The 57,367-nt window shown below is 68.8% G+C and carries 53 protein-coding genes and 1 rRNA gene (1 of these 54 cut by a window edge); 17 read left to right on the top strand and 37 right to left on the bottom strand.

Features of this window, described 5'->3' with window-relative positions:
- The 5 genes in view from AB0I34_RS18135 to AB0I34_RS18115 are tightly spaced (each overlapping or abutting the next) and all read right to left on the bottom strand, a layout consistent with a single transcriptional unit that may run on beyond the window.
- Positions 1-730 carry the start of a lyase family protein gene (locus AB0I34_RS18135; RefSeq protein WP_360446369.1) on the bottom strand. 785 nt of this gene lie to the left of the window's left edge, so only the first 730 of its 1,515 coding nucleotides appear in the window; the start codon lies at positions 728-730; its stop codon lies off the left edge, out of view.
- A complete protein-coding gene (locus AB0I34_RS18130; RefSeq protein WP_360446368.1) occupies positions 727-1,722 on the bottom strand; it encodes a pyridoxal-phosphate dependent enzyme in 996 nt (331 codons plus the stop codon). Before AB0I34_RS18130 ends, AB0I34_RS18135 begins: the two co-directional genes overlap by 4 nt.
- Positions 1,713-3,062, bottom strand: coding sequence for an adenylosuccinate lyase family protein (locus tag AB0I34_RS18125; protein ID WP_360446366.1), 1,350 nt, complete (start codon positions 3,060-3,062; stop codon positions 1,713-1,715). The genes AB0I34_RS18130 and AB0I34_RS18125 overlap by 10 nt, the downstream gene beginning before the upstream one ends.
- Positions 3,047-3,976, bottom strand: a complete 930-nt coding sequence (locus AB0I34_RS18120) for a hypothetical protein (RefSeq protein WP_360446364.1) — start codon at positions 3,974-3,976, stop codon at positions 3,047-3,049. The genes AB0I34_RS18125 and AB0I34_RS18120 overlap by 16 nt, the downstream gene beginning before the upstream one ends.
- A complete protein-coding gene (locus tag AB0I34_RS18115) occupies positions 3,966-4,760 on the bottom strand; it encodes a phosphosulfolactate synthase (RefSeq protein WP_360446362.1) in 795 nt (264 codons plus the stop codon). Before AB0I34_RS18115 ends, AB0I34_RS18120 begins: the two co-directional genes overlap by 11 nt.
- 116 nt (positions 4,761-4,876) lie before the next feature.
- Between AB0I34_RS18115 and AB0I34_RS18110 the strand changes: the two genes are divergently transcribed.
- Positions 4,877-8,056: an AAA family ATPase gene (locus AB0I34_RS18110; RefSeq protein WP_360446360.1), complete on the top strand. Its 3,180-nt coding sequence runs from the start codon at positions 4,877-4,879 to the stop codon at positions 8,054-8,056.
- Here the strand turns inward: AB0I34_RS18110 and AB0I34_RS18105 are convergent.
- On the bottom strand, positions 8,007-8,819 hold the full coding sequence (locus tag AB0I34_RS18105) for a DUF2877 domain-containing protein (protein ID WP_360446358.1): 813 nt from the start codon (positions 8,817-8,819) through the stop codon (positions 8,007-8,009). The two genes, AB0I34_RS18110 and AB0I34_RS18105, sit on opposite strands and share 50 nt — an antisense overlap.
- The gene (locus AB0I34_RS18100; RefSeq protein WP_360446356.1) at positions 8,816-10,243 is read right to left on the bottom strand and encodes a DUF1116 domain-containing protein; all 1,428 of its coding nucleotides are present in this window, start codon (positions 10,241-10,243) and stop codon (positions 8,816-8,818) included. The genes AB0I34_RS18105 and AB0I34_RS18100 overlap by 4 nt, the downstream gene beginning before the upstream one ends.
- A gap of 77 nt (positions 10,244-10,320) precedes the next feature.
- Here AB0I34_RS18100 and AB0I34_RS18095 point away from each other — a divergent pair, with 77 nt between their 5' ends.
- Positions 10,321-11,301, top strand: a complete 981-nt coding sequence (locus AB0I34_RS18095; RefSeq protein WP_360446354.1) for an AIR synthase related protein — start codon at positions 10,321-10,323, stop codon at positions 11,299-11,301.
- On the opposite strand, the gene AB0I34_RS18090 is transcribed toward AB0I34_RS18095, so the two are convergent.
- The 3 genes from AB0I34_RS18090 to AB0I34_RS18080 form a co-directional block, all read right to left on the bottom strand.
- On the bottom strand, positions 11,298-11,834 hold the full coding sequence (locus AB0I34_RS18090) for an MSMEG_0567/Sll0786 family nitrogen starvation N-acetyltransferase (protein WP_360446352.1): 537 nt from the start codon (positions 11,832-11,834) through the stop codon (positions 11,298-11,300). The two genes, AB0I34_RS18095 and AB0I34_RS18090, sit on opposite strands and share 4 nt — an antisense overlap.
- A complete protein-coding gene (locus tag AB0I34_RS18085; protein WP_360446350.1) occupies positions 11,831-12,994 on the bottom strand; it encodes an MSMEG_0568 family radical SAM protein in 1,164 nt (387 codons plus the stop codon). The genes AB0I34_RS18090 and AB0I34_RS18085 overlap by 4 nt, the downstream gene beginning before the upstream one ends.
- An 87-nt stretch (positions 12,995-13,081) precedes the next feature.
- On the bottom strand, positions 13,082-13,738 hold the full coding sequence (locus AB0I34_RS18080) for a hypothetical protein (RefSeq protein WP_360446348.1): 657 nt from the start codon (positions 13,736-13,738) through the stop codon (positions 13,082-13,084).
- Positions 13,739-13,857: 119 nt separating this feature from the next.
- Between AB0I34_RS18080 and AB0I34_RS18075 the strand changes: the two genes are divergently transcribed.
- Genes AB0I34_RS18075 through AB0I34_RS18055 form a run of 5 tightly spaced genes read left to right on the top strand, consistent with a single transcriptional unit; the run spans position 13,858 to position 18,545 of the window.
- Positions 13,858-14,868, top strand: a complete 1,011-nt coding sequence (locus tag AB0I34_RS18075) for a carbamate kinase (RefSeq protein ID WP_360446346.1) — start codon at positions 13,858-13,860, stop codon at positions 14,866-14,868.
- A complete protein-coding gene (locus AB0I34_RS18070) occupies positions 14,865-16,394 on the top strand; it encodes a hypothetical protein (RefSeq protein WP_360446344.1) in 1,530 nt (509 codons plus the stop codon). Before AB0I34_RS18075 ends, AB0I34_RS18070 begins: the two co-directional genes overlap by 4 nt.
- A gap of 12 nt (positions 16,395-16,406) precedes the next feature.
- Positions 16,407-17,588, top strand: a complete 1,182-nt coding sequence (locus AB0I34_RS18065) for an MSMEG_0565 family glycosyltransferase (RefSeq protein ID WP_360446342.1) — start codon at positions 16,407-16,409, stop codon at positions 17,586-17,588.
- Positions 17,585-17,767 carry a CbtB-domain containing protein gene (locus AB0I34_RS18060; protein ID WP_360446340.1) on the top strand — a complete coding sequence of 61 codons (183 nt, stop codon included), beginning with the start codon at positions 17,585-17,587 and terminating at the stop codon, positions 17,765-17,767. Before AB0I34_RS18065 ends, AB0I34_RS18060 begins: the two co-directional genes overlap by 4 nt.
- A gap of 10 nt (positions 17,768-17,777) precedes the next feature.
- Positions 17,778-18,545 (top strand): CbtA family protein, encoded by a 768-nt coding sequence (locus AB0I34_RS18055; RefSeq protein ID WP_360446338.1) that lies wholly within the window; start codon positions 17,778-17,780, stop codon positions 18,543-18,545.
- A gap of 112 nt (positions 18,546-18,657) precedes the next feature.
- Here the strand turns inward: AB0I34_RS18055 and AB0I34_RS18050 are convergent, their stop codons facing one another.
- The gene (locus AB0I34_RS18050; RefSeq protein WP_360446337.1) at positions 18,658-19,650 is read right to left on the bottom strand and encodes a sugar-binding domain-containing protein; all 993 of its coding nucleotides are present in this window, start codon (positions 19,648-19,650) and stop codon (positions 18,658-18,660) included.
- A gap of 189 nt (positions 19,651-19,839) precedes the next feature.
- On the opposite strand from AB0I34_RS18050, the gene AB0I34_RS18045 reads away from it, so the two are divergent.
- The 5 genes from AB0I34_RS18045 (at position 19,840) to AB0I34_RS18025 (ending at position 24,510) form a co-directional block, all read left to right on the top strand.
- Positions 19,840-20,799, top strand: coding sequence for a sugar ABC transporter permease (locus AB0I34_RS18045; protein ID WP_360446335.1), 960 nt, complete (start codon positions 19,840-19,842; stop codon positions 20,797-20,799).
- On the top strand, positions 20,796-21,656 hold the full coding sequence (locus AB0I34_RS18040) for a carbohydrate ABC transporter permease (protein ID WP_360446333.1): 861 nt from the start codon (positions 20,796-20,798) through the stop codon (positions 21,654-21,656). Before AB0I34_RS18045 ends, AB0I34_RS18040 begins: the two co-directional genes overlap by 4 nt.
- A 77-nt stretch (positions 21,657-21,733) precedes the next feature.
- Positions 21,734-23,080 (top strand): ABC transporter substrate-binding protein, encoded by a 1,347-nt coding sequence (locus AB0I34_RS18035; RefSeq protein WP_360446331.1) that lies wholly within the window; start codon positions 21,734-21,736, stop codon positions 23,078-23,080.
- A gap of 41 nt (positions 23,081-23,121) precedes the next feature.
- Positions 23,122-23,787 (top strand): glycerophosphodiester phosphodiesterase family protein, encoded by a 666-nt coding sequence (locus AB0I34_RS18030; protein ID WP_360446566.1) that lies wholly within the window; start codon positions 23,122-23,124, stop codon positions 23,785-23,787.
- A gap of 21 nt (positions 23,788-23,808) precedes the next feature.
- On the top strand, positions 23,809-24,510 hold the full coding sequence (locus AB0I34_RS18025; protein WP_360446329.1) for an HAD family phosphatase: 702 nt from the start codon (positions 23,809-23,811) through the stop codon (positions 24,508-24,510).
- A gap of 23 nt (positions 24,511-24,533) precedes the next feature.
- Here AB0I34_RS18025 and gap read toward each other — a convergent pair whose 3' ends face one another.
- The 3 genes from gap to AB0I34_RS18010 are packed head-to-tail and all read right to left on the bottom strand — an operon-like array spanning position 24,534 to position 27,539.
- A complete protein-coding gene (gene gap, locus AB0I34_RS18020; protein WP_360446327.1) occupies positions 24,534-25,541 on the bottom strand; it encodes a type I glyceraldehyde-3-phosphate dehydrogenase in 1,008 nt (335 codons plus the stop codon).
- 33 nt (positions 25,542-25,574) lie between these two features.
- Complete coding sequence (locus tag AB0I34_RS18015) at positions 25,575-26,450, bottom strand: phosphoribulokinase (RefSeq protein WP_360446325.1); 876 nt, start codon at positions 26,448-26,450, stop codon at positions 25,575-25,577.
- A 12-nt stretch (positions 26,451-26,462) separates the two neighbouring features.
- Entirely contained in the window at positions 26,463-27,539 is a 1,077-nt protein-coding gene (locus AB0I34_RS18010) for a class 1 fructose-bisphosphatase (protein WP_360446323.1), read from the bottom strand.
- A 197-nt stretch (positions 27,540-27,736) separates the two neighbouring features.
- On the opposite strand from AB0I34_RS18010, the gene AB0I34_RS18005 reads away from it, so the two are divergent.
- Entirely contained in the window at positions 27,737-28,603 is an 867-nt protein-coding gene (locus AB0I34_RS18005) for a class I fructose-bisphosphate aldolase (protein WP_360446321.1), read from the top strand.
- Complete coding sequence (locus AB0I34_RS18000; RefSeq protein ID WP_360446319.1) at positions 28,600-29,640, top strand: HAD-IIA family hydrolase; 1,041 nt, start codon at positions 28,600-28,602, stop codon at positions 29,638-29,640. The genes AB0I34_RS18005 and AB0I34_RS18000 overlap by 4 nt, the downstream gene beginning before the upstream one ends.
- On the opposite strand, the gene AB0I34_RS17995 is transcribed toward AB0I34_RS18000, so the two are convergent.
- The 4 genes from AB0I34_RS17995 to AB0I34_RS17980 all read right to left on the bottom strand — a co-directional run bounded on the left by AB0I34_RS17995 (position 29,605) and on the right by AB0I34_RS17980 (position 32,468).
- On the bottom strand, positions 29,605-31,005 hold the full coding sequence (locus tag AB0I34_RS17995; RefSeq protein ID WP_360446317.1) for an amidase: 1,401 nt from the start codon (positions 31,003-31,005) through the stop codon (positions 29,605-29,607). The two genes, AB0I34_RS18000 and AB0I34_RS17995, sit on opposite strands and share 36 nt — an antisense overlap.
- Positions 31,005-31,268, bottom strand: coding sequence for a hypothetical protein (locus tag AB0I34_RS17990; RefSeq protein ID WP_360446315.1), 264 nt, complete (start codon positions 31,266-31,268; stop codon positions 31,005-31,007). The genes AB0I34_RS17995 and AB0I34_RS17990 overlap by 1 nt, the downstream gene beginning before the upstream one ends.
- A gap of 13 nt (positions 31,269-31,281) precedes the next feature.
- Positions 31,282-31,515 (bottom strand): hypothetical protein, encoded by a 234-nt coding sequence (locus AB0I34_RS17985; protein ID WP_360446313.1) that lies wholly within the window; start codon positions 31,513-31,515, stop codon positions 31,282-31,284.
- Between the two features lie 92 nt (positions 31,516-31,607).
- Positions 31,608-32,468 carry a sulfurtransferase gene (locus AB0I34_RS17980; RefSeq protein WP_360446312.1) on the bottom strand — a complete coding sequence of 287 codons (861 nt, stop codon included), beginning with the start codon at positions 32,466-32,468 and terminating at the stop codon, positions 31,608-31,610.
- A 62-nt stretch (positions 32,469-32,530) separates the two neighbouring features.
- Between AB0I34_RS17980 and AB0I34_RS17975 the strand changes: the two genes are divergently transcribed.
- Together AB0I34_RS17975 and AB0I34_RS17970 are read left to right on the top strand one after the other, a co-directional pair.
- On the top strand, positions 32,531-32,995 hold the full coding sequence (locus AB0I34_RS17975) for a MarR family transcriptional regulator (protein ID WP_360446310.1): 465 nt from the start codon (positions 32,531-32,533) through the stop codon (positions 32,993-32,995).
- A gap of 31 nt (positions 32,996-33,026) precedes the next feature.
- The gene (locus tag AB0I34_RS17970) at positions 33,027-33,632 is read left to right on the top strand and encodes a hypothetical protein (RefSeq protein WP_360446308.1); all 606 of its coding nucleotides are present in this window, start codon (positions 33,027-33,029) and stop codon (positions 33,630-33,632) included.
- On the opposite strand, the gene AB0I34_RS17965 is transcribed toward AB0I34_RS17970, so the two are convergent.
- The 15 genes from AB0I34_RS17965 to AB0I34_RS17895 form a co-directional block, all read right to left on the bottom strand.
- Complete coding sequence (locus AB0I34_RS17965) at positions 33,633-34,373, bottom strand: peptidylprolyl isomerase (protein ID WP_360446306.1); 741 nt, start codon at positions 34,371-34,373, stop codon at positions 33,633-33,635.
- An 11-nt stretch (positions 34,374-34,384) separates the two neighbouring features.
- Entirely contained in the window at positions 34,385-37,753 is a 3,369-nt protein-coding gene (locus tag AB0I34_RS17960) for a GH92 family glycosyl hydrolase (protein ID WP_360446304.1), read from the bottom strand.
- Positions 37,754-37,963: 210 nt separating this feature from the next.
- The gene (locus AB0I34_RS17955) at positions 37,964-38,614 is read right to left on the bottom strand and encodes an NUDIX hydrolase (RefSeq protein ID WP_360446302.1); all 651 of its coding nucleotides are present in this window, start codon (positions 38,612-38,614) and stop codon (positions 37,964-37,966) included.
- The gene (locus AB0I34_RS17950; protein ID WP_360446300.1) at positions 38,611-40,335 is read right to left on the bottom strand and encodes a CTP synthase; all 1,725 of its coding nucleotides are present in this window, start codon (positions 40,333-40,335) and stop codon (positions 38,611-38,613) included. The genes AB0I34_RS17955 and AB0I34_RS17950 overlap by 4 nt, the downstream gene beginning before the upstream one ends.
- A 21-nt stretch (positions 40,336-40,356) precedes the next feature.
- Entirely contained in the window at positions 40,357-41,382 is a 1,026-nt protein-coding gene (locus AB0I34_RS17945) for a glycosyltransferase family 4 protein (RefSeq protein WP_360446298.1), read from the bottom strand.
- Positions 41,379-42,977 (bottom strand): lipid II flippase MurJ, encoded by a 1,599-nt coding sequence (locus tag AB0I34_RS17940; RefSeq protein WP_360446296.1) that lies wholly within the window; start codon positions 42,975-42,977, stop codon positions 41,379-41,381. Before AB0I34_RS17940 ends, AB0I34_RS17945 begins: the two co-directional genes overlap by 4 nt.
- Positions 42,956-43,768, bottom strand: coding sequence for a hypothetical protein (locus AB0I34_RS17935; RefSeq protein WP_360446295.1), 813 nt, complete (start codon positions 43,766-43,768; stop codon positions 42,956-42,958). The genes AB0I34_RS17940 and AB0I34_RS17935 overlap by 22 nt, the downstream gene beginning before the upstream one ends.
- A gap of 1 nt (position 43,769) precedes the next feature.
- Positions 43,770-44,717, bottom strand: a complete 948-nt coding sequence (locus AB0I34_RS17930) for a copper transporter (RefSeq protein WP_360446293.1) — start codon at positions 44,715-44,717, stop codon at positions 43,770-43,772.
- A complete protein-coding gene (gene steA, locus AB0I34_RS17925) occupies positions 44,714-45,895 on the bottom strand; it encodes a putative cytokinetic ring protein SteA (protein WP_360446291.1) in 1,182 nt (393 codons plus the stop codon). The genes AB0I34_RS17930 and steA overlap by 4 nt, the downstream gene beginning before the upstream one ends.
- A 97-nt stretch (positions 45,896-45,992) precedes the next feature.
- Positions 45,993-47,726 carry a DNA repair protein RecN gene (gene recN, locus AB0I34_RS17920; RefSeq protein ID WP_360446289.1) on the bottom strand — a complete coding sequence of 578 codons (1,734 nt, stop codon included), beginning with the start codon at positions 47,724-47,726 and terminating at the stop codon, positions 45,993-45,995.
- Positions 47,726-48,709, bottom strand: a complete 984-nt coding sequence (locus tag AB0I34_RS17915; protein ID WP_360446287.1) for an NAD kinase — start codon at positions 48,707-48,709, stop codon at positions 47,726-47,728. The genes recN and AB0I34_RS17915 overlap by 1 nt, the downstream gene beginning before the upstream one ends.
- 10 nt (positions 48,710-48,719) lie before the next feature.
- Entirely contained in the window at positions 48,720-49,535 is an 816-nt protein-coding gene (locus AB0I34_RS17910) for a TlyA family RNA methyltransferase (protein ID WP_360446285.1), read from the bottom strand.
- 13 nt (positions 49,536-49,548) lie between these two features.
- On the bottom strand, positions 49,549-50,076 hold the full coding sequence (locus tag AB0I34_RS17905; protein ID WP_360446283.1) for a hypothetical protein: 528 nt from the start codon (positions 50,074-50,076) through the stop codon (positions 49,549-49,551).
- Between the two features lies 1 nt (position 50,077).
- Positions 50,078-50,530, bottom strand: a complete 453-nt coding sequence (locus tag AB0I34_RS17900) for a polyhydroxyalkanoate synthesis protein PhaF (protein WP_360446281.1) — start codon at positions 50,528-50,530, stop codon at positions 50,078-50,080.
- An 85-nt stretch (positions 50,531-50,615) separates the two neighbouring features.
- The gene (locus tag AB0I34_RS17895; protein ID WP_360446279.1) at positions 50,616-51,725 is read right to left on the bottom strand and encodes an HAD-IIA family hydrolase; all 1,110 of its coding nucleotides are present in this window, start codon (positions 51,723-51,725) and stop codon (positions 50,616-50,618) included.
- A gap of 24 nt (positions 51,726-51,749) precedes the next feature.
- Between AB0I34_RS17895 and AB0I34_RS17890 the strand changes: the two genes are divergently transcribed.
- On the top strand, positions 51,750-52,913 hold the full coding sequence (locus tag AB0I34_RS17890) for a DUF1015 domain-containing protein (protein ID WP_360446277.1): 1,164 nt from the start codon (positions 51,750-51,752) through the stop codon (positions 52,911-52,913).
- A 4-nt stretch (positions 52,914-52,917) separates the two neighbouring features.
- Here the strand turns inward: AB0I34_RS17890 and AB0I34_RS17885 are convergent, their stop codons facing one another.
- The 4 genes from AB0I34_RS17885 to rrf form a co-directional block, all read right to left on the bottom strand.
- The gene (locus AB0I34_RS17885) at positions 52,918-53,745 is read right to left on the bottom strand and encodes a CHAD domain-containing protein (protein ID WP_360446275.1); all 828 of its coding nucleotides are present in this window, start codon (positions 53,743-53,745) and stop codon (positions 52,918-52,920) included.
- Between the two features lie 662 nt (positions 53,746-54,407).
- Entirely contained in the window at positions 54,408-55,490 is a 1,083-nt protein-coding gene (locus AB0I34_RS17880; RefSeq protein WP_360446274.1) for a hypothetical protein, read from the bottom strand.
- Positions 55,487-56,557: a hypothetical protein gene (locus AB0I34_RS17875; protein WP_360446272.1), complete on the bottom strand. Its 1,071-nt coding sequence runs from the start codon at positions 56,555-56,557 to the stop codon at positions 55,487-55,489. The genes AB0I34_RS17880 and AB0I34_RS17875 overlap by 4 nt, the downstream gene beginning before the upstream one ends.
- A 535-nt stretch (positions 56,558-57,092) precedes the next feature.
- Positions 57,093-57,210: ribosomal RNA gene (gene rrf / locus AB0I34_RS17870) — 5S ribosomal RNA — on the bottom strand.
- Between the last annotated feature and the right edge of the window lie 157 nt (positions 57,211-57,367).

Here is a 57,367-nt window from a genome sequence, read left to right as displayed (position 1 = left end):
CATCGACGAAGGTGTCGGTCTGCCACATCGCGTCACGGGTGTGCGTGATCACGTCGTCGAACCCGAGCAGGTCCGCGATCACCCGGCGGTCGTCCAGCAACCGGCTGCCGTTGACACACCCGGCGCCGCCGGGACTCGTGTTGACCTGGGCCAGGGCGTCCATCAACCGATCGCAGTCCCGGATCGCCGGCGGCACGAACCCGAGCAGGTAGTGGCCGAACGTCGAGGGCTGCGCCTGCTGGAGGTACGTCTGGTCCGGCATGTACACCTCACGATAGCGAGCCGCCGTACGGCACGAGGTGGCGGCGAACTCGGAGGCGGCGACCGCGAGCCGGGCGGTCAGTCCGCGCAGCAGGATCCGCAGTGCGACCCGGGCCGCCTCGCGCCGGGGCCGGCCGGCGTGCAACCAGCCGGCGTCGTCGCCGATGGTGGCGACGAAGTGGCGCTCGCGCGAGTTGTACGGTTCGCCGTACGCCGCGTCGTACGGGAAGTCCTCGGGCTTGGTGCGATGCGTGTCCAGCAGTACGCCGAGCAGCGCCGCGGCCGCCCGTTCCGGGATGATGTGCCGGTGGCGGAGGTCGAGTACGTGGGCGATGTCGGCCATGTTCAGACCGTGGTGCAGCAGCGGCGCGTCCGCGATCTCCCAAGCGAACCCCGCGTCGATGAGTTGCTGCGCGGGGCGGTCCTTGGAAGGCCCTTCGACCCGTCGGCCCGAGTTCACCGCTGTCATGACGTTGCCTCCTCGCCGACGGCCGTGGGGGTGGCTGCCGGGGTGGTGAGTTCGTCGGCGGCGGCGAGTGCCCCACCGGTGCTCCAGTACAGGACAGGTCCTGACAGCTCGCTGCGATGACTGCTCAGCCACAACAGCGCTTTCGCGTTGTAGACCGGGTCGGCGACGAAACCGCTGTGCTGCAACAAAGCGCCCGCCAATTCGTCGGCCTCCGGCCATCCGCCGCCGTACCCAGGGCCGCGTCCGTCGACCACTCGCCAGCGCGGCAGCGGGCCGGTGGCGCCGATCAGTCGGGCGCACTCCTCCGCGCGGGTCGAAACCTGCGCCTCGATCTCCGCGACGGGCCGGGAGACCGAGACACCTACGATGTCGATCCCAGTGGTCGACGCGAGGCCGGCGAGCAGTCCGGCGATGCTGCCTCCGGAGCCGACCGGGATCACGACGCTCGCGGCGCCGATCCGTCGTTCGGCCAACTGCGATACCAACTCCGCGGCGGCGACGGCGAACCCGCACGCGCCTACCGGTGTCGCTCCCCCGCGAGGTACGACGTACGGCCGCCGACCCTCTGCCCGTAGCCGTCCGGCCAGCGCGCCCGCGTACTCGTCCATGCTGCTGCGATCGGCGGAGCCGGTGAACTCCACGGCCGCGCCAGCCCTTCTCGACACGGCCAGCGCGGCTGCACCCTCGCGCGGGTTGCCGTAGCAGACCTGCACGACCGCGATGCCTTGTCCGGCAGCAGCAACGGCCAGGAGAGCGGCAAAGTTCGAAGGGGGGCCACCCGCGACCACGATGGTGTCGGCCCGCAGCGACACAGCATCCCCGAGGACGTACTCGAGGGTGCGCACCTTGTTGCCGCCCCAGGCGAACCCGGTCAGGTCGTCGCGCTTGACGAGTACGTCGCGCAGTCCCGGCGTACCCGCGAGATCCGCGACGTGCTGCAGCGGAGTGGGGAAGGTTCCGAGCGGCACTCGGAGAAGGTCGGTCAGCGCCACGACGCACTCTCCCCGGCCCGACGACGGGTGGCGCGTGCCACCACCTCATCGGCCATGGCAGCAGCGGCGCCGGTGTCGAACCGGTCGAGTTCGGCCAGCTCGGCGGGCTCGATCTGCCCGTCGAGCACTGCCGTGAGAGACCGGCCGGAGCCGATCGCGGCGCGGTAAGCGTCCTGCAGCGTGGCCTGAGCCCGGTGCTTGCCCAGCCGCGCCGACATCACGCTCAGCAGCCGCTCCGAAGACGCCGTCCCGGTCGCCTCCAGGTTCGCGAGCATCCGCGCCGGGTCGACTTCGAGCCCGCCTACCAGGGACCGCGTCATACCGGACGCGGCGAGAACGTAGTGGCTGAGCTCCGGCAGCACGACCCACTCGGTCTTCCACGAGCGGCCGTCCCGCTCGTGCTCGCCGACCAACGTCTCGGCGAGCACACCCGCCGAGGATCGAACCAGCCGGGCGAGCGTGACGATCTGCTCGGACACCTCGGGATTGCGCTTGTGTGGCATCGAAATACTGCCCACCGTGGTCGCCGGCGTCGGCTCGCGCACCTCGGCCAGTTCGGCGCGGGCGAGCATGTAGACCTCGTTGGCGATCCGCGCCATCGCGCCGACCGCAACGGCCATCACCTGAGCGAACTCCGCCAGCCGATCGCGAGTGGTCAACCAGGAGATGGCCGGCTCGGCCAACCCGAGTCGATCGCAGTACGCCGCCCGCAGCGGCAACGCCTGCGCACCGAAGAACCCGAGTACGCCGACCGCTCCACCAAGCTCGGCCACCAGCCAGCGGTCACGACCCTGGCGAAGACGTTCCAGACTGCGCCCGATCTCGTCGGCCCACGTCGCAGCCTTGAACCCGAACGTGATCGGAGCCCCCGGCTGACCGTGGGTGCGGCCCAGCATCGGCATCTCGCGGTACCGCTCGGCAAGAGCCAGGAGCTCTGCCTCGATCGCCCAGAGGTCCCGCCACACCAGCCCGCCGACCTCGGCGATCTCCAGCACCTGCGCGGTGTCCGAGATGTCCTGGACGGTGGTGCCGTAGTACACGTGCTCGGCCGCGTCGGCGGGCAGCATCCGCTGCAGCACCTGGATCAGGCCGAGCGTCGAGTGCGAAGTCGTCCGGGTGCCTTCCGCAACGGCATCCAGATCCAGCTCGTCGCCGCGGAGCCCCGCGATGGCAGCCGCCGACGAGGCCGGGATGATGCCGACGTCCGCCTGGGCCTCGGCCAGCGCGATGATCACGTCGAGCCACCGAGCAACCCGAGTGGATTCGGCGAAGATCCCGCGGCTCTCCGCCGTACTCCACTGGTGCCCGAAGACCGCGGAATCGATCAGATGTGCGTCCATACGACCCCCGACCGATCGACGATCGTCTCGAGCGCCGCGCGAACCTCGGCCAGCGAGGCACCCCAGGGCACGACCGTTCCGGTCGGCTCGCTCTCGATGCCCTCCTGGAGCAGGCAGCAGCGGGTGAGCGTACGCCGGCCGTCCGCCGTCAGCCACTGTCGCGGACAGATGTCGACGCGTTCAGGCGTGCTGCCGTAGAACCACTGGTGGATCTGATTGGAGCGTTCACACCCGAGCAGCGTCCAGCCGCGCTCCGGCGGTCGCTCGTCCAGGAACGACACCGTGCTGCCCGGGAAGTCCATCCCCGAACCACGACACGGGATCAGCACATCGCGCGGAGGTACGTCGTACGCCTCGGCGAGAAGACGTCGGCTGTCGACCAGGTCCGGTACGACGACGATCGGCGGGAGATCCTCGGCCGTCGCGAGCACCCGGCGTACCTGGTCGAGCAACTTGGCCGGGCCGGGCGGAACGACGTCGACGAGCCTGACCCGGATCGGTGCCGGGTTCAGGATGAAGCTCACGTGGGAGTAGGACCCCTCGACCACGACACACCGGACGCCGGGAAGGGCCTCCGCGGCGGCAGCCAGCTGCGACGGAACGGCGGTGTCGACGGTCTCGTCGACGACGACGGCACAGTCGTCGGGGCCGGCCAGTACCCGGGCCGCGACGGTCAGCGTGAACAGGTCCGCGGACGGCTTGCGGTCCACCTCGACGAGCGCCACGCGACCTTCGTGCCGGGCCACGATGAACCGGGTCCGGAAGTACACCTCGCGATCGGTGAAGTGATCGGCCAGCCAGACCGGGTCGAGGGTCGGGACAGCCGCGACGGCGACCTGGCGGTAGCGCGACGGGATGACGTTCGGTGCGCCGGGATCCGTCGGCTGGATCAGGACCGGCTCCTCAGTGCGCACGAGCCGAGCTCTCCAGCGTCGCGCCGAGCCCGATCGTGTCGGAGCGGAGTCCGCGGCGCAACGTCTCCAGGCCCATCACGTCGTCCACCGCGATATTGCCGAGGTTGACCTCAGGGCCGAGCCGCCGGATCAGGTGCGCCTGCTGCGCTCGCTGCGGCGCTTCGTAGATGATCAGCTCGGCAGCGGCGGACGAGGCGAGCTCGTCGAGCAGGTCCTCGCGGAGGTAGCCGCCCGCGTCGTACAGACCCACGGTGCCGCTCTCGCGACCCTCGGCCACCAGCCAGCCGGCGCCGGCCTCCAGATCCGTCTCGAGTTCGGTGGTCCATTCGGCCGCGGACACAGCGTCACCGGGGTTCTTGCTGCCGACCTCGGCGAAGACCTCGAACCCGAGCGACCGGGCCTGCCGGATGATCCGGTGCTTCTCGGCCAGCAGCATGTCCGTGCTCCCCCGGGACACCTCGACGCACTCGAAACCCGCCCAGGTCGCGAACTCGAAGAACTCGTCCACCCGGCCCTGCAGCCAGGCGATCTCGAGCAGCGTGCCGCCGGTGCACGGCTTGACCTGGTGGTCGCGCAGCGCCCGGACCTTCTCGGCCAGCGCGGGCTCGATGTACGCCGTACCCCAGCCGAGCTTCCAGACGTCGATCCAGCCGGAGTACGCCTTGAGTACGGACTCCACCCGGTCCAGGGAATACCCTTTGTCCAAGACATGGGTCAGCCCGGCCGACCGTGGCTTGGCGGGCCGCTCCGGCAGGGTCAGGAAGCTCGGACCAGCTCCAGCCATTGCGCCTGCCTCTCCAGCCGACTCGCCCGGGAGGACCACCCGTCCTCCACTATCAGTGATGTATTTATACCATAGGAGATGGTCGGAGAAACTGGGGAGAGAGGAGCGTCATCCTGATGCCGAGCCATGCGGCGCCCTCGACCGTCTACGTGCTCGGGGCCCTGACGGTCACCGACGCGGACGGACGTCAGCTCGGCCCGATCCCGGCCGGCCGGGCCGGGATCCTGCTGCGCCGGCTGGTCGCCGCCAGTGGCGCGCTCGTGGACATCGACGCTCTGGTGGACGCCCTCTGGGACGAGGATGCTCCGCACAGTGCCGACCGCGTGATCGCCTCGCTGGTGAGCAGGGTGCGCCGGGCGGTCGGATCCGACGTCATCGCCGGCTCCTCGTCGACCGGCTACCGCTTCAACTGCGGACGGGCGTGGACCAGTGACCTCGCGCTCCTGGAGGAGCTGACCAAGTCGGCCCAGGCCCGCGCCGCCCTGAGCCCGGCCGTGACGGTCACCGCGGCGCGCCGCGCTTTCGGCCTGCTCACTCGTGGCCATCCCGAGCTGCCTCCCGCCGTCGCCCAACGGACCTGGGCCGAGGACCAGCAGCGCCACGTGGACGCGCTGGCCCGCCGCCTGAACCGGGCCAGCTGGGATGCCCAGGCCCGGCTCGGGATGTGGAGCGAGATCGCGAACCAGGCCGAGTCGGTCCTGTCCCACTTCCGCCACGACGAGCAGGCCGGCCGCGCGCTGATGAACGCGCAATGGCACCTCGGCGACCGCGCCTCGGCGTTGCAGACGTACGACGAGCTCCGGCTCGAGCTGCGCCGGGAGCTCGAGGTGGAGCCGAGCCCGGAGACCGACGCGTTGTTCAGTGCCATCGTCAGCGGCGCCGACCCCGGACCGATCCTGACGCCTCGCCCAGCGTCCGTCGCGGGCAGCTCAACCCTGATCGGCAGACAGGGCGAGTACGCCGCCATGGTCGAGCGCTGGCATGTCGCGGCCGCCGGACAGGCCGGATCGATCGTCGTCACCGGCAGCCCTGGTTCGGGATGCTCCTCGCTCGCGCAGGAGCTGGCCGACTACGCCGAGCGCGGCGGCGCGCGCGCGATCAGAGTCGACTGTTTCGAGGGCGAGCGATCCTCACCGCTCCAGCCGCTCCTGACTGTGCTCAGCCGGATTCTTCTCTCCACCGCTCCCGACGCCCTGCCGGCCATGCTCGGTTCCTGGACGGACACCGCGGTGGAGCTGGTGCCGGATCTGCGTGACGTCGTGGGCGTCACGGAGTACCGGCGTGCGAGTCCGGAGATCGAGCATCGACGGATCCTCAACACGCTGCGCCATGTGCTTGCGACCGCCGCGGAGGACCGGCCGCTATTGCTGTATTTCGACGACCTGCACCTCGCCGGCACGGCCACGGTGGAAGCACTTCAGTGGCTTCTGCACACGATCGACGACGTACCACTCCTCGTGGTGGCGACCGTTCCGTCCGACCGCCTGGATCCGGAGCTGCGCGCACTGGCGGGCAACGGCGTACTGGTCGAGCTCGGACCGCTGGACGAGTCGGACGTGGCGCTGCTGGCACAACAGGCTGGAAGTGCCACCGAGGCAGCCTTCGTCTGGGAGCTGACGCAGGGCCACCCGATGTTCGTGGTCGAGGTCCTCGCCGCCCTCACTCGCGGCGAGAACAAGGCGGAGATCCCTGGCACGCTGCGCTCGATGGTTCTGGACCGGGTACGGCGCAGTGGCAGCGACGTCGAGGAGCTACTCCAGTCCGCATCGGTGATCGGGACCGCGTTCGACGTCGACACCCTCGAGGAGCTCGTCGGCCGCCCGGCGGTCAACCTGATGCCCACCTTGCAGAAGGCGATGGCGGCCGGACTGCTTGCCTCTCGCAATGAGTTGTTCGTCTCGTCACCGCCGATCCTGGGTCAGGCGCTGTACGACAACCTGCCGGGACCGGTCCGGGTCCTGCGGCACCGTCAGCTGGCGGAGATCTTCTCGGCGCGACCGGAGCTGCGCGCACATCACCAGCAACGGGCCGGACTGACCGAAGCCGCGGCGAGGTCGTGGTACGAGGCGGCCACCCTGGCCCGTCGTTCGTTTGCGAACGCCGATGCCGTGCGCCTGTTCACGAACGCCCTCGACACCTCCCGCCAGGCAGACGACCAAGAGCTCGAAGGGCTCGCGCTGATCGGACGCGGTGCGGCCGAGGAAGAGCTCGGAGCCTTCGACGCGGCGACGGACGATCACCAGGAGGCCGAGGCGCTGGCGGTTGCGCGAGGTGACCGCTCGCTCCGGGCCACCGCGGTCGAGCGGCTCGGCTGGACGGCGTACTACCGACGCGACGTCGAGGAGGCGGTGGCGCGCGCGGACGAGGCCTCCCGGATGCCCGGCGCCCGACCGAGCGCGTGGAACCTGCTCGGGAGGACCAAGCACTGGGCCGGCGACTTCGACGCCGCCCATCGCGCGTACGAGCGGGCCCTCAACGAGAACGGCGACGAGGACGGAGCGGTGAAGGCCTCGGTGTCGAGCTGTCTCGGCGCTTTGCTCGCCCATGCCGACCGCTACGGCGAGGCCATCGAGGTCCTCGACGACGCGGTCGCGGTGTCGAACAGCATCGGCGCGTTCCATCCGCTGCTGCGGGCACTGTTCTTCGCCGGCCTGGCCAGGGGCAACGCCGGCGACCTGTCCGGCGCCCTGACCGTCCTGCAGACGAAGGCGCAGATCCTCGAGCGGTACGACGTTTCGTTCTACCGAGCGCGGACGAACACCACCTTGGCCTGGGTGTGGCGCGAACTGGGCGAACCGCTCCGGGCGCACGAGTTGTCGGAGCTGGCCCTGAGTCAGTCCCGTGAGGTGGAGGCGGGCAGCCTGCAGATCGAGCAGGAACTGCATGCCCTCTGCTCGCTGGCGGACAGCGAGCGTCTGGACGGCCAGGCCGACCGCGCGGCCGAACGCCTGGAGATGGCCGGGCGCCTGATCGAGCACTGGCTGCCGTTCCGGTGGCGAGCGGACCTGCGGGTCCGCGAGGTGGCCTGCCGGATGGGGCTCCAGGACCCTGAAGCGCTGCTCGTCGCCGCGCGTGCGGCGAGTTCACTCAAGTACCAGGCCTTGGCGTTCCACCTGCTCGGACGCGGCGAGGAGGCAGCCACCGTCGCCCGGCAGACCGGTTCACTCTTGCTCCTCGGGGAGGTCGGAGCTCCCGACGAGGCACGTACGGCGCTGCGTCGCCTGGAGGCAACGCTCCCCCGCCAGCTCAGGTCGTGCTTTGCGCAGGCGGGGCGGCTGCCGCGCGCCAACTCCTGAGGGTGCCGGCCGCGCCGGCGGCCAGTCCGATGCCCCAGAGCAGCGCGACTCCTGACGATCCGCCGATCGCCGACACCGTCGCGACCGCGTGGACGAACGCTGGTTGATCGTGCGCTGCCGCATGCGCCATCAGGTCGTGCACAGGCGCCAGACTCTGCCCCTGGGCCGCCCAACTGAGGAACGACCGGCTGAGGTTCGTGGTGGCCGCGGCCCGCGCAACCTCCGACAGCCCCTCCGGATCGTCGCCTCGCCAGGCGTGCACCAGCAGGATGCCCGCGAGGACGTCGTCGCCGGTCGGTGTCAGGCCGCCGCCACGACCTTCGAGCAGTTCCCTGGCCGCGGTCAGATCGTCGGTGGCCACGGCACGGCGTACCGAGTCCCAGCAAGAGTGGAGATCGTCGGGCACAGCGAGCCGGCCGCGCATCGCATTGAGTGCGGACGCCGCCAGCTGGAGGTCCCGCGGGCCGGGCATCCGTGGCCTGAAGACAGCGGCCCCGGCCAGGTCGATCTGCCACTCGGTCGAGCGCAGCCGCCCGCCGTCGCGCCAGACCGCGAGTCCTTCCGGTACCCGAGCGGGAGCCTGCTCGACGATCAGGTGGATCGGCCCGGGTGCGACGGCAGGTCCGGCCACGGCGTACATGCCACCGTGGACCTGCACGTAGCAACCGTGCCGGAAGGTGCCGACAACGGTCCCGTACGCGCCGTCGGGATGGGCGGCAGCGACGCCCGCCCCGGCGACGATCGGCGCTAGGTGGCTTGTCACGCGTCAGGCGCGAGACGTCGGTCGAGATCGAGCAAGGCGTCGGTGAAGCACTCGATCGGAGCCCAGGCCACGCCCGCACCGACCTGTCCGGTCCCGGCGGTCGCGTGGATGATGCCGGTGTTCACGGCCGGGGTGATGCCCAGCTCGACCACCTTGCGCACGTCCACACCTACCGGCGTACCGACGTTGTCGAGGATCGGCAGCCTGAACCGCGGGCTCTCCCCCGCGCAGATGCGCTGCATGCTCCGGGTGGCCGCGATCGCGTGGGACATCCGGCCACCGAGGAAGCCGGCCACGGCAGGCGAGTTCGCTGCCGCCGGTCCGCCCAGTCCGACCAGCTCCAGCACCGCGCTGTCACCGATGTCCGGCGCGCTCGTCTCCGGGCCGAAACCTGGGTAGTACAAGGCATCCTGGATCGGCGGAGACGGCGCGAGGAACCAGTCATCGCCGCCGCCGGCAAGGCGTACGCCGTACGTCGTCCCGTTGCGGGCCATCGTGGTCACGATGCTCGACCCGCGTACGTCGCTGGCCCATTCCACCAGCGACTTCGCCGCGGCCATGGCCACGTTGAGGAACATCAGGTGGTTGCCACTCAGGAAGGTCGCCACCTCAGCCGTCGCGGGGTGCGTACCGCGAACCAGGTAAGGCAGAAGGTCGCGCAGGAACAGGTTCGTCGTCGCCTGCACCCGCATATGTACGTCGTCGCCCATCGGAACGCCTTGCGCGGCGAGCGCGAACGCATCCACAGGCCCGTGGTTCGACAGCGCTTCCGCCAGCACCGGTCCCACCTTGTCGCGGACGAAGCGGATCCGCTCGATGGCAGCGTCGCTGTCGACGCCGAACCACTGCACTGCCCCAGATCCCTGGTTGATGCTCGAGTACGCCGTCACACCGCCGAGCTCGTTCTGCACGACGTACACCGGCGCGGACGGACCGATCGATGTCGCCATCGGTACGACGGTCCGATGCTCGTTGGCCGGCGCCAGGCGGACCTCGCCCGACTCGACCAGCTGCCCTGCGGCCGCCACATCAGGAGCCCAGCCCTCCGCCACCACGGCAGCCCGCACCGAGCGCTGGAGTGGATCCGGCATGTCTTCCCACGCGATGGACGGGCCGCAGTGCAGGATGTCGCGCTCGCCCATGCCCTCGATCACAGCACCCGCGCGGTCGATGCCGACCAGCAGTGGGACGCCCTCGTTGAGCCGGCGGAGCACCTCCGCGTTGGCCTGGTCGATCCGGGCCGCCTGCGGGCCGAGCAGCCGGGACAAGGCCGCCACGGTCCGCGCCTCACCGCCGCCCGGGATCCGCCAGTCCACGCCGATGACCGGCAGGCCCTGGTCGCGCAGCGCGCTCTCGAACAGGGGGAGCCCGATGTTGATCACATCAACGGCGGCCGGCAGCTCGACGACGGGAGTCTGACTCATCACGTGGCCTTTCCAGGGATGGCAGCCGGAGCGGATATCTCTCGACCGATACGGACGTTTATTATAGGATACGAACCATGACCGAGCCAACCCTCACCAGCACCCAGCCGGCGCCAGCACTGGACGAGGTGGTGGCGGTCGTCCGTCAGCACGCGGGCGTGTCCGGGAAGGGCGCGATCGCCCAGGTGTCCGGCTTCGTCGACACCGGCGATCCACTCCACGGCCCCGGTGACGACGGTGCCGTGGTGAAGCTCGACGGAGCACGCGCCGTCGTCTGTGGTGAGGCGATCTCGCCACCGTTCGTGCGGTCCGACCCGTACGGCGCGGGCGTCGCCAGTGTGCTTGCCAACGTCAACGATGTCGCCGCGATGGGCGGCGTTCCGAAGGCCATCGTGAACACGGTGATCGGCCGCGACGCCGAGATCACCGAGGTGTTCCGCGGCATGTCCGACGCCGCGCGGATGTACGACGTACCGATCGTCGGAGGCCATCTGACGCGGGCCGAGACCGACACCTCGCTGTCGGCGTTCGCCCTCGGACAGGTGCGGTCACCGCTCTCGATGGCCCATGTACGACCGGGGCAGGCGGTCATGTTCGCGGCTTGCCTGAACGGCACGATGCGGCCGGACTTCCCGTTCTTCACCTCGATCGAGGAGCAGGCCGAGACCCTGGCCCGCGATGTCCGGCTGCTCGCCCAGGTGGCCGACGACGGCCTGGCCGTTGCGGCGAAGGACGTATCGATGGCCGGCGCGCTCGGTTCGCTGGCCATGCTCCTGGAGTTCACCCGCCACGGCGCCCACGTCGACCTCGATCGGATGCCGGTCCCGGCCGGCACCGACCCGTTGCGCTGGCTGATCGCCTTCCCGACGTACGCGTTCTGGCTGACCACTCCGGCCGAGCGCGCAGCGGATTGTGCGGCGGTGTTCGAGGCCCACGACCTGGTCTGTGCGCAGGTGGGTGAGGTGACCGAGACGAGTCTGCTGACGATCGGATCCGGCGGCCGCACGGCGACCCTGATGGACCTGGCCACCGAGACGATCACCGGCCTGTGGGCCTAGCCGGCGCGCAGGTCCTGTACTTCGGCGAGCGGCTCGAGAACGAGCTCGTCCGGTCGGCCTGGCCAGGTGGTGGCCGGCGCCTGCGTCAGGTCGTAGACCATCGGCTGATGAGGTAGCCCGCAGTACGGCGCTGCCGCGCCCGCACGTGTCCAGCCGAGACGTTCGAAGAAGCGCACGTTGGGCAATTGAATCTGCGCGAGCATCTGCGCACCGCCCAGCCCGCCGGCCGTCGCGACCGCGAAGCGAACGAGCTCCGCCCCGACCATCGACGACCGGTGCGAGGCAAGGACGGCCAGCCGGTCGCCCTGCCACAGCTCGCCGTCCAGCGGATAGAGCCGCACAGTGCCTGCCGCACAGGACCCCTGGGCGGCGAGCACGTGGATGGTGCGGGTGTCCCGGTCGTGCGGATCGAGGTCGGTGAACTCCATGATCCGCTGCTCGAGCACGAAGACCCGTTGCCGGATCGCATAGTGCTTGGCCAGATCACGGTCGAGGGCCCGCCAGACGCCGATCTCGGCCGACCGCGTGGTCATGATGCACTTCGCACCGGCAGGCTGGGCATACCCAGCTGGATGGTTCGCTCGAGGGATCCCAGCGCCGAACACGCCTGACACCGCGCGCAACCGGCCGAGACCTTGTCCGCGGTCAGTCCTCGCTTGACCAGTTCGGGCGCCACCACCCGGGCAATGCTCTCGGTGTAGGCGCGGCTCGGCGGGACGGAGTCGGCCATCAGGCTCCCCGGCACCGGGCGCAGCGGCACGATGAACGGGTAGACCCCGATGTCGATCGCCCGCTTGCAGCCGGCCAGGGTGACCTCGGGATCCTCGCCCATACCGAGGATGACGTACGTCGACACCTGGCCTTCGCCGAACCGCTCGACGGCGTACTCCCAGGTCTCGAAGTAGCGCTCGATACCGGTACGGGCCTTCGGCGGAGCGATCCGGGCCAGCACCTGCGGATCGAACGACTCGACGTGGATGCCGAGCGAGTCGATGCCCAGGCTGTGCACCTTGTCGATGACGGCCAGATCGGTCGGCGGCTCGAACTGCACCTCCACCGGCAACCCGGAGGCCTCCTTCATCGCGTGGCCACACTTGCTGACGTAGTACGCGCCGCGGTCCTTGCCCCAGGTCGATCCGGTGGTGAGAGTGATGTCCACGGCACCGTCGAGGTCGCGGGCGGCGACCGCGACCTCGGCGAGCTGCTCGGGCCGCTTCACCTTGACCGTGTTACCCGACGCGAGCGAGACGCCGATGCCACAGAACTTGCACTGGTCGTCGTTGCCCCAGTACGCACAGGTCTGCAGAACCGTGCTCGCGAGCGAGTCCAGATGCATCAGCGCGAGCTTCCAGTACGGCGTCCCGTCCGCGGTCTCCAGGTCGTAGAAGCGCGGCCGCCCAGCCGGTGTCGCGGAAGCCAGCCGCACCCCGTCACGGTAGATCCCGTGCCCGGAGTCCTCCCTCTCGAGCGAGTACGGCGTATTGGCGACGTACGCGGCGTCGACCGGGACCGTGACAGGCGTGCCCTCGACCCAGATCATGCCCGCGTCCGAGGGCCCGGCACCGCCCGGCCTGCGCTCCAGCGGGCCGCTGACCGTGAGCCCCTTCTCCTGGAGCTCGAGAATCAGGTCACTCAGCCGACTGCCGTCGTCGACGGTGGCGATGGGGGTGCGGGTCTGTGCGGTCTGGGTCACGGGAGGTCCTTCCGAGCGTGTCGACGTGGCCGAAGGTTCGCGGAGCGCAATTGACCTACCGTATCTCCTGACCGATACATTCGTCTATCATCCGATACGTTCGGCCGCGGCCGTCTCCTCCACGACCTCACGCAGCGCGGCCTCTCCGCTGCGGAACGACGCACTGTCGGAGTACTGGAGGTCCGCGATGCCGGGATCGTCGTCGACGAGGTCGCCGGTGCGCGGGTCGAGCCGGACGACCGTCAGGGTGCGAACCGCCACCCCCGTGGTCAGATCCGGCTGCACCGCGGCGACGATCGCGAGACCGGACCCGAGATGCATCCGGGTGGAGCCGTAGGGATCCGCGAACCCGGCCAGCAGATCACCGGTCTCATGCAGGACGACCCAGTCGGCACCGTCAGCCCTCGCCGCGGCGATCAGCTCGGTCCTGGCCCGCCTGGTCTCCTCGGCCTGCAGCGCGGCGTGACGCAGCGCGAAGGCCGCACCCGCGACCTGATCCAACGGCAGTGCGCCGAGCGCGAGGCCCGTGCCCTCCAGTGCGCCGGCCACGATCTCGCCGGCCTGCGGCCAGCGGTCGACCAGCTCGTCGGTCGACCGGACACCACCCAGCTCGTCGACGATCGCGCGGACCAGCCGGACCGCGAGCTGATAGCGCTCGACGTCGCCGCCGCCGATCGAGTACAGGCTCTGTTCCGAGGCTCGCCAGGAGGATCGGAGCGCACGGGCGGTCATCTCGTCAGTCATCGCAGTTCTCCCTGGTCGGTCGCCTCGGCGTCTACTATACGACACGTCCGTCTGCTATGTTGTGTCATCCGAACGAGGCGGACGCACAGCTGACGTGCACGACAGTGGGAGCCTGATCTATGAGCGACATCGCGGTCATCGCCCTCGGTGGCAACGCACTCACCCGCGAGGACCAGCGGGGCACCTTGGACGAGCAGTACTCGAACGCGCTGGCGATGGCCAAGTCCGTCCGCTCGCTGTTGCGCAAGGGCTGGCAGATCATCATCGTGCACGGGAACGGGCCGCAGGTCGGGAACCTGGCGATCCAGCACGAGGAAGGTGCCCGGCTGGTGCCGGCGCAGCCGCTGTACTCCCTCGGCGCGATGACACAGGGAGCACTGGGAAGCCTGATCTGCCTGGCCCTGCACGAGGTGTGCGGCCGGGAGATCTCCGGTGCGGTCTCAGTCGTGACCCACATCGTCGTCGACCGCGACGACCCCGCGTTCGCCGCCCCCAGCAAGCCGATCGGGCCGTTCTTCGGGCAGGCCGAGGCAGAGCAGTTCGCGGCCACGCGCGGCTGGACCATGGTCTCGGACGCGGGTCGCGGCTTCCGCCGGGTCGTCCCCTCCCCCACCCCGCAGGCGATCCTCGAGGCGAACGCCGTCGCGGCGCTGACCCAGTCGGGTCACATCGTCGTCGCCGCGGGCGGCGGCGGCATCCCGGTGGTCGAGGAGAACGGCGCCTACCGCGGCGTCGACGCCGTCATCGACAAGGACTTCGCCGCCGAGCGGATCGCCGTCGCGTCGAACGCGACCGCACTCGTCATGGTCACCGGTGTCCCCTCGGTGAAGCTCGACTTCGGTACGCCGCAGGAGCGGTCCGTCGAGCAACTGACCGTGACCGAGGCCCGCCGCCACCTGGCCGACGGGCAGTTCCCGCCCGGGAGCATGGGCCCGAAGATGAGCGCCGCGATCAAGTTCGTCGAAGGCTCGGCCTCGGTCGAGCGGCCGCGCTTCGCGGCCATCACCACCCCTGAACTCGTCTACGCGACCCTCGACGAGCCGCACGGAATCGTCGAGGGCACCCGTGGCACTCGGATCCTGACCGAGGACGTCCCCACCCCTGCCACCACCAAGGAGCTGGTCGGATGAGCACCCGCGTCGCCGTACGCAAGAACTCCTACAAGGACAGCGTGCGCCTCCTCGAGGCCACCCGCGCGATCCTCGGATCGCCCGGAGTGTCCTGGGGCTGGGCCCTGATGGCCACCCCCGCCAACCTCGAGACCCTTGCGGAGCAAGGCATCGCCGGCGATGTGGAGGGCGCGGCGGCCAACGATCTCGTCCTGGCCGTCCGGGCCGACGACGACGATTCGGCAGCAGCAGCGCTCGAGACGGCCTCGGAGACACTCTTCGCCGCTACCGCGCAGGAGGCGGACGGCGACGTACCGAACGCCACCGATCTGGGCGAGGCGCTGGCCGAGAGGCCGGACGCGAACGTGGCCATCATCTCGGTGCCGGGCTCGTACGCCGCACTGGAGACGCACAAGGCGTTGACGGCTGGTCTGAACGTGCTGCTCTTCAGCGACAACGTGCCGCTCGAGGAAGAGATCGAGCTCAAGCAACGCGCCCGCGACCTCGGCCGGCTGGTGATGGGTCCCGGTGCCGGTACGGCGATGATCGCCGGCGCCGGACTCGGGTTCGCGAACCGGGTCAGCGCCGGACCGGTCGGCATCGTTGCTGCCGCGGGGACCGGCGCGCAAGAGGTGATGAGCCTGCTGGACCGCTGGGGAATCGGCGTCTCGCACGTCATCGGTGTGGGCGGCCGCGACCTGTCCCCCGAGGTCGGCGGCCTGATGGCCGAGTCCGCGCTGCGCGCACTCGATGCGGACGAGCGGACGCAGGCGATCCTGCTGGTGTCGAAGCCGCCGTCCCGTGAGGTCGCAGAACGGCTGCTGAAGGTGCCTTCCAAACCCACGGTCGCCGCGCTGATGGGCCTGCGGGACAGCCTCTCCACTCCCGACCACGTGACAGTGGTCAACACCCTCGAACGAGGCGCCGCCGAGACGATCGCCCTGGTCGGCGGATCGACTCCGGACCTGGTTCAGGGGTCGGCTGAGCAGGTAGCGAGTTTGATCACCGGGCTGGCACCGACGCGACGCAAGATCGTCGGTCTCTACAGCGGCGGAACGCTCTGCTACGAGGCTCTGACGATCGCCACGGATCACCTGGGCCCGATCCACTCGAACGTCCCGCTGGACAAGTCGCTCACCGTCGACTCGGCCAAGCCCGACTCGCATCTGTTCCTCGACCTCGGCGAGGAGGAGTACACGGTGGGCCGGCCGCACCCGATGATCGATCCGCAGGCCCGGATCGAGTTCCTGGAGCGTCAGGTCGACGACGACGGTGTCGCCGCGGTTCTCCTGGACGTCGTGATCGGCGATGGCGCGCACGACGATCCGGCCGGCATGCTCGCGCCCGCGATCGAGAAGGTGACCGGCTCCGGCGCGATCGTCGTCGCCTACGTGCTCGGCACCGAACTCGACCCGCAGGGGTTCGCGTCCCAGCAGGAGACGCTGCGCCGAGCCGGATGCATCGTCACCGAGACGGCTGCCCGGGCGGCGCTCGCCGCGTCCGCGATCGCACTGCGCGACCCCGCTCTGGTTGCGGCGGAGCTGTAGGCGGTGGCTGCGGTGGATCGCTTACGCCTCGCGCTCACGACGTACTCGGTGAAACCACGCGGTGGTGTCGTGCACACCCTCGAGCTTGCGGAAGCACTGCAGGCGGCCGGGGTCGACGTCACCGTGATCGCGCTGTCCGACCAGGGCAAGGGCTTCTTCCGGGAGGTCGACGTACCGGTACGGCTGGTCGATGCGCCGCCACCGGCGCCGACGCTGGAGGAGCGGGTGTTCCAGTCGATCGCGACGCTGACCGACTTCCTCACCGAGATCGGCGACCAGTTCGACATCGTGCACAGCCAGGACTGCATCTCGGCCCGGGCCGCGGCTCGGGTCCGGGATGCGGGTACGCCGTTCCGGCTGATCCGCACGGTCCACCACGTCGACGACTTCACCACCCAGGCGCTGATGGACTGCCAGCGCAACGCGATCCTCGAGCCGGACGACGTACTCGTGGTCAGCAAGCTCTGGCAGGATCTCCTGCTGCGCGACTACGGGGTCGAGGCGCGCATCGTCACCAACGGCGTCCGCACCGACCGGTTCGGCGCCGGCGTCAGCGAGCTGCGTCGCAAGGAACTGCGGCAGCGGATCAACGCCGGCGACCGTTTCGTCTATCTGACCGTGGGTGGCATCGAGCCGCGCAAGGGCACCGCCCATCTCGTCGAGGCCTTGGCCCGGCTGAAGGCGACGCACCCGAATCCGCCGATGCTGGCGATCATCGGCGGTCATTCCTTCCAGGACTACCGGGCCTACCGCGAGACGGTGCTCGACTCGCTCGAGCCGAGCGGGCTGCGGCTCGGTACGGACGTCGTACTGCTCGGCACCGTCTCCGACGAGGAGCTGCCGGAGTGGTTCGGCGCCGCGGACGGCTTCGCGTTCCCCTCGATGAAGGAGGGCTGGGGTCTGGTGGTCCTGGAGGCGATGGCCGCCGGACTCCCCGTCGTGACGTCCGACATCGACGTCTTCCACGAGTTCCTGACCGACGAGCAGGACGCACTGATGACCGGCGCGGGTGATGCGGCTTCACTCGCACAAGGCCTGGCGCGACTGGTCGACGACGAAGCAACCCGGCAGCGGCTGGCCCGGCGCGGGCCGGCCGTCGCCGCGGCGTACCCGTGGTCCGGCACTGCCGAGCAACACCTCGAGGTCTATCGCCGAGCACTCTCATCACACACCGAAGGAGAGCCCGACACATGAGCAATGTGACCACCACGGCCGAGCGCATCCCGGTCTGGGCGTATCTGATCGCCGTACTGTCGTTGATCGCCTTGTATCTCATGCTCCATGACAACGGTGCGGTGCTGTCCACCGTTGCGCCGCACGTCCACGAGTTCACCCACGACGGACGCCATATCCTCGGCGTGCCCTGCCACTAGGGGCGCCGCGATGAATCTCTGGCCGTCAACCTTTCGTGCCTCACTCGCCGGCGGACTCGCGGCGGGTGGGGTCGCCGCGGTCTTCAGCTTCGTGGTCGTCGAACCGACCGTCCGGCTCGCCCTGGAGGTGGAGGAGAGCCGCGCCGCCATCGAGCACGCGCAGGGCGAACATACGCACGAGGCCGAGCTCGTCTCGCGCGGCCTGCAGCAGGTCGGCGGTGCGATCGCGGTGATCGTCGCCGCCCTCCTGCTGTCCGTGCTGTACGCCGTTGCCCTGAGCCGCTTCCGCCGGTCGTCGAAGCTCAGCGACCTGACCAGCGCGCTGGTCGTGGCCGGAGGCGGCTTCGCGATCTTCGCCCTCGCCCCCGGCCTCAAGTACCCCGCCAACCCGCCGGCCGTCGGCGACCCGGACACGGTCACCGAACGCACGCTCCTCTACGGCTGCGCGATCGCCATCGCGGCGCTGACGGTCACGGCGCTGCTCGCCGTCGTCCGCGCCGCCCGGCGGCGAGGATGGTCGACCACTCGCCTCTCCTGGAGCATCGTCGGCCTTGTGGCCGCCGGTTGCGTCGTCCTCTTCGCCGGACTGCCGGCCGCCCCCGACGCGACTCCCACTGACGTCGCGGCCGGCCTGGTCTGGCAGTTCCGGCTCAGGTCACTCGGCACGCTGGCCGTTCTCTGGACCACCTTGGGTCTGGTGACCGGCACGCTGCTGGCCCGGGCGCATCACAGCGCCACGGCGTACGACCGCACTCACCGGGTCCTGAACGGTCGCTGAACAACGTCAATGCCGGGGAGGGACTTACCTTCGCCCGACTCGTCACCCACTGCTTCAGCAACCGATCCTTGCCCGAGGCAACCTGCTGGCCACGTCACGGTCGGGATCCGTGTCATGGGGCGCCGAGGAGCACAGCCTCAGCCAGGTCGTGATCAATGACGATCCCGTTGATCAGTCCAGATGTCAGCGCGGCTCGAACGGCGTCACTCTTGCGTACGTCGAAGGCGATACCGATCCGCGTGGGCACGGAACGCAGCTCGGCTTCGGAGATGCCGATCATCCTTTCGTCGAGCGGCGTCTGCACTTTGCGGCCTCGATCATCCAGGAGGTGTCCGACGACCTCTGCACACACCCCCAGCTCTCGAGCAGTTTCCCGGTCGCGTGCCGACGCTGCCTCATAGACCGTCGACAGTCCATCGCCCCACGCGCCGATGCCGATGGCGCAGACTGTCAACTCACGAAACAGCTGTTGGCAGCGCACGAAGTCGGGTTGCTTCCGATAGATTTCCGGACCTGAATCACTCGGGCACACCATCGGCGCGTAGTAGAGGTAGGCCGGTCCCCCACCGGCCCGCGTGAACCGACGTACGGCTTCCATCACGTCCCACGCGTCGATCCGCGACACCGCGCCGGTGATCTGCACAACAGCGCACCTGCTGAATCCACCCGGAGGATCTGGGAGTCCCATCAGCGTGCGGGTAGATGAAATGCCCACGACGTCGCGATCGGTCACGATCTCTTGCAGCAGCGAGGTTGCGGCTTGCCCGACGATGCCCCGCAACAACTCCGGAGAGTCGGCCGGTGCCTGGGTCACGGCGCAGTACCGCAGTCCGAAGCGATCCTGCAACTGGACGGACAGATCCATCTCCAAGTCATCGGGCAGGCCGATCTCGATCCGGACCAAGCCAGTCTCCCGAGACCGTTCCAGCAGCCGGCCGACCTGAAACCGGGAGAGGCCGAGTTCCTCCGCGATCTGCACGCGAGAACGCTCCTGGAGGTAGTAGCGCCTCGCCACCGCAGCCATCAACAGCATCTGGCTCTGTTTGCCGCGTAGTCGCCGGCCGTCAACCTTCTGCAGGTCAGCACCATCGTCGGTATCGCTCATGTGAGCACTCTAGACCTCATATTGATTCGAGTCATTGTCAGGCAAGCGCCGCGAGTGCCTTAATTCGATGTCCACTCGCTTCCACTGGACCGATCAGATGAGCGATACCCGAGAGGCTCTTCGCATGGAACGACACCCCTTGATCTCCGGCACGCGCTGCCGGCGGCGACCTCGACCGGCGGCAGCGCCGTGACCGGCATTCTGGCCGGCCGAACTGGCACGGTCACAGCGTCGGCAACCGCGAAGGCTGCTCCGCACTGGAAACGTGCCTTACAGCGGCACGGCAAGGAGTACCTTCTCTTCGCGGCGTTGGTCGGACCGAACCTCGCACTCATCCTGGTCTTCTCGTACTGGCCGGTGATCTACAACCTCTATCTGAGCTTCACCTCGTGGGACATGATCTCTCCGAGTCCGACCTGGGCCGGTCCGGCGGAGTACCGCGAGCTGTTCACCAGCTCCGACTTCGCCCAGGTGCTGCTCAACACGTTCAAGTTCGTGGCACTGATCGTTGTCGGTGCCGTTGTCGGGGGACTGGCAACGGCGTTGGTCCTCAACCAGCGACTCATCGGCCGTGGTCTGGTGCGAACGGTCAGCTTCGCACCACACATCGTCTCCGGGGCTGCGATCGCCACACTCTGGCTGTTCATCCTCGACCCGAGCTTCGGCCTGCTGCGCGCAGTCCTGGAGCCACTGGGGATCACCTCACCTCAGTGGACGACCAGCTCTCACTATTCGCTCTATGCACTCGTGATGGTGTACCTCTGGAAGGGAATCGGCTTCTGCGCGATCATCTACGTCGCCGGCATGCAGAACCTCCCCAGTGACCTGTTCGAGGCCGCGACGCTGGACGGTGCGGGCGGCTGGTCGCGCTTCCGCTACGTCACTGTGCCGCTGCTGTCCCCGGTCACCTACTTCCTGGTCGTGACATCGGTCATCGGCACCTTCCAGGCCTATGACGTCACCGCCATCATGACCGGGGGCGGTCCAGGCATCTCTTCGACGACCTTGAGCTGGTTCATCTACCAGAAGGCATTCCAGGCATCCGATGCCGGCCTGGCAGCTGCCGCGGCAGTGGTCATGCTGATCATCCTGCTGGCGATCACCTTCCTGATGACCCGATTCGCCGAGCGGAAGGTGACCTACCAGTGAGCGCCAACACCTCAGCACGGCGAGACACCGCCGGCAGAGCAGTCTCCAGACAGATCGTCATCTACGCACTACTGGTGCTGATCGCTGCTGTCTTCATCATGCCGCTGTACTGGCTGCTCAGCTCAGCGGTCAAACCCAGCGGCGAGATCTACCGCTTCCCACTCCAATGGATCCCGCAGCACCTGCACTGGTCGAACTTTGCCAACGCCTGGCACGACGCGCCGTTCGGATCCTTCTTCATCAACTCGATTGTCGTCACCGTCATCGGAACCACCATCAAGATGCTGTTGGCAACCGGCTCCGCCTACGCCTTCACGTTCCTGCCGTTTCCCTTCAAGCGGGGCATCTTCTTCCTGCTGCTCGGCGCACTGATGACCCCGGGCACGATCACGTTACTGCCCAACTATCTGACCGCCTCCCACCTCGGCTGGGTCGACACCTACGCGGGGCTCATCATCCCTGGGGCCGGATCAGCGTTCGGAATGTTCTTGTTACGCCAACAGATGATGAGCCTCCCGCGCGAGGTGTTCGAGGCCGCCAGCGTCGACGGAGCCGGCCACCTACGGATCCTTCTCCAACTGGTCGCGCCCATGTCTCGGCCGATGATGATCACCGTCACGCTGATCTCGGTCATCGAAGTATGGAACGACTTCATCTGGCCACTGATCATCACCACGACAACCCAGATGCGCACCTTGCCGGTCGGCCTGCTCTACCTGAAATCCCAGGAGGGCTACAACGACTGGGGCGCCATCATGGCCGGCACCGTCATGGTCGCCGCACCCATGATCATCGTCTTCCTCCTGGCACAGCGCTACATCGTCGCCGGATTCTCCGGCGGCGCGATCAAGGGCTGACCCACTCATTGCCGTCACAGCTGGAAGGACCACATCACATGTCCGGAAACAACTCCCCCCTCAGCCTTGGAACCGGGTTGAGCAGACGCTCACTGCTCAAACTGGCCGGCGCCGGCGCTCTCGCAGCTCCTGCTCTTGCGGCCTGCTCAGGTGGCGGTGGCGGCGGAGCAGGGGGCGGGTTCGCTGCAGTCGACGTCAAGGTGCCGGAGAAGTACCGCAAACGCGGTCAGAAGGTCGTCCTGTGGAGCTCGTGGAACGGGAAGCCGGGCAACGTTCTGAACGAGCTGATCAACAAGTTCAACGACTCACAGAACGACATCTACGCCCAAGCACAGTTCCAAGGGAACTACTTCGACGCCACTTCCAAGGTCACCGCCGCCTTGCGAGCGAAGGCCGTCCCCGACATCATGGCGTTCGGTCAGACTGCCTGGCAGGTCTTCTTCCTCAACGAAACGCTCGAAGAGCTCGACAGCTACGTCGACGACGCGTTCACAGCGTCGTTCTACCCGAACCTGTTCGACGCCGGCGTGATCAAGAACAAGCTGTACTGGATCTCGTTCGCCCGCAGCACACCGATCATGTACTACAACAAGGATCTGTTCGCCAAGGCCGGACTACCCGACCGCGGACCTGAGACCTGGACAGAACTGCGGGAGTGGGGACCTGCGCTGATCCAGCAGAAGGCCGCCGGCAAGCCCGTGAAGGTGACCGAACTGTCCGGTGGTGACAGCTGGGAATTCGAAGCCAGCGTGTGGCAGTTCGGCGGACGCATCTCCAAGGGCCTCGACGTCACCATCAACAAGGACGGCGCCGTCGAGTGTGCCGACTGGATGCGAAAGCTGATCTTCGACGACAAGATGGCCGTCCTCTCCCGTGATTATGGGACGAACTTCAAGAACGGCCTCGTCGGCACCTACATGAACTCGACCGGGGCGTTGGCCGGCACCTACGAGGCAGCCAAGTTCGAGGTCGGCGTCAGCCCACTGCCCAAACAAGTCACCCATGGAGTACCCACGGGCGGCGGCGGGCTTTCGATCTTCAAGGGCATACCCAAGGAGCGCAAGGAAGCCGCCTGGGAAGTGATCAAGTTCCTCTCCTCACCAGAATCGGCCGCAACCTGGTCATTGGGCACCGGTTACCTACCGGTCGTGAAGGAGGCAGTGAGTCGGACCGAATACCAGACCGCGCTGAAGAAGGACCCCAACCGCGGCGTGGCCATCGCCCAGTTGGCGCAGGCCGGCCAGCTCGATGAGCTCGACGCCTACGTGCAGAACGCTTCACCCATCATCTACGGGGGGTTGCAGAAGATCTACGGCGACAATCAGCCGGCCCAACAGGTGCTGGACGGCGTCGCCGAGCAGCTCAAGGCCGGCGCGGAGAAGATCAAACCGAAGTACGACAAGCTCGCCGGAGACGAGGGCTGACACCGGTGGCACCGTTTCGCATCACCGGTCACCGCGGCGCCATGGGCTACATGCCCGAGAACACAATCCCCTCCTACCTTCGCGCTGTCCAGGACGGCGTGGACGAGGTCGAACTCGACCTGCGCCTCACCAAAGACGGTCACATCGTCCTCATTCACGACCCGACAGTCGACCGCACAACCAACGGTCACGGCGCAGTCGATGAACTCAGTCTCGCCGAACTGCAACGCCTGGACGCCGGCAACGGCGAGCACATCCCCACCTTCGAAGAAGCGATCGAAGCCCTGGACATCACGATCCTGGCGGAGATCAAAACCGACGCGGTGGTCGAGCCACTGCGCCGCCAGTTGGCCGACCGCGCGGAATTGCGACAGCAGATCCAGCCGATCAGTTTCCACGCCGAGAGGCTTGAACCCCTCGCCGAGGCATTCGGCGACCTACGCTGCGCACTGTTGTCCGAGACCGGGTCCGAAGAACTGCTGGAGCAGGCACTCGCCATCGGTACCCAGTGGGTCGGGGTCGGGTGGCAGGGAAGCAGTCCGGAGCTCATCAAGCAGGCCCACGACAAAGGGCTGGAGTACTGCCTCTGGCCGGCGCCGACCCGAACTGAAGTCGACCGAGCCATCGCCTGGGGCGCAGACGGTGTCACCACCGATCACCCGGCTCGAGTCATCCGGCCCAGTACCGGATCCGTTCCCGTCCCATGAACCTCACGAGGAGACCCGATCTTGAACCAACCAGCCCTCCAAGCGGTCCTGTTCGACATGGACGGAACCTTGTTCGACAGCGAACGCATCTGGGACGTCAGCCTTCAGGACCTGGCGAGCAAGCTAGGCGGCACCTTGTCTCCGCAGGCACGGCTCCGGATCGTCGGCAGCAACCTGCTCAACACCGTCCGCATCATCCAAGACGACATCGGGGTCGACGGCGACGACCAACGCTTGGCGAAGTGGCTGCTCGACCGGACACAGGAACTCTTCTCAGTCGGTGTTCCTTGGCGCCCGACGGCCCGTGAGCTGGTCGCCGGCGTACGTTCCCACGGGATCCCCACCGCATTGGTGACCGGGAGCTACCGGGTGCTGGTCGACGTCGTCCTCGCACAGCTTCCACCGGATACCTTCGACCTAGTGCTGTGCGGTGACGAGGTCGCATACCCCAAGCCCCATCCGGAGTCGTACCTGACTGCGGCGTCCAGACTCGGAGTGAACGTGCACAACGCCGTCGCGATCGAGGATTCGCAGAACGGCATCGCGTCAGCTGCCGCTGCTGGATGTGTGGTTGTCGCCGTCCCAGAGGACCCACGAACTCTCCCCGAAGGACACGGTGCCACCATCGCTCCCTTGTCCTCGATCACCGTCGATTGGTTGAGCATGCTGGTGGCATCACCAACCAGGCCGGCCGGCCACGGAGGCCACCGAGTTCACGGCTGAGGTCGTCGATGGTTGCCATCGGCTCAGAGGCTCGCGCCGACGTGGGCGACGAGATCGGCGAGCCGGTTGGAGTAGCCCCACTCGTTGTCGTACCAACCGACAACCTTGACCTGGTTGCCGATCACCTTGGTCAGCGGAGCATCGAAGACGCAGGACGCCGGATCGGTGACGATGTCGGACGAGACGATCGGGTCGGTGGAGTAGCGAAGGTAGCCCTTGAGGTCTCCCTCGGCCGCCGCCTGGACGATCTCGTTCACCTCCTCGACGGAGGTGTCCCGCGCCGCGTCGAAGGTCAGGTCAGTCGCCGATCCGGTCGGCACCGGCACCCGGAGCGCGTACCCGTCCAGCTTTCCCTTCAGCTCGGGCAGCACCAGCCCGATGGCCTTCGCAGCTCCGGTCGACGTCGGTACGACGTTGATCGCGGCAGCCCGCGCCCGGCGCAGGTCCTTGTGGATGTTGTCCTGCAGGTTCTGGTCGGCGGTGTAGGCGTGGATCGTGGTCATCAGGCCCTTGGTGATCCCGAGCCCCTCGTGCAGGACCTTGGCCATCGGCGCGAGGCAGTTCGTGGTGCAGGAGGCGTTCGAGATCACCGTGTGCGCTGCGGCGTCGTACTGGTCGTGGTTGACGCCCATGACGATCGTGACGTCGTTGTTGGAGGCCGGTGCCGAGATGATCACCTTCCGGGCGCCGCCGCTGTCGACGTGCGCGCGGGCCAGGTTCGCGTCGGTGAAGAAGCCGGTCGACTCGACCACCAGGTCGACCCCGAGGTCCTTCCACGGCAGCTTCCCGGGATCGCGTTCGGCCAGGGCGACGATCGACGCGTCGCCGACCACGATCGCGTCGTCGGTCGACCGGACGTCGGCGTCCAGCCGGCCGAGGATCGAGTCGTACTTCAGCAGGTGCGCCAGCGTCGACCGGTCGGTCAGGTCGTTGACGCCGACGATCTCGATGTCGGCCCCGCCGGCGCGGACAGCACGGTAGAAGTTGCGGCCGATCCGGCCGAAGCCGTTGATGCCGACACGAACAGTCATGAAAGGGAGCCTCCAGAACTCGGGGAACAGCGATCAGCGGGTCTTGGCCTGGCGGTCGAGCAGGCGCCAGAGCATCGGGGTGAAGATCAGCTGCATGGCCAGATCCATCTTTCCGCCGGGGCAGACGATGGTGTTCGGGCGCGACATGAACGAGTCGTGCAGCATCGACAGCAGGTAAGGGAAATCGATCCCGCGAGGGTCCTTGAACCGGATCACGAGCATCGACTCGTCCGGCGTCGGGATCGTCCGTGCGATGAACGGATTGGATGTGTCGACCACCGGCACCCGCTGGAAGTTCACGTCCGTACGCGAGAACTGCGGGCACATGTAGTTCACGTAGTCGTGCATCCGCCGCAGGATCGTCTCCGTCACGGCCTCGGTCGAGTAGCCGCGCTTGTCCTTGTCCCGATGCAGTTTCTGCGTCCACTCCAGGTTGATCACCGGCACCACGCCGATCAGCAGATCGGCGTGCTGCGCGACGTCGACCTTCTCGGTGACCACCGCGCCGTGCAAACCCTCGTAGAACAACAGATCCGTAGCACCGGGGAGCTCGGCCCAGGGCGTGAACGTCCCGGGATCCTGCCCGTACGGCGCTGCCTCCTGCTCGTCGTGGAGGTACCTGCGCACCCGGCCACCGCCGCTCTCGCCGTACTGCCGGAACAACCCTTCCAGCTCTTCGAAGAGGTTGGCGTCGGGACCGAAGTGGCTGAAGGTGTGATCCCCCTCGGCGAACGCCCGGGTCATCTCGTCCTTCATCCCCATCCGGTCGTAGCGGTGGAAACTGTCGCCCTCCACGAAGGCGGCGTTCACCTGCTCGCGCCGGAAGATCTGCTCGAAGATCCGCATCACCGACGTGGTACCGGCTCCGGACGAGCCGGTGATCGCGACGACGGGGTGCTTGGCTGACATGGGACCAACTCCTCAGGCGGTGGCGCGGTACAGACCGCGGAAGCCGTACAACGGATTGCGCTGCTGCTCGGGGTCGCCGCCGGACTCGGCGTGGTACCGCTCGATCCGGTCGACCTCCTGGCGCGAGCCGAAGATCAGCCCGATCCGCTGGTGCAGTTGCGTGGGCCTGACCTCGAGTACGCGTTCGCGTCCGGTGATCGCGCGGCCGCCGGCCTGCTCGATCAGGAAGGCGATCGGGTTCGCCTCGTAGAGCAGCCGGAGCCGGCCCTCCTGTGCGGGATCCTTGGAGTCGCGCGGGTACAGGAACACGCCGCCACGGGTCAGGATCCGGTGCGTCTCGGCCACCAGCGAGGCGACCCAGCGCATGTTGAAGTCCTTCTGCCGCGGACCCGTCGTACCGGCCAGGCACTCGTCGATGTAGCGCTGCACGGCCGGCTCCCAGAACCGGCGGTTCGAGGTGTTGACCGCGAACTCGGCCGTTGCCTCCGGCACCTTGATGTCCTGGCGGGTCAGGAAGAACTCACCCAAGCCCGGGTCCAGCGTGAAGGCGTGCACGCCGGTTCCCACGGTGAGCACCAGAACGGTCGACGGACCGTAGATCGCGTAGCCGCCGGCGACCTGTTCGGTTCCGGGCTGGAGGAAGTCGGCGACCTGGACGTCAGGCCCGGTGACCGGGGCGGCCAGGATCGAGAAGATGCTCCCGACCGAGACGTTGACGTCGATGTTGGAGGATCCGTCGAGCGGGTCGAACACGAGCAGACAGTTGCCGCGCGGATGGTGCGCCGGGATCTGGTACGGCGCCTCGAGCTCCTCGGACGCCATACCCGCGACGAGACCGCCCCACTCGTTGGTGCGCACGAAGATCTCGTTGGCCAGTACGTCGAGCTTCTGCTGCTGCTCGCCCTGCACGTTGGTCGCCCCGGCAGCGCCGAGTACGCCGGCCAGCGCACCGGACGCGACCCGCTTCGAGATTGCCTTGCAGGCCAGCGCGACGTCGAGGATCAACGAGTCGACCTCTTCGCTCGCACCGGGGTGACGGCGACGGTCCTCGGTCAGGAACTGGGTCAGCGTCTGGCGTTCGGTCAGCATGGGCACTCCTCGCGGCAGGGGTGGGCTGCCCCGAGCACACCATTGCCTCCGCCACGCGGCATCCACCCGAGGGGTGACCGCGGGGGTGGGAGTCGTACGCCGGATCACCCACACACTCAGCCCCGCGGGTGAATCGATCGTGCGCACGACCACTTAGCGTCGATGCAACGCCGTACATCCGTTGAAGGGAGGCCGAAATGCCCACGATGCACGAGACCGCCGCCGCGATCCTGGCAGCACCCAAGGGAATGCTGGTCGTGGACGAGTATGCCGAGGCTCTCGTCGGCGCCGACCAGGCTCAATCCTTCGCCGAGGCGGTTCTGCGGACGGAAGGCCTGAGCAACTACGTCTCCGCGGTGCTGCTGACTCCTGGGACCTTCGCCGCGCTCGGGACGACGGAGGCCGCGCCACTGATTGGTGTGCGCATGACGTCGGCGGAGGCCGACGTACCAGCGGGCGCGTCGTTCGTCGAGTGGCGCGAGAACCTTTCACCGCTTGACGTTCCGCGCGGCTCTGTCCACGTCGGTGTCGAGACGCTGGCGCTGGGCGCGGCGGCGGCGCAGGCCAGGGGAGTCCTTCCCGTCCTCACGATCGCCATGCCGGAGCTCGGCGCGTCCAGCATCGCTGTCAACCAGGCCGTCACGACCAACGCGCTGCTCGCCCTCCGCGCCGAGCTCGACCGGGTCGGGGTCGATCCCCACCACCTGTTGCTGCGGATCAACATGGTCGTGCCCGGACTCACGAACCCGGTGCCGGCGGACTCCGAGCAGGTCGCTCGAAGGACCGTGGCCCTGCTGGAGAAGGGTGTTCCGGCACAGACCCCCGGCGTGCTGCTGCTTTCCGGCGGACAACCTCTCGACCGAGCCTGCGCGCACCTGGAGGCCATCGCCTCGGTCCCGGGCCAACCCTGGCGAGTGACCTTCGGATTCTCACGTCCGCTGATCGCCGCGGCCGCGGAGGCCTGGAGCCGTGACGCCGACTATGAGCGAGTCCTGCTCGACAACTGCAGGCAGGCCAGCGAGGCCGTGGCCGCCGCGCTGGTGTCCGGCGGAGCCGCTTCGTGAGCCACCTCCACGACACGGCCGTCATCGACAGATCCCAGCCGGTCCTGGCGAAGTACCGCGGAGTGATCTGCGATCTCGACGGTGTGGTGTACCGCGGTGCACAGGCAGTGCCGGGTGCGGTTCCGAGTCTGAACGCGATGATCGCCGGCCAGGTGCCAGTGGTGTTCGCGACCAACAACGCATCCCGCTCCCCCGCCGCTGCTCGCGAGCATCTGCGCGAGTTGGGGCTCAGCGACGAAGGCTGGTCCGTCGTCACCAGTTCACAGGCGGCTGCGGCGTACCTGGCCGAACGGCTCCGGCCAGGAGCGCCGGTCTTCGCCGTCGGTGGACCCGGCGTACCTGAGGCACTCACCGAGGCAGGCCTGACACCACTTCGGGTCACCGAGCTCGCCGATGGGCAGACGGTCGAAGCGGTCGTCCAGGGAGCAGGGCAGGACGTGACCTGGCGCGACCTGGCCGAGGTCGCCTATCTGGTCCAGGCGGGCGCAATCTGGGTCGCCACGAACCTCGACGCGACGGTGCCGACCTCACGCGGACTGTCGCCGGGCAACGGCGCCTTCGTCGGCGCGGTGCAGTCGACGACGCCGGCCGCCCCGCACGTGACGGGCAAGCCCGGGACGGCGCTGTTCGACCTCGCCCGTTCCCGGCTCGGCTCCGATCGTTCCGAAACCATCATGGTCGGCGATCGTCTGGACACCGACATCGCCGGGGCCGGCGCGGCCGGCGTGGACTCGATGTTCGTGCTGGGCGGCGCCAGCACCCTGCGCGACCTGGCCTTCGCCGAGGACAACGCGCGACCGACGTACTTCGGATTCGACCTGTCGGGTCTGCTCCAACCGGGTCTGTGCCGGCGGCCCGGACCCGACGACGCCGTCGAGCTGTCACCCGAGGGCATGCTGTCGGTACGACGTCCCGTCGCGCGACATCGGTTGCTCCAGGCAATCGTCTCTGCCGCGTGGCACGCGCGCGACCACGAACTTCCACTCGTCGCAGACAGCGCCTCATGGGCGGCACTCGAACGCCGGCTGGGCGTCTGAGGCCCGCTCCACCAGCCGCGCCAGGCGCAGCAAGCCCGCATCCCTGGCCGGCAGTCCGAGCAACTCGAGGCCGACCGGCAGGCCCTCGTCCGTTCTGCCCACCGGCAGCGTCAACGCCGGCAGATCGGCCTGCGACGCCACCAAGGTGTTGACGGGCAGCGCGCGGCTCGGCAGTCGGAGCCGGTCCCGGTCCCGCCGCGGCGCAGGCACGCGAACCGTCGGGTACACGAGTGCGTCGAGGCCGCGGCTGGTCATCACATTGACCATCGCTTCGCGCAGCCGGCGCCGCCCGGCCAGCAGTTCCACGCGGCCCCGAACACTGGGTGACGAGCGGGTCGCGAGCAGCTCGGCAAGATCCAGCTCTTCGGGGAAGACCCCCTCGTCGTACAGCTCGGTGAAGGACCTGCCCCGAAGCGCCGGACGCGAAGCGAGGAAGGCGTCGAGGTCTGCTCGCGCCGCAACGACGTACGGCGAGCTGTCCCGCAGCAACCCTTCGAGTGCCGGCACCTCGATGTCGGCAACGGGGACGCCGAGTCGTGCGAGTGCTTTGCCGAACACTGTCGAGACCTGGTCCGAGCCGTCCCACCCGACCGGACCGTCCGGCCGGAGGAGGTGCCCCAGCCGATAGCTCTCCAGCGGTCGCGTCGGTTCGCTCACCGGCAGGCGCCCGTCGGAGAGCACGGCCAGGAGGAGCTCGGCATCGTCGACACAGCTGGTCAGTGGACCTGGGGTGTCCTGCATCGACACCAACGCGGACAGCCCGTGCGCCGGCACCAGCCCAGGGGTCGGCCGCATTCCGACCACCCCGTTGAAGGACGCCGGGACTCGCACGGATCCGCCGGTGTCGGACCCGAGTGCGGCCGGCACGAGTCCGGCCGCGACCGCGACCGCCGACCCGCTGCTGGAGCCCCCTGCGTCGTGCAGCGGCGATCGGCCGTTCACGGTCCGGACGCCGATGGACGAGTCGAACAACCACGACATCGCGAAGTCCGGGGTCGCGGTCTTGCCGAGAATGATCGCGCCGGCCGCCCGGAGTCGCCGTACAGCTTCGGCGTCAGCCTCCGGAAGGTAGTCGCGGAAGGCGTGGCAACCGAAACTCGTCGGGATCCCGCGCGTCTCGAACACATCCTTCACCAGGATCGGGATCCCGTGCAGCGGACCGAGGACCTCGCCTGTTCGCGTCAGGTGCTCGTCCGCGGCGGCCGCGTCCGTCGTTGCCAGCGGATTGAGCGCCAGTACGGCGCCCAGCCGCGAGTCGAGCTCGGCGATCCGGTTCAGGCACTCGTTGACGAGGGCAACAGAGGTGACGTCGCCGGAGACCTGGTCGCGCCGGAGTGTGGCCAGGTCCGGCCAGGCAGCTGCCATCACCAGCTGCAATAGGAGCAGGAGCCCGACGCGCCGGTGTAATAGCCGCAGTCGTGGGATTCCGGACGGGCCGGGCCGACCCATCGCCGGATGATCGTCGCCAGGCGGCATCGCCGGCAGGACGTCCGGGTGACCAGCGTGCCGGAGTCCGGCGTCTCCCAGTACGCCACAGTCTCGGACTCGTGCTCGCCTTGCCGGCCGTCACACTGGGACGACTCGCAGGCCAGCACCACCTCATCCACTTCTGAGCTCTCGATCAACACGGGATTCACCTCCTCAGATCGGAACGCCCCAGGGCCTGGTCTCGAACTCGAGGCGGTCGGCATCGGCCCGCAGCATCCGGGCCGCGCTCCGATGTGCCTCGACCGATGCCGGGAGCGACGCCCAGTACGGCGTACGCGCGGCCTCGTCCGCCGCGGCCTCCTCCTCGCGCTTCGCGAGGGCGTAGAGCTGCCGGCACAAAGCGGTGATGACGTCTGGCTTCCAGTGGCCTTCGCGGGTGAGGTTCATCGGATCTCCTGGCCTGTGGGGGTCGTGAGGAGATGGTCCGCTGCCCTGTTGCACGGCCGTTGCAGAGGTCTGCAACGGCCGCCAGGGGCTCGTCACACCTCGACCGGCACACCGATCAGAGAGCCGTACTCGACCCAGGAACCGTCGTAGTTCTTGACCGACGGCTGGTCCAGCAGCTCGTGCAGCACGAACCAGCTGTGTGCGCTGCGCTCGCCGATCCGGCAGTAGACGACGATGTCGGAGGCAGGCTCGCCGCCGGGTCCGGCCAGCGCGAGTCCGGCGCCGGCGTACAGGTCGCGAAGCTGTGCATCGGTGCGGAAGGTGCCGTCGTCGGCCACGGCCTGCGACCACGGCACGTTGACCGCGCCGGGAACATGGCCCGGAACCTGAGGCTGCTCCTGCGGAAAGTGCGCCGGGGCCAGGATCTCGCCGGAGAACTCAGCCGGCGACCGGACGTCGAGAATGCTGTCCCTGCCGATGGCGGCGATGACGTCGTCCCGGTAGGCCCGCAGGCTTCCGTCGGCGGGCTGTGCGCGGTAGGCGGCCGGTCGCGGAGTACGCCGACGTACGGTCTCCGCATCGGTCAGCGGCCGCCCGTCGAGCTCCCAGCGCTTCGTGCCACCGTCGAGCAGGCGCACGTCGCGATGACCGTAGAGCTTGAAATACCAGTAGGCGTACGCCGCGAACCAGTTGTTGTCCCCGCCGTACAGGATCACCGTGTCGTCCGGCGTGACCTGGTGCGTGGTCAACAGCTGCTCGAATGCGTCCTGGCCGATCAGGTCGCGACGGAGCGGGTCCTGAAGATCGGTCCGCCAGTCGACTGCGAGCGCACCCGGGATGTGCCGAGCGGCGTGCGCCCTACTGTTCTCGTCCACCTCGAAGACCACCACGGCGGGATCGTCCAGCTGCTTCTCGAGCCAGTCGCCATCGACCAGCACGCGCACTCGGGCCATCGTTCCTCCTCATTAGTTAGTGCGCTAACCATTAGCGTACGCAAGATTGGTACACTCACGGTGTGGCCGAACGACAGATGAGACAGACCGACCTCGAGAACCCGCTGGCGCTCGAGCACCAGGTCTGCTTCGCGCTGGCGATCGCCGCGCGCAGCGTCATCGCGCTCTACCGGCCCGTCCTCGAGCCGATGGGGCTGACGCACCCGCAGTACCTCGTCATGCTGGCGCTCTGGGAGTTCGAGCCGGTCTCGGTCAAGGACCTGTCCGGGATGCTGCAGCTCGAGCCGGCGACGCTGTCCCCGCTGCTCAAACGTCTCGAGAGCGCGGGCCTGCTGCGCCGGGATCGGGACACCAGGGACGAGCGTTCACTCGCTGTCTCCCTGACGGAGAAAGGGCGCGACCTTCGCAAGCAGGCGCTGAAGGTGCCGCCGGCAATCGTCGACCGCCTGGGCATGGACGTCGACGAGCTGATGCAGCTCCACGAACGCCTGACCCGGGTCATCGCCGCCGCGAAGGAACCCAGCTGACCCGGCCGTGCCGGTCGGGCAGAATGCGGGGATGACCGAGCTTCCGTCCGAGTACCACCGCCGCCTTCCGTACGGCGAGCGCATGTCAGCCGAGCCCTTGCTGGGTGGGCCGTTCTTCCCGTTCGAGGGAGATCTCCAGGTCGTCCCTCTGGCCGATCCGGTGTTGCCGGAGCCGCCGCGGCGGGGTGAGGAGGGCGGCGAGCCGTGTCCGAAGTGTGCGGATCCGGATCGGTTCGCGATCTGGCGGGACGAGCAGTGGCAGTTGAAGACCTTCGCGGCGGGTGGGCTGCCGTTCGTAGCGATCCTGGAGCCGCACGAGCACTACCGGCTGGACAACCTGCCGCCGGAGCTGACCGCCACGCTAGGGCCGCTGATCCAGCGGGTGGCGAACGCGATCCGGCAGATCGATGGCGTGGGGCGGACGCATTTCAGCCGGTGGGGTGACGGGAGCGAGCACTTCCATCTGTGGTTCCTGGCGCGGCCGACCGGGATGATGCAGCTCCGCGGGGCGATGATCGCGGCGTGGGACGACATCCTGCCGAAGATCCCCGACGAGGAACTCACGGCCAACGCGCGGCTGGTTGCCGCCGCCCTGGTCGAGGACGGCGGCGAAGCCGTGGGCATCGGCCTGAGCTGACTACCTGACGCCGAGCGACCGGGCGACCAGGATGTCGGTCTTGCGCTGAGGCGCACCGTCGACCGGCGCCGGCTCGTCCGGGGTCGGTACGACGCCGCCGGCCGCGACCCGATCCAGGACCTTCAGGCCGAGCCGGTCCACGGACCCGAAGATGGTGTAGTCCGGGCGCAGCCGCGAGTCCGCGAACACGAGGAAGAACTGGCTCCCGTTCGTGTCCGGGCCGGCGTTGGCCATGGCAACGGTCCCGCGCGCGTAGACCTTGCTGGCCCCGGTCGGGTCGGTCGGCCAGTTCGGCAGATCGGTCGGCAACTCGTCCTTGTAGGAGTAGCCGGGTCCGCCTTCACCCGTGCCGCTCGGGTCGCCGCACTGCAGGACCTGGAGCGTCGAGTACAGCGTGAGCCGGTGGCACGTGGTGAAGTCGTAGAACCGGCTCTTGGCCAAGTGCAGGAAGCTCTGCACCGTGCACGGCGCCTTGGCACGATCCAGCGACAACACCATCGGACCCTGGTTGGTCGCGACCAGGACCTTCACGATGCCGTTGTCCGGCGTGTGTTCCGGATCCGGCGGCAGCGAGACAGGCCGCGCCGGCGGGTCGTCCGGCGTACTCGTGTAGCCGCACGGACCGTTCGTGCTCGACGGTGCCACGTTCGTGCTCGGCGGTGCCGCGTTCGCGGGGCCCGTGGCGACGAGCAAACTGGTGACGGTCAACGTCGCGCACGCGATCGCACTCGCGAGTCTCATGGTCGATCCCCTCAGCCGGTGGCCAGCGTGAAGATCCGCAGGTCGCGGTTCTCCGGAAGCGTGATGCTGACCGGAACCTTCGTCAAGGTCACGGGCGCCGTCGCGAAGATGTGGGTGGTGACGTCGTCCCTTCCCCCGCCCGATTCGTTCCGGTACGGCGTGGTCGCGACGATCACGTTGCCGAAGTGGACGGTGTCGCCACCCCCGCCGAGCGTCCAGTCGCTGAAGGACAGATCGAGCTGGCTGGTGGTGCCGTCGGCGTAGTTCAGCGTCGCGGTGCCCTCCTGGTTGCCGTTGACCGCGCTGCCGACGAACGACAGTTTCGTCGTACCGGCCGGGACGTCCAGGTTGAGCAGTTGCCCGTCGGCCGGGATGTTGTCCGGGTCTCCGGTCGGTCCGTCGGGCCACGTGAAGCTCAGGCCCTGCACAGTGCTCGCACCACCGGGCACCAGCCCGGCCGCAGCCAGCGCTTGTCGCGAGTAGCTCACGCCGCCACCATCGAAGTCGGCCTCGGTGTGGTCGCCTGTGTCGTCGGAGACTGCGACACCTTCGCGCAGTACGAAGAACGAGTTGGGCTGACCGACAACCACCGTGAAGCCGACCTGCGGAAGCGGCGTGCCATCGGCTGCCTTCATCGACACGGTCACCGGATAGCGGCCGTTGGGTGTGCCGGCGGCGGCCGTGATCGTCACGGGTGCGCTGCCGTCCTGGTCCACAGGGAAGGTACCGCTGGCCGGCAATGCAGTGAGACCTGTCGGAGTCGTGACTGTGTAGCTGACGTCCTGAGCCGTCCCGCTGAGTCGGTGTGCCTTCACGGCGATCGGCGCGCTGGTGGTGCCGGGGGCAACGATCACTCGGCTCGCGTCCGTTGAGGTTTGGAACGGGATCTCACCGGTCCGCCACGACGGCGGTGCGTCCGCCGCGTTCGCACCCCACTGGGTGTTGGGCGTCGTCCCGAGCGTGAAGTCCAGGGTCCCGCCGTGCTGCACGAACGGCTCCGGCAGCCACGGCTTGGTCGTCGTACGTCCGTTCACCCTCAGGGAATGCACGTACGGCGCGTCCGCTCCGGGAGCGTTGATGCGGATCGTGCGGCCGCCGTCCCGGTGGACGACAGCCCGCGAGAACAGCGGCGCCGCGACCTGCAGCTCCGCGCGGCTCGGTACGTCGGGGTAGAGCCCGAGCGCGGTCCACACGTACCAGGACGACATCGCGCCGAGGTCGTCGTTGCCGGGAATGCCGCCGGTGCTGGTGTTCCACAGCTGGTTCATTGCCTGGCGCAACGTCTCCTGCGTCTGGTACGGCTTGCCGGTGTAGTTGTAGATCCACGGCGTGTTGATCGACGGTTCGTTGTCCATCTCGGCGTGCAACTCGCCGGCGCCGGTCAGCGCCCAGGTGCCATCGGGGTTCTTGAAGAACGCGTCCAGCCGCTGGTTGGCCTTGTCCACACCACCCATCGCGTCGACCAGCCCGGCCCGGTTGTGCGGGATCATCCACGTGTACTGCGCACTGCTCCCCTCGGCGAACCCGTCACCCGTCGACGGCGTGAACGCGGGCCAGGCGCCGTTCTCGTCCCGGTTCTGGATGTAGCCGCCGTTCTCCGGGTTGAACACGTTCTGCCAGTACTGCGACCTGTCCAGGAAGCGCTGGTACGTCGCCTGGTCGCCGGTGCGCTGGGCCAGTTGGGCCAGGGCGAAGTCGGCGGTCACGTCCTCGAGCGTCTCGACCGCACCGCCCCAGGCGTTCGACTTGGTCGGGACGTAGCGCAGCGCGAGGTACTTGTCGAGCGACGGCCGCTGCCCGATCGACATCACTGGCTTGCCGGCCGAGCTCAGGTCCTTCTCGGTCGGCACGGTCGCCGCCTTCACCAAGGACTCGAGCGCCGCCCGGGCATCGAAGTTCGTGCCTCCGAAGGCGTAGATCCCCGCGACCGACGGCGCGGACGGATCGCCGGTCATGACCGACGTACTGCCGGCGGCGTGCGTCCAGCGATCCCAGATCCCATCGTTCTGCGACGCCTGATTGAGCAAGGATTGCGCGATGTCGCCGGCCTTGCGTGGCTCCAGCAACGTGAGCAGTTGCAGCTGCGAGCGGTAGACGTCCCAGCCGGAGAAGGTCGCGTACTGCGCCTGCTGGCCGTGCGCGAGGCGATGCGGCTTCTGGTCGAAACCCCAGTACTGCCCGTTGATGTCGCTGAACACGTTCGGGTGCAGCAGTGCGTGGTACAGCGCGGTGTAGAAGGTGGTGCGCTGGTCTGCGGTCCCGCCAGTGATCTCGATCCGGCTCAGTTGCTTGCGCCACGCCTGCTTGGCTTTCGCGGCGGTCGCCGAGACCGACGTACCGCGCGGGTTCTCGGCGCGGAGGTTCTCCAGGGCGTTGGCCTTGCTCACGTACGAGATGCCGATGCGCATCGTCACCTCGCTGCTGTCGAACCCGACGTACCCGCCGGAGCCCTTGTCCGGCGGCATCCAGCCGTCGACGCCGTACGACGTACCGCCGCGGGCGCTGGTGCTGCCCGGGGTGACGGTGGTGTCGGTCCAGGTGCCCTGGTTCTTGAACGGCTGGTCGAACTCGGCGACGAAGTGCAGGGTGTAGTAGCTGCGGCGGCCGACGCTGGCGAGGTAGCCGCAGAAGTTGCCGCTCGTCACCGATCCGGAGACTGTGCGCGTGGCCGGGTCGATGCTGATGTCCGCGTCGCTGGAGCCGACCTCGGAGTTCGACGTACGGAACAGCAGGGTCTTCGCCTTGTCCGCGGGGAACGTGAACGCGGCCGAGCCGGTCCGCGTGGTCGCACTCAGCTCCGCGGTCGCTCCCGAGTCGAGGCCCACCTTGTAGTAGCCCGGTTCGGCGACCTCGTTGGTGTGGTGGAACGTACTACCGTAGATCGCGTCCTTCGCGTCGGACTGCGGCGACGTGGTCACGTCACCGACGTACGGGAGGATCGGGATGTCGCCCGAGCCACCGGCGCATCCGGTGCCGCTCATATGCGTGAGGCTGAACCCGCGGATCGTGGTCGCGGAGTACAGGTATCCACCCGGCGCGGCTGTGCGGTACGCATTCCCCCGGCTCGTCTCGGGGCTGAACGAGAACATCCCGAACGGCGTCACCGCTCCCGGGAACACGTCCCCGAGATTCGACGTACCGATCAACGGATCCACGTGGTCAGCCGGATCCGCCGACACCGTGGTGATCCGGCTGCTCCCGACCACCTCGGGCGCCCGCAATCCAGCAACCGCCGGATCAGGCGGCGGCGCGGTGGTCGGCCACCCACCACCGGGCGAGGGTTGCGGCGACGGCACGGCTTGAGCCGCGGGAACCAATGCTGCGATCAGAACACCGGCGAGCAGAAAGCTCGCACGACGGAACGGGGCGGAACGGCGCATGAGCGGCCAACCTTCGACGTCGGAACGGGGCGGAGTGACATCGTTGTCAGCAACAAATACCCTCGCCCCGCCCGCAGGTCAACCCCCAACAGCTTCCGGAACCACCGCCCGATAGCAGCTTCTTCCACCACTGACGCGAAGTCATCCCGCCATCCGCCAAACAACCCGCCAGCGGGCGTTGGCGAACCCCGGCGTCAGCAGGGCCAGGCGTCAGTGGTCCTTGGCGGGCCAGGGGGCGTCGGCGGGGCGGAGGGAGTCGAAGCCGGGGCCGTTGAGGGCGGTCCAGGCGGCGAGGGAACCCATGACGAGGATGGGGTTGTGGAGATGGCCGGCCAGGGCGGCGCCGACGACGTCGACCAAGGGGGCCCAGACCGTCTCCATGTCCGCCTCCTCGTGGCGGCGTTCGAAGGCCTCGGGGGCCTCGGACAGGTCGCGGGCCAGGAAGATGCGGATCGCTTCGTCGGTGAGGCCGGGTGAGGTGAAGGCGTCGACGAGCACCCGCCAGTCGGCGGCCTTCGTGCCGGTCTCCTCCCACAGCTCCCGTTCCGCGCCGAGCCGGTACTGCTCACCCTGTACGTCGAGCAACCCCGCGGGCGGCTCCAGCAGCCGGTAGCCGACCGGGTGCCGGTACTGGCGGACCAGCAGCATCCGGTTGGCGCCGTCCAGGGCCACCACCCCGACAGCGCCGGGGTGGACGACCACATCACGCACGAACGAGTCGCGACCGTCCGGCTGCACGGTGTCGCGCCGTACCGAGATCACCCGGCCGGTCTCGTGCACCACCTCGGACGAGGAGACCGGCCACCGCTCGGGGACGTCCTCCAGCCCGCCGCCGAACCGCAGCTCGGGGTGCTCCTTCATCGAGCCTTGACCGCTTCTGGCTTGGCCTTGGCCGCGGTCTTCTTGGCGACGGCGGGCTCCTCGACCGGCAGCCGGGACTCGCGCTGGCGGACGAGCGCCGCGGCGACCAGGCCGGAGAACAGCGGGTGCGGCTTGGTCGGCCGGGACCGCAGCTCGGGGTGAGCCTGAGTGGCGACGAAGTACGGGTGCTGCGACCGGTCCAGCTCGATGAACTCGACCAGCTCGTTGTCCGGGGACAATCCGCTGAACACCAGGCCGGCGGTCTCCAGCTTGTCCCGGTAGGCGTTGTTCACCTCGTACCGGTGCCGGTGCCGCTCCTGCACTGACGGAGCGCCGTACAGGTCGCGGACGATCGAGCCGTCGGCCAGGTTCGCCGGGTAGAGGCCGAGCCGCATGGTGCCGCCGAGGTCGCCGGAGCCGGAGACGATGTGCTTCTGCTCTTCCATGGTCGCGATCACCGGCTGCTCGGCGTCCGGGTCGAACTCGCTGGAGTTCGCCTCTACCAAGCCGGCCAGGTCGCGAGCCACCTCGATCACCATGCACTGCAGGCCGAGGCACAGGCCGAGGATCGGGATGCCCTGCTCGCGGGCGTACCGGATCGCGCCGATCTTGCCCTCGATGCCACGGACGCCGAAGCCGCCCGGGATGCAGACTGCGTCGACGTCACCGAGCAGCCGCGCGGCCGCCTCCGGGGTGGCGCACTCGTCGGACGCGATCCAGCGCAGGTTCACCCGCGCGTCGTTGTCGAAGCCGCCCGCCCGCAGCGCCTCCGCGACCGAGAGGTACGCGTCCGGCAGGTCGATGTACTTGCCGACCAGCGCCACGGTGACGTCGTCCTTCGGGTGGTGCACGACCCGCAGCAACTCGTCCCAGCGCGTCCAGTCGACGTCGCGGAACGGCAGGTTCAGCCGGCGTACGACGTACGCGTCGAGGCCCTCGGTGTGCAGGACCTTGGGGATGTCGTAGATGCTCGGCGAGTCGACGGCCGCGACCACGGCCTCCTGGTCGACGTCGCACATCAGCGAGATCTTCCGCTTCACGCCGTCCGGGATCGGCCGGTCGGCGCGGCAGACGACCGCGTCCGGGGCGATACCGATCGAGCGCAGCGCGGCGACCGAGTGCTGGGTCGGCTTGGTCTTCAGCTCACCGCTGGGCGCCAGGTACGGGATCAGGGAGATGTGCAGGAAGAAGACGTTGTCCCGCCCGACGTCGTGCCGGACCTGACGGGCCGCCTCGAGGAACGGCAGCGACTCGATGTCGCCGACGGTGCCGCCGATCTCGTGCAGGACGACGTCGACATCCGAGCCGGCCATCGCCAGCATCCGTTCCTTGATCTCGTTGGTGATGTGCGGGATGACCTGCACGGTGTCGCCGAGGTACTCACCGCGGCGCTCCTTGGCGATCACGCTGGAGTAGACCTGGCCGGTCGTGACATTGGCGACCTGGGACAGGTCGCGGTCGAGGAAACGCTCGTAGTGCCCGATGTCCAGGTCGGTCTCGGCGCCGTCGTTGGTGACGAACACCTCGCCGTGCTGGAACGGATTCATGGTGCCGGGATCCACGTTGAGATACGGATCCAGCTTCTGCATGGTGACCCGGATGCCCCGTGCCGTCAGCAGACTGCCGAGGCTTGACGCTGTCAGCCCCTTGCCGAGGCTGGACGCCACACCACCGGTGACGAAAACGTGCTTGGTCTGCTGGGAGTTCGAAGCCCTGTCCACGGGCCTTCAGCCTACCTGTTGTCAAGGGGTGGTCGAAACGAGACCCGCATAGATGTCGAGCAGATTCTTCGCCACGGCGTCTTCGTCCGGCCATCTGGCGGCCAACTCCCGGCCTCGCGTCCGCATAGCGTTCGCCGTGTCGGGCTCGGCCAGCACCGCCCTCACCCCGTCGGCCAACCCGTCCGCATCGCCGGGGAACGCCAGTACGGCGCTGTCGCCGACCAGCTCGGGTACGCCGCCGACCGCCGTGGCCACCACCGGTACGCCGACCTGCATCGCCTCCTGGAGGACCAGGGCGCGGGCCTCCCAGTGGGAGGTGAGCAGGAAGACGTCGGCCGCGCCGAGGAGGTCAGCCACGTCGGACCGGTGTCCCAGCAATCGCACCGGCAGTTGCTCAGCGTCGATCCGCGCCTGCAGGTTGTCACGCAGCGGTCCGTCGCCTACAACCACGAACACGGCGTCCGGGGTGGACTCGTGCACCCGGGCAGCCACGGAGAGCAGGGTCGGGTAGTCCTTCTGCGGCGCCAGGCGACCCACAGTGACCACAAGAGGCTGGTCGCCGAGTCCGAGTGCCTGACGTACGTCGGCGGCCGGCGTACGGACCTCTGGGAGCGCTGGAGCCGCGACGGGCGCCAGCCGCGCCTGCCGGGCGCCTAGGCTCTTCGCCAGATCCACCAGGTCGCTAGAGGCTCCTAGAGTCAGGTCCGCGCCCTTGGCCACGAGCCTCTGGCCCAGCCGCATGACCAGTCCGCGCGGTCCGGGCGCGATCACCGCGTTGTGCCAGGTGACGACCAGCGGCCGTAGCCGCGACCGGTCCCGCAGTGCGGCCATGCCGGCGCGGTAGCCATGAGCGTGGATCACATCGGACCCGCGGAGCGCGGTCGCCTGCGTCACGACCGTGGCAGCACCGAAGTCGAAGTGCTCCGCAGTACCGGGCGGTGCGCACACGACGACCTCGTGGCCGGCTGCCACGAACCGCGGTACCAGTGAGGCGACGTGCTGCCCGATGCCACCCCGCGACTCCGCGAGCAGCAGGCCGATCCTCATTGCGTCTCCTCTACGAGATTCCGGCGGAGCAGTGCGACGGTGTCCGCGCGATCCAGTGCGACCGCGACGGCGGCGTACACGATGACAACGGCCAGGCCGGCGAGGACCGCGAACACGAGTGCTCGGCCCACTCCGGCGTCGGCGGCGGGCAGAGCGACCGCCCAGCCCGCGGCACCAGCCAGTACGGCGCCAACCAGCGCAGCCAGCGTGGCACGCGTCAGTCCGGCCAGGACGGCTGGACCGACCTCACGCCACAGGACCACCACCAGGACGACCGCACCGACGACCATGCCGACCGACATCGCGGCCGCCAGCGCGGGAACGGCGTCCCATGACGTCGTCAGAACCACACCGGCCACAGCCACCAGCAGCCACGCGCCAGACGTGACCACAGCGACCTCGCGGCCCGCGTGCCGTGCGTAGAGCACGCGGCCGACGTGCATCAGCACCGCGAATCCGATGACCGCTGGACCGAAGGCGACCAGAGCGTTGCCCAGTGACGTCGCCCGGGCCTCCTGCACCGCGCCGTCGTCGTACGCGAAGATCCTCGCGACCGGAACCGCTGTACCGACGAGCAGCGCGGCGCCGGCCCCACCGGCCAGCATGACTGCGCGCGTCGACGCAGAGGCGTAGACCTCGAAGCGCTCCCCCGCGTCGAACGCCGCAGCGAGCCGCGGAAACACCGCTGTGGTGATCGGCACGGCCAGTACGGCGTATGGCAGCAGGTAGACCGCGTTCGCCCAGGAGTAGACGGCAATGCTGCCCGCAACGCCTCTGTGGTTGGCCAGATAGGTAGTGACGACGAACGTGAGCTGCTGCGCGATCAGTACGGCGAGACCGGCCAGCGCGAGCCTGCGCAGTACTGGACCGACACCAGGGTCCAACCGCAGAGTGGGCCTGATCGGCAAGCGCAGCGTCAGCATCGGGATCAGCACCGTGAGTGCGAGCGCGGCAACGCCGGCTGTGGTTCCCCAGGCCAGGAGACTGGTGGCACCGCGCGACGCCGCATCCGCGTCAGGAGCGTACGCCGCGAAGAGAAGGTAGGTGGCAACGACCACCAGGCTCGAGATGAGCGGCGCCAACGCGCCGGCTGCGAAGCGCTTGTGGGACTGGAGAACGGCGGTCGCGATCACAGCGATCGCGTAACCGAACACCTGCGGCACGAAGATCACCAGCATGCGCGTCGCGGTTGCGGTGGTACCGGCGCACTCCGCACCGGGATCGAGCATCGCACCTGTGTAGCTGGACGCCAGAACCCACGACAGCAAGGCGAACGGCGCCAGCAGCACGAACGACCAGGACATCAGCGCGCCGATGATCCGGCCCTGTGCGGCGCGATCGCCACGCAGCACTGGGCCAGCCAGCACCGGGATCACTGCACCGGCCAGCGCTCCGCCGGCGACGACCTCGAAGAGGATGTTGGGAAGCTGGTTGGCGGTCGCGTAGGCCTCGGCCAGGCAACCCGCGCCGACAGTCTTGGAGAACACCAGCCAGCGGCCGAATCCCACTACCCGCGCCAGCACGGTCACCGCGGCGATCAGCAGTGCGGCGCGGGCGACCCGACCGCCCGTGCTCACCTGGGTCGTCGGCCCCACTGGTCGATCTTGTCCAGCACCGGGTTCTCGGCGATGACCTTGGTGAAGCTGACCTTCTCGCTGGCCAGGTTCAGGGCGACGACCGCGGCCAGCGCCAGCGTCTTCAACGGCCGCGGCAACGACGCGGCCAGCGCGGTCCCGGTGATCGCGCCCAGACCGTTCGCGCCGCAGTCGCCGAGCATCGAGCGCTCACCCAGGTCGGACGGCGCCGAGGCGACAGCCGCACCGACGACGGCGCCGGCCGGACCGTTCACGGCCGCCAGCGGAGCGTTCACCGCGGCGACGGCCTTCAGCGCGCGGCCCGGCCGCAGGTCCAGCAGGTTCGTCAGGTTCGCCGTACCCGCGATCAAGGCGCCGTCGGCAACGACACCGGCCAGCGCCTTCACCCCGGTCGACTTCCGCGGCAGCAGCGCCGCGGCGGCAAGGCCGGCGGCGCCGACACCGAGGATCTTCACCGCGCCACTGGTCACCTCACCGCGCTTCAACGCACTGAGGTGGCCGCGGAACCCCTTGGCCTGCGTGGTCCCGCGCAGATCGTCGTACGCGCCGACCGCGCCGGAGACCGAGCCCGCCAGGATCGCGGCGGCCTTCACCTTGCCCGGCGTCTTCCCGGCGGCGGCTACACCGGCCAGTGCGCCGAGGACCGCGATCGGACCCTCCAGCAGGGTGACCGATTCGCCCCGGTGGTTCGTCCGCTCGAACGGCTCCCGGTTCTCCTTGGGCAGTTTCTCCGCGGCGCGCTCGAGCGCAGCGGTGGCGGCTGCCGCGACGGCAGCGCTCAGAATTCCCACGTCAGTTGTCCTTCGTCTGTACGGCCGACGGCGCTACGCCGTTCTTCGCGTCCATGGCGCCGTACTGCCCCGCCTTGCCAGTCGCCTGCTCGGCCAGCGCGAAGACAACAGTCATCTGACCGGAGGGGATGTCGGCCACGTCCACAGAGGAAACGATCTTCGTGGCCTCGGAGTCACTCCGCAAGGCCTTGAGGAGGCCACCGTTCTGCGCGGTGTCCGGCGTACCGGCCACCACGACGCCGCCACTGGCCTGGTCGAGGCCGGTGATGAAGTCCACCGCGTCGCTGTACGACGAGTTGTCCGGCGTCGGGGTAGGCGGCTTCGCGGCGACCACGACGATCAGGCTGGCCCGGTCCTTGATCTGCGACGGCTTCAGCGACAGCAGCTTGGCGCCGGTCAGCCCGCTGAGGATCTTGGTCGACTCGGCGTCGGCCGGCCTGCCCTCTTCCTTGGCCGCGACACCGCGCGCCAGGATGAGCCCGGCCCGCTCGTACGTCGTACTGTCCGGCGGGAACGGCGTGTCCGCGGTGACCAGATCGGTCACGAGCGGCTCGACCAGCTGACGCTGACCGGGGTCGAACAGCTTGGCGTCCAGCGAGACCCGCGTGGTCACCTGGCCGCCGGCCCGCTCCAGCTCGTCCTGCAGCCCGTTGGTCAGATCGCCGTCGGCGCCCGGCATGGTCACGACCACGACCCGCTTGCCGTCCAGCTTGCCGTCGGTGAGCCCGGCAGTGACCTTGGCGACGAAGTCGTCGCGGTACTTGTCCAGCGCCTTCACCTGGACCAGCTCGGCCCGCGCGTCGGCGAGCTGCTGGCGGTCCTTCTCGGCCTGGCTCTGGACGAGCTCGCTGCCGGTGCCCTTCAGCGGTCCGGCGCCCAGCACCACACCGGCGCCGAGGGCGAAGAAGATCGCCACGATCGAGACGATGTGGTAGCGAAAGTCGATCACGTGAACAGCTCCCGGATCCAGTAGACGAAGTCGCTCCAGCGCGCCCGCAGGATCGACCACAGCACGTCGTCGGCGCCGGCGGCGACCAAGGCCATGCCGAGCGCGAACAGGCCGGCCACAGCCAGCGCGACCACCTGGAGGGTGGACACCCGGCTGCGGTACAGCCGGCTGACACCCTTGGCGTCCACCAGCTTGGCACCGACCCGCAACCGGGTGATGAAGGTGCTCGACATGCCGGGGCGTCCCTTGTCGAGGAACTCCACCAGCGAGTTGTGGGTGCCGACCGCGACGATCAGCGAGGCGCCCTTGGAATCGGCCATCAGCATCGCGACGTCCTCGCTGGTGCCGGCCGCCGGGAACTCGATCGAGTCCACGCCGAGCCGCTCCAGCCGCTCCGAGCCAGGCGCGCGGCCGTCGCGGTACGCGTGCACGACCACCTCGGCGCCGCTCTTCAGCGTCTCGTCCTTGACCGAGTCCATGTCGCCGACGATCAGGTCGGGGACGTAACCGTTCTCCACCAGCGCGTCCGCGCCGCCGTCGACCCCGATCAGCACCGGCCGGTACTCGCGGATGTACGACCGCAGCGCGACCAGGTCCTCGCGGTAGTCGTACCCGCGGACCACGATCAGCACGTGCTTACCGTCCATCGGCGTATGGATGTCCGGTACGCCGACACCGTCGAGGAGCAGATCACGTTCGCGGCGCAGATACTCCAGCGTGTTGGCGGTGAACGCCTCGAGCTGCGTGGACAGTCCGGATCGGGCTTCGTCCATCAGCTCCGCGACCGACATGCTGTCCTGCGTGATGCCCTTGGCGACGACTTCCTCGCCGCGGTACAGCGAGCCCTCGTTCAGCCGGACCCGCTCGCCCTCGTGCAGCACCGAGAACACCTCGCGGCCGACCCCGTCCACCAGCGGGATCCCGGCCTCGACGAGGATCTCCGGGCCGAGGTTCGGGTAGCGGCCGCTGATCGAGTCGGCGACGTTCACGACGGCAGCGACCCGGCAGTCGACCAGCGCCTCGGCGCTGACCCGGTCCAGGTCGACATGGTCGATGACGGCGATCTCGCCCGGCTTGAGCCGTTTGGTGAGATTCTTGGTACGGCGATCGAGCCGGACCACACCGGTGGTCCCGGGCAGTTCAGTGGGTCGTGCTCTCCGCAGGCTGGGCAGTTTCATCGCGCTCTCATCCTGCCATGTCAAGAGCCCCTATCCGGTCCATTTACCCGCGCGGGGCCTCCTTCACGCACTGAATTAACGGTGACTGTGCGTCAAATCATCCTTTGGGACGATTCTTCTTCCGCGGTGTGTGCCGTTCGGCGGCGAGCGCGAGCAATTCTTCGGCGTGCGCCTGGGCGGCGTCGGAATTCTCCAGGCCGGCCATCATCCGGGAGAGTTCCTTCAGCCGCGCGTCCTCGTCCAGCGCGACCAGACCACTTGTGGTGACCGAACCGTCGTCGCTCTTCAGCACCACAGCGTGACGGTCCGCGAACGCGGCGACCTGCGGCAGGTGCGTCACCACGATCACCTGCGTCTTCTCCGCCAGCCGGGCCAGCCGCTTGCCGACCTCGACCGCGGCCCGGCCTCCGATCCCGGCGTCGATCTCGTCGAACACCAGCGTCGGCACCGGATGCGTGTCGGACAGGATCACCTCGAGCGCGAGCATCACCCGGGACAGCTCACCGCCGGACGCGGCCTTCTGCAGCGGGCGAGCCGGGCTGCCCGGGTTCGCCGCGAAGCAGAACTCGACCTCGTCGATGCCGAACGGCCCGGCCGTGGTCTCGTGCACCTCGACCGACAGCTTCGCGTGCGGCATCGCCAGTCCGGTCAGCTCCTCGGACACTGCGACACCGAGTCGCTCGGCCGCCTCGATCCGCGCTTCCCGCATCTGCCGGCCGAGCTCCGCGAGCTTCGCGTCGAGCTCGGACAGCTCAGCGGTCAGGAGCTCGACGCGCTCGTCGCTGCCGTCCAGGTCGGCCAGTCTGGATGCGGACCGCTTTGTCCAGTCGAGCACCTCGTCCACAGTGCCCTGCTCAGCGCCGTACTTGCGGACCAGGCTGGTCAGCAACGCCCGCCGCTCGCTCACCACCGCCAGCCGCGCCGGATCGGTGTCCACATCGGCGGCGTACGACGAGAGCTCGCCGGCCAGATCAGCTGCCAGGTAACCGAGCTCGCCGGCCCGGTCCGCGAGATCCGCGAGCTTCTGGTCGTGCTCGCGTTCCGCGTCCAGCACCTGCTTGGTGAGGGCGAGCAGACCGAGTACGTCATTCGGCCGGGTGGAGTCCTGGTCCTCTTCGGAGGCCAGCGCGTCGGCTGCCGTGGTCGCCGCCGTACGCAGGCCATCGGCGTACGCGAGACGGTCCTCCTCGGCGGCGAGCTCGGTGTCCTCGCCCGGCAGTGGCTCGGCCTTCGCGACCTCGTCGAGGCCGAATCGCAGCAGGTCCGCCTCGGCCAGTCGATCACGCTGGCGCGTGGTCAGCTCGATGAGCTCGGCCTCGACCTGGCGGTGGCGCTTGTAGGCAGCGACGTACTCCTGCAAGGGCACGAGCAGCGGCTTCCCGGCGAAGGTGTCGAGAGTCTCGCGCTGCCGTGCGGGCTGCAGCAGCCGCCACTGGTCCGCCTGGCCGTGGATCGCGACCAGATCGCCGGACACCTCGCCCAGCACGGACACCGGAACGGACGCACCGCCCAGGAACGCACGGGAGCGACCCTCGGCGGACAGCTCACGGGCGATCAGCAACTCGTCGTCGTCCAGCTCGCCACCGCGGTCCTCGGCCTGCTGCACGATCGACTTCGGCACGCCGCTGGCCCGGCCCTCGACCCGGGCGCGACGGGTCCCGTGCCGCACCAGGCCGCTGTCCGCACGGCCGCCGAGCAGCATGTTCACGCCGGTCACGACCATCGTCTTGCCCGCACCGGTCTCGCCGGTCACCGCGGTGAACCCCGGATCGAGGTCCAGCGTGGCGTCCTCGATCACGCCCAGCCCGGTGATGCGGATCTCAGAGAGCATCAGGTCTCCTGTTGGCTGTTGCTGCCGTTGCCGTTGTCGCCGTTGCTGTTGGTCTTGCCGTTGGTGTTGCCGTTGCGTTTGCGCTCGGCGGCGCCGCGCCAGCCGAGCACCGGGAGGTCGAACTTGGCCACCAGCCGGTCGGTGAAGGGCGCCTCGTGGGCCCGGGCCAGCCGGACCGGGGTCGTGCCGCGGCGGACCTCGATCTCGGCACCCGGCGGCACCTCGACCATCCGGCGGCCGTCGCACCACAGCACACCGCGACCATGCCAGGACGGGACCAGCTCGATCGACAGCCGCGACGTCGGTGCCACCACGATCGGCCGGGAGAACAGTGCGTGCGCGCTCAGCGGCACCATCAGGATCGCCTCGACCTCAGGCCAGACGATCGGACCACCTGCGGAGAACGCGTACGCCGTACTGCCGGTGGGTGTCGCCACCACGACGCCGTCGCAGCCCCAGCGAGACAGCGGCCGGTCGTCCACCTCCACCAGCACTTCGAGCATCTTCTCGCGGGCCGCCTTCTCGATGCTCGCCTCGTTCAGCGCCCAGGTGTCGAAGATCAGCTCGCCGGCCAGCCGGACCTCGACCGCCAGCGTCATCCGCTCCTCGACCGTGTAGCTGCGATCGACCACCACCTGGACGATCCGCTCCAGGTCGTCCACCTCGGCCTCGGCCAGGAACCCGACATGGCCCAGGTTCACCCCGAGCACCGGCGTACCGTGCGGGCGGGCCAGCTCGGCACCGCGCAGGATCGAGCCGTCACCGCCGAGCACCATGATCAGCTCGACGTCCAGCGCAGCCTTCTCGTGGTCGTCGACGACCTCGGCCGGCTCGAGCTTCAGCGCCTCGGCCTCGTCGCCGAGCAGGCGGACCTGCAGACCGGCGTCGGTCAGCAACCGGTGCGCCGCCCGGGCCACCTCGACCGCCTGCTCCCGGCCGGTGTGCGTCACCACCAGCACGCGCCGCGGCTCGTGCTCTACCACCCTGCCTCCTTCACTGCGGACCGCGCTCGATGGCGGTCTGGAGCATCGTCTCATCGAGAGGCGGTGCATTCCGGCGTATCCACAGGAAGTATTCGACATTTCCTGACGGACCAGGCAACGGGCTGGCTGCCACTCCCTGAATACCCCAGCCGAGTTCCTGGGCCTTGGCCGCGACGCTCCGGACCGCGTCCGCGCGCAACTCCGGGTCGCGGACGACCCCGCCCTTGCCGAGCCGCTCCTTGCCGACCTCGAACTGCGGCTTCACCATCAGCATCAGGTCGCCGTCCGGCGTCACCACCCCGATCAGCGCGGGCAGCACGAGCGTGAGCGAGATGAAACTGAGATCGCTGACGACGAGATCAACCGGTTCACCGCCGATGTCGTCGAGCGTGAGCGTACGGACGTTGGTCCGATCCATCACCGTGACCCGCTCGTCGGTCTGCAACGACCACACCAACTGGCCGTAGCCGACATCGACGGCGATCACGTGCGCTGCCTCGTTGCGCAGCAGTACGTCGGTGAATCCGCCCGTGGACGCGCCCGCGTCGAGACAGCGGCGACCCTTCACCTGAACGGCGCTGAAGGCCTCCAGCGCGCCGACCAGCTTGTGCGCGCCACGGCTCGCGTAGCCGGGGTCGTCGGTTTCGGAGGTGTCGACGACGATCGGGGCGTCGGCACCGACACCGGTCGCGGGCTTGGAGGCGACGGTGCCTGACACCTTCACCTTGCCTGCCGCGATCAGCTCACTCGCGTGCTCCCGGGACCGCGCCAGGCCGCGTCGTACCAGCTCGGCGTCCAGCCGGGATCGCTTGACTCCTTTGGCCACTCAGACCTTCCGGTCAGCCACGGTCGCCGTGCTCGGCATCCGCTTCCACCAAGGCACTCTGCAGTCGCTCGTGCAGGTCGGCGTACACCTCGGCATGCTCGTCCACGGGCCGCTCGCGCAGCTCGTCCAACCGGCCCATCACCTCATCCACCAACGGATGCCCCACCTCACCTTCGTGCTGCTCGGCCTCGGCCTGATGGTGCTCGGGCTCGGCCTGGTGTTCCGGTTCGGCGTGGTGCTCCGGTTCGGCTTGGTGCTCGGGTTCGGCTGATTCGGCTTCGTAGGGGTGGTCGTACTCCTGCCCAGGCTCGCGCGCGAACTCAGGCCCGAACTCCACCTCGGCCGGATCCACATGCCCAGGCTCAGCGGACTCGTCGCCGGATGCCTCGCCTGGCTCTTCGGCGTACTCGAAGCTCTGTGAGCCGGGCTCGGCGTCGTAGTCGGGGACGGCAGGCGCCTCCTCGGCCGGGTGCGGCTCGAACCCCGGCTCGACGTCGGGGTCGACGTCCGGCGGGAACTGCTCGCCAGGATGCTCGGTCACGTCACGCCTTCTTCGCCGTCTTCTTGGCCGCCGCCTTCTTCGCGGCAGCCTTCTTCGCTGCCTTCTTCGCCGCGGCCTTCTTGGCCGGATGCTTCGGTGCGTGTACGGCGACATCCTCGGCCGGGCCGGCGGCACGCTCCTCGGCGAGCTCCCTCTCCAGCTTCTGCACCCGGCGGGTCAGCCCGGCGACCTCCTCCGAGCGAACGAACCCGAGCCGCGCCACCGCGCCCTCGACCTCGTTCGACACGATCGCCTGCAGCAGCTGACGGTTGCTCTTGCTGGTGGCAACGATCTCGTCGGTCAGCTCGCTCACCTTGCTGGTCAGCCCGGTCGTCAGCGTGTCCGCGCCGGTCTGCTGCAGCAGCGCCTTCGCCGCCGCCTGGGCTCTCTGCCTGGTGACCTCGGTCAGTCCGCTCGCCAGTTGTACGTAGCCTCGCAGTGCGTCCAGAACCATGACTGCCTCCTCGCTTCGTCCCAGCAACGGTATCGCCTCCCCACCCCAACACCACCCAGCCACCGCCCTTGAGCGGTTTAGCGCCTCAGGTTTCCAGACCGATCCGGTGGAGCGCAGCGTCGATGGCGATCGAGTCGGGGGTCGGAGCGGGCTTGGGCAGCGGCCGGCGGCTGCGGCCGGCGGTTTTCGCCGTCTTGGCGGCCGGCTTCGGCGGCGCGTCGACCGCGGCCCACACCGCGGACAGGATCGCCCGCAGGCCGTCGTACGGCGCGCCCTCGCCCTTCACCGACACAGCATTGTTCACCACCTCGGCAGTCCAGCCCTCACACGTGTGCTTGCCACCCTCGACCGTCACACCCGGCTGCTTCTCCGCCAACGCCCCCAGGCCGGGCGCGATGTACGTCGGACGCTGGTTCTTCGGCGCGCGCGCCAGGTCGTGCGGGTCGTTCACACCGGTCGCGACCCACAGGCTCGCGATGCCGACCGCGTGCGCACCCGCGATGTCGGAGTCCAGCCGGTCTCCGATCATCAACGGCCGCTTCGCCTCGAGCCGCTCGATGCTCGTCTCCAGCAGCGGCGGCTCCGGCTTGCCCGCCACGATCGGGTCCACGCCGACGGCGGCCCGGATCGCCTGTACCAGCGTCCCGTTGCCCGGCGCCATGCCGGCCGCGGTCGGGATGGTCAGGTCCAGGTTGGTCGCGTACCACTTCGCGCCCTCGTTGATCGCATGCGCGCCGTCCGCGAGCATCACCCAGTTCACCTCCGGGTGGAATCCCTGAACCACCGCCACCGGATGCGAGTCGCTGCTCCGGACCGGGTTCATCCCGTACTCCTCCAGCGCGGAGTACAGCCCTTCCCCGCCGACCACGAGCACCGGTGAGCCCTGCGGGAAGTCGTTCGCGACCAGCTTCGCCGCCGCCTGCGCGGACGTGACCACGTCGTCGGCGATCACCTCCAGCCCGAACGACGCGAGGTGCTCGGCAACGACTCGCGCCGGCCGGCTCGCGTTGTTGGTGATGTATCCGATCCGCATGCCCTCCTTGGACGCCTTGCGCAGGTTCTCCGGCGCGTCCGGCACCGGGTCCGGCCCGACGTAGACGACACCGTCCAGGTCGAGCAGCGCCACGTCGTACCGGCTGGCGAGCGGTTCGTCACACGCCGACAGCGGCGCGGGCGCAGTTCGTTCCGCGCTCATGCTTCCCGCCGTACGATGCCGCCCATGCCGGATTCGAGGGGGAGCGTGCTACGACTCGACCCACTGCGTGCCTGGCGGTTCGTGGCCGGGAAGGTGAGCGCGCTCGGCGCCGTCACCTCGCCGCCGTACGACGTACTCGAACCCGCCATCGTCCGGCGGCTGACTGACTCTGATCTGCACAACATGGTGAGGCTCATCCTTCCACGCGATCCGGAGCTCGGTTCCGGCCGGTACGACGAGCCGGCCCGACGGCTGGCCGGTTGGCAACGCGCCGGTGTGGTTGTGCAGGACCCGCGGCCCGCCCTCTACGTGTACGAGCAGCAACTGGGCAGCGCGGTGCTCTGCGGCCTCGTCGGGTCACTGAGCCTGGATCCGGCCCGCCGAGTGGTGCTGCCCCACGAGGATGTGATGCCGCACTGGGTCGACGACCGCCTCCAGCTGATGGAGGCGACGGACGCCGACCTGGAGCCCATCCTGCTCGCGTACGCCGACGGAGGCGCGGCCAGCGACGCTGTCGACGCAGCACGGGCCGGAGAGCCGTGGGTTGAAGCCGAGACACAGAACGGCACCGCCCTGCACCGCATCTGGCGCATCGAGGACCCCGCTGTGCTGGCAACCATCTCCGGCGAACTGTCGAAGCACGAGGCGCTCATTGCCGACGGCCACCACCGCTACGCGGCGTACCTGGAACGGCAGAAGCGTGAGCCCGGGCGGCACGGGGCGTCGGTCGGTCTGGCCATGCTCGTCGACCACAGCCGGCACCCACTCACGTTGGACCCGATTCACCGCGTCATACCGGGTCTGGACCTGGCCACGGTCCGCTCGCGTACGCCGGCCGGCTGGCAGGTGCTGCCTGGACGCGTAGAAGGTGTACCGGACCGGATTGCGGTGACGGATGGGTCCAGCTGGGTGACCGTGCGGTCAACAGCTGGGCAGGAGGCTCCGACTGTCTCGATGCTGCATAGGGAGCTGCTGCCGGCGTGGGGCGTCGTTGAGGAAGACATCAGCTTCCACCACGCGCTGTCAGACGCTCTGGCGCTGGCTGGTCCGCAGCAGGCGGTTGTGGAGCTCACAGCGCCCCGGATGGACCAGGTACTGCGCTCCGCCGCGCAAGGCGTTGTGCTGCCACAGAAGGCAACATCGTTCGGCCCCAAGCCGCGGGTCGGGCTGCTGTTCCGGACACTGTGACCGGCTAGGGCCTGTGGTAGAGGCTCAGGAACTCTTCGCGGAGGGGCCTGCGGGCGGCGCGGTGGCGCTCTGTGAGGCGGCCGAGGGTGAACGAGAGCTCTGGGTCGTCCTGGGCTGCTGCGTCCGCTGCCATCGCGGTCAGCGCGTCTGCGGCGGCGCAGTGGTCCTGATGCTGGCCCAGCAACTCCTGATACTTGGCGGCCTGGGTCGCGGTCACCTTCGCTTCGTCACCGAGCACAGCTGCGCTGGTGTCGGCGGCGTACCGGACTCTCTTGGCCAACAGACGCACCTCGTGCCAGTGGTCGTCAACTGTCCAGGGCTTGAGCTTGTCGGCTTCCTGCGTGAACGTCTCGTTCGCCGCGGCCAGCAGCTCGGGCAGGACCTCGCCGCAGGGCTTGCTCGCGTCGGGCTTGAGGTCCGGCGCGGCCGCGACCACTTCGAGGGTCTGCAGGAGTTCCGCCGTACTCTCACCGGTCACGACCTCGGCCGACCGCTTGGCAGCCCGATCGAGGCCCACCGTCAGCGTCGTCAGGATCGTCTCGACGTGCTCCTCGTCGTCCTCGCTGTTCGCGGTCTCACGAACGAGCGCCGCGATCACCTCGAGATCGCGGGCCTCCCCACACGCGTTCGCCAACGCAGACAGGTCGCTCCGCAACTCCTTCGACCAGTCACCCGCCAGCAACTTCCGGAACAGCTTCAGATCACTCCGCAACCGCCGGCACGAAACCCGAACCTGGTGGATGGCGTCGTCCTCACCCTTCTCCACCATCAAAACCGCCCCCTGCAACCGAGCAGCCCCCTTGGTGAGCGCGTTCCCCACCAACACCCCCACCGGAGCCTCCGCACTCAAAGCCCCGGCCCAACCACCCAAACTCTCACCCATCACCCCATTCTCCCCGCACCACCCAACAAGCAGAACCTCAACGCCCCACAGTCTCGCTCCCGTGCCCCCGCACCCCTCCCACCGCAAACCCACGAGCCCCCGCGCACCGCCCATCCCCACCGCACATTCACGAGCCCCGCGTGCCGCCCGTCGCACCGCACACTCACGAGGCTCCGCCCTGCCGTCGATCACATCGCGGACTCACGCGGCTCCGACTCGCCAGCCGTCCCGCCGGACACCCACGCGGGCGCCCAGCACGTCTCGGCCATCGGCTTTCGGCACACACGCTCCGACCATGCCGCCGCTCGCCGCGCAGCCCGGCTACGCAGCCTCGGGGCATGCCACTCTCCACCACCCCGCAAGCGCCTGCATCACGCTCCAGCGCCCGGCGTGTGCGCACTCACCACCGCCCGGCGACGCGCAGCGCTGTCTCCGGCCGTGGCCGCTCCTCCACCGCCGTGCAAGCGCGTGTAGCACGGCTGCGCCACGTTCGAGCGCCCGCCGTGCCGCTCCCCATCACCGCGCAAACCCACCCGGTGCGCCTGCGCCAAGCTCCAGTCCGCCGTAGGCTCCTCTGCTCCCCGCGGCCGCGCGGAGCGCCGCTACGCGGTTTAGTTCTCGGGCTTCTCGGGCGTTTCGGTGTCGGCCGGCTCGTCTACCAGCTCGCCCTCGTCGGTTGACTCGGCTTCGTCGGCCGGCGCCGAGTCGTCCGACAGCTCTGCCTTGTCGGTGGGCACGTCGTCTTCGTCGACGAGCTCAGCTTCATCGGACAGGTCGGCTTCGTCGGCGGGCTCGGGCTCGTCGGCGAGCTCGGATTCGTCCGCCAGCTCGGCCTCGTCCGCCAGCTCGGCCTCGTCCGCGAGCTCGGATTCGTCCGGCAGGTCGGCTTCATCGGCCGTGGCGGGGTCGTCCTGCAGCTCCCGCTCGTCGGTGAGCTCGGCTTCATCCAACAGGTCTGCTTCGTCGGTGGACTCGGCTTCGTCCGCCAGCTCCGGCGCGTCGGTGGGGTCGGATTCGTCCACCAGGTCTGCTTCGTCGGTGGGCTCGTCGTAGTCGTCGTCTTCGTCCAGGTCGGTGAACTCCAGGCCTTCGAGTTGGGCGGCTCGTTCGGCGGCGCCGGTGGAGCCGTCGGCGTCGGCGCCGGCGGCGCGGTGGAACCATTCGAGGGCGTCTTCAGTGCGTCCCGCTGCTTCGAGGGCGTCGGCGTACGCGTAGCGCAGCCGCGGCAACCACTCGGCGCGCGTGCGCTTGGTGAGTTCCGGCACCTCGAGTGTCTGGATCGCGGCCGCGAGCTGCTTCATGTCGCGGCGCGCACCGGCCGCCACGATCAGCAGTTCGATCTGCGTGGCCTCCGACACGTCGTGGACGTGCTTGTCCCGCGCCAGCGCGAGCGCCTTGTCCGGCCGCCCGAGTGCCCGCTCGCAGTCGGCCATCATCGCGAGAACCTCATGGTTCCCGGTCATCCGCCGTACCGCCCGGAACTCGGTCAGCGCCTCGTCGTAATGCTCAGCCAGGTACGCCGTGATCGCCACAGCTTCCCGTACGCCGCCCAGCCGCGCGGCCAACCGCCGTGCGGTGCGGGCGTGCTTGTACGCGAGCTCGGGGTCGTCGTCGAGGAGCCGCCCGGACGCGACCAGGTGCTGCGCAACGAGGTCAGCGAGGCTCCGCGGCAACGACCGCAACTCGGCCTTCACGCCACGGTCGAGCTCGGCTCCGGTGATCCCTTCCGGAATCGCCGGGTCGTCCCGACGCGGGCCGGCCTTCTCCTCTCCACGCTCGTCCCGACGGAACCCACCGCGGCGGTCATCCCGACCGTCGCGTTGAGAACCACCGCGGCCGCGCGAGTCACCCCCACGCTCATCCCGCCGAAACGCGCCACGTTCGCCACGAGCCGGCCCTGCCCCACGAGCACCGCCCCGCCCAGACCTCTCGTCAGACCGCGACCCGCCACGCTCATCACGCCGGAATCCGCCCCGATCGCCGGCCCCAGACCGGTCAGCTCCAGACCGGTCAGCTCCACGGAACCCGCCTCTGTCGCCAGAGCCGGAACGGTCGTCCCGCCGAGCACCGCCACGGTCGTCGCGTCCGGATCGGTCGTCGCGGCGGTAGCCGCCGCGGTCGTCACCGCCACGCTCATCACGGCGATAGCCACCGCGATCACCAGCACCGGGACGCTCATCACGCCGGAACCCCTGGTCGTCGCGCCGACTGCCGCCACGCTCATCACGGCGATAACCACCGCGATCCCCAGCCCCAGCGCGGTCATCCCCGCGATACCCGCCGCGGTCCCCCGACCCGGAACGGTCATTCCCGCGATACCCGCCGCGGTCCCCCGACCCGGAACGGTCATTCCCGCGATACCCACCGCGGTCTCCGGTCCCAGAACGGTCATCCCGGCGATAGCCGCCACGATCCCCCGACCCGGAACGCTCGTCACGCTTGAAGCCACCACGGTCGTCGCGCCCAGCGCGGTCATCCCGTCGGTAGCCACCGCGATCGTCGCCGCCCCGGTCGTCGCGGCGGTAGCCGCTGCGGTCGCCGGAGCCTGACCTGTCGTCGCGGCGGTAGCCGCCGCGGTCGCCGGAGCGCTCGTTACGGTCGTCTCGACGGGGTCCACCGCGGCCGCCGCCGGCACTACGGCCGGCACCGCCTCGGTCGTCCCTGTTGTAACCGCCAGAGCGGTCGTCCCGACCAGAGCCGCGTCCACCGCCACCCTGACCGGACAGCTGACCACCGAACGGATCGCGGTCGCCCTTGTCATCGCCACGTCCGCCGGCAAAACCCCGCCGGTTCTCGGAACGTGCGTCATCACGATCCCCGTCCCGGTAAGACCCACCAGAACGCGAACCCCCACGTGGCCCGCCGGCCCGTGGTCCGTCGCCGCGACTCGAGGCACCCCGATAACCACCAGACGAGCGCGGCCCACCAGAGCTGTTGGAGCCACCAGTCCCGCCGGCACGCCCACCACCTGAGGAGCGCGGGCCACCAGAGCCGGAACGACCCGAACCGAACCCAGAACGACCGGAACCGGAGTCCGAGCGCCCACCACCGGCACGGCCGGAACGGCCGCTGCCTCCGGAGGAACCGCGACCGTCCCCTGAACCGGAGTGAGGATTGCGAGGTGGCGTCGCCACGGTGACTCCTAACGATGCTGAAGTGCAGTAATCGGACAAACGTACCGCCACCTACAACGATCAGCCCCATCGAGGGCTTCCCTGCAGGCGGCTCGTGTGCCGAAGTTGTCCGGACATATGTTAAGGGCCACCCCAAGTGGGGTGGCCCTTAACAGTGTGAATGTCCGGCGGCGTCCTACTCTCCCACGACCTCCCGGTCGCAGTACCATCGGCGCTGTCGGGCTTAACTTCCAGGTTCGGAATGGAGACTGGGTGTTTCCCCGACGCTATGGCCACCGAAACTCTATCGAAATATCAACCAACCACTACCACTCAAGCCACACACATCCGCTTACGCGGACAGCCGGCGAGGCTGGGGTTGACCGTATTCCGGGAACCGTACAGTGAACGCGAACATACTTTGTTACATAGCGCAGCTAGTGTCTTGGTCCACACAA

The sequence above is a fragment of the Kribbella sp. NPDC050281 genome (genome assembly GCF_040655855.1).
Taxonomy (GTDB): Bacteria; Actinomycetota; Actinomycetes; order Propionibacteriales; family Kribbellaceae; genus Kribbella.
The sequence above is the reverse complement of the archived record's forward strand: the minus strand, read 5'-3'. Positions and strand labels throughout refer to the sequence as shown.

Bases quoted from the DNA above. Each gene is read 5' to 3' on its own strand.
- AB0I34_RS18125 (WP_360446366.1), bottom strand. From the start codon at position 3,062: ATGGACGCACATCTGATCGATTCCGCGGTCTTCGGGCACCAGTGGAGT.
- AB0I34_RS18115 (WP_360446362.1), bottom strand. From the start codon at position 4,760: ATGGCTGGAGCTGGTCCGAGCTTCCTGACCCTGCCGGAGCGGCCCGCC.
- AB0I34_RS18110 (WP_360446360.1), top strand. From the start codon at position 4,877: ATGCCGAGCCATGCGGCGCCCTCGACCGTCTACGTGCTCGGGGCCCTG.
- AB0I34_RS18100 (WP_360446356.1), bottom strand. From the start codon at position 10,243: ATGAGTCAGACTCCCGTCGTCGAGCTGCCGGCCGCCGTTGATGTGATC.
- AB0I34_RS18095 (WP_360446354.1), top strand. From the start codon at position 10,321: ATGACCGAGCCAACCCTCACCAGCACCCAGCCGGCGCCAGCACTGGAC.
- AB0I34_RS18090 (WP_360446352.1), bottom strand. From the start codon at position 11,834: ATGACCACGCGGTCGGCCGAGATCGGCGTCTGGCGGGCCCTCGACCGT.
- AB0I34_RS18080 (WP_360446348.1), bottom strand. From the start codon at position 13,738: ATGACTGACGAGATGACCGCCCGTGCGCTCCGATCCTCCTGGCGAGCC.
- AB0I34_RS18075 (WP_360446346.1), top strand. From the start codon at position 13,858: ATGAGCGACATCGCGGTCATCGCCCTCGGTGGCAACGCACTCACCCGC.
- AB0I34_RS18070 (WP_360446344.1), top strand. From the start codon at position 14,865: ATGAGCACCCGCGTCGCCGTACGCAAGAACTCCTACAAGGACAGCGTG.
- AB0I34_RS18060 (WP_360446340.1), top strand. From the start codon at position 17,585: ATGAGCAATGTGACCACCACGGCCGAGCGCATCCCGGTCTGGGCGTAT.
- AB0I34_RS18055 (WP_360446338.1), top strand. From the start codon at position 17,778: ATGAATCTCTGGCCGTCAACCTTTCGTGCCTCACTCGCCGGCGGACTC.
- AB0I34_RS18050 (WP_360446337.1), bottom strand. From the start codon at position 19,650: ATGAGCGATACCGACGATGGTGCTGACCTGCAGAAGGTTGACGGCCGG.
- AB0I34_RS18030 (WP_360446566.1), top strand. From the start codon at position 23,122: ATGGGCTACATGCCCGAGAACACAATCCCCTCCTACCTTCGCGCTGTC.
- gap (WP_360446327.1), bottom strand. From the start codon at position 25,541: ATGACTGTTCGTGTCGGCATCAACGGCTTCGGCCGGATCGGCCGCAAC.
- AB0I34_RS18015 (WP_360446325.1), bottom strand. From the start codon at position 26,450: ATGTCAGCCAAGCACCCCGTCGTCGCGATCACCGGCTCGTCCGGAGCC.
- AB0I34_RS18010 (WP_360446323.1), bottom strand. From the start codon at position 27,539: ATGCTGACCGAACGCCAGACGCTGACCCAGTTCCTGACCGAGGACCGT.
- AB0I34_RS18005 (WP_360446321.1), top strand. From the start codon at position 27,737: ATGCCCACGATGCACGAGACCGCCGCCGCGATCCTGGCAGCACCCAAG.
- AB0I34_RS17995 (WP_360446317.1), bottom strand. From the start codon at position 31,005: ATGGCAGCTGCCTGGCCGGACCTGGCCACACTCCGGCGCGACCAGGTC.
- AB0I34_RS17985 (WP_360446313.1), bottom strand. From the start codon at position 31,515: ATGAACCTCACCCGCGAAGGCCACTGGAAGCCAGACGTCATCACCGCT.
- AB0I34_RS17980 (WP_360446312.1), bottom strand. From the start codon at position 32,468: ATGGCCCGAGTGCGCGTGCTGGTCGATGGCGACTGGCTCGAGAAGCAG.
- AB0I34_RS17970 (WP_360446308.1), top strand. From the start codon at position 33,027: ATGACCGAGCTTCCGTCCGAGTACCACCGCCGCCTTCCGTACGGCGAG.
- AB0I34_RS17965 (WP_360446306.1), bottom strand. From the start codon at position 34,373: ATGAGACTCGCGAGTGCGATCGCGTGCGCGACGTTGACCGTCACCAGT.
- AB0I34_RS17960 (WP_360446304.1), bottom strand. From the start codon at position 37,753: ATGCGCCGTTCCGCCCCGTTCCGTCGTGCGAGCTTTCTGCTCGCCGGT.
- AB0I34_RS17955 (WP_360446302.1), bottom strand. From the start codon at position 38,614: ATGAAGGAGCACCCCGAGCTGCGGTTCGGCGGCGGGCTGGAGGACGTC.
- AB0I34_RS17945 (WP_360446298.1), bottom strand. From the start codon at position 41,382: ATGAGGATCGGCCTGCTGCTCGCGGAGTCGCGGGGTGGCATCGGGCAG.
- steA (WP_360446291.1), bottom strand. From the start codon at position 45,895: ATGAAACTGCCCAGCCTGCGGAGAGCACGACCCACTGAACTGCCCGGG.
- recN (WP_360446289.1), bottom strand. From the start codon at position 47,726: ATGCTCTCTGAGATCCGCATCACCGGGCTGGGCGTGATCGAGGACGCC.
- AB0I34_RS17900 (WP_360446281.1), bottom strand. From the start codon at position 50,530: ATGGTTCTGGACGCACTGCGAGGCTACGTACAACTGGCGAGCGGACTG.
- AB0I34_RS17895 (WP_360446279.1), bottom strand. From the start codon at position 51,725: ATGAGCGCGGAACGAACTGCGCCCGCGCCGCTGTCGGCGTGTGACGAA.
- AB0I34_RS17890 (WP_360446277.1), top strand. From the start codon at position 51,750: ATGCCGGATTCGAGGGGGAGCGTGCTACGACTCGACCCACTGCGTGCC.
- AB0I34_RS17875 (WP_360446272.1), bottom strand. From the start codon at position 56,557: ATGACAAGGGCGACCGCGATCCGTTCGGTGGTCAGCTGTCCGGTCAGG.